Annotated in this window: 43 protein-coding genes and 1 pseudogene; 19 read left to right on the top strand and 25 right to left on the bottom strand. The window is 40.4% G+C overall.

All coding sequences use genetic code 11. The features are described 5' to 3' along the window. Positions 1 to 183: 183 nt before the first annotated feature. Complete coding sequence (locus BM122_RS09180; RefSeq protein WP_074905289.1) at positions 184 to 576, bottom strand: hypothetical protein; 393 nt, start codon at positions 574 to 576, stop codon at positions 184 to 186. Positions 577 to 633: 57 nt separating this feature from the next. Next, positions 634 to 2763 (bottom strand): Agd3-related carbohydrate deacetylase, encoded by a 2130-nt coding sequence (locus BM122_RS09175; RefSeq protein ID WP_074905288.1) that lies wholly within the window; start codon positions 2761 to 2763, stop codon positions 634 to 636. Positions 2764 to 5113: 2350 nt separating this feature from the next. Between BM122_RS09175 and BM122_RS09170 the strand changes: the two genes are divergently transcribed. Next, a complete protein-coding gene (locus BM122_RS09170; RefSeq protein ID WP_143083379.1) occupies positions 5114 to 5581 on the top strand; it encodes a hypothetical protein in 468 nt (155 codons plus the stop codon). A gap of 93 nt (positions 5582 to 5674) precedes the next feature. Here BM122_RS09170 and BM122_RS09165 read toward each other — a convergent pair whose 3' ends face one another. The 7 genes from BM122_RS09165 to BM122_RS09135 form a co-directional block, all read right to left on the bottom strand. Continuing rightward, complete coding sequence (locus tag BM122_RS09165) at positions 5675 to 8455, bottom strand: bifunctional glycoside hydrolase/polysaccharide deacetylase family protein (protein ID WP_074905286.1); 2781 nt, start codon at positions 8453 to 8455, stop codon at positions 5675 to 5677. Between the two features lie 81 nt (positions 8456 to 8536). Beyond that, positions 8537 to 9547: an endo alpha-1,4 polygalactosaminidase gene (locus BM122_RS09160; RefSeq protein ID WP_083398424.1), complete on the bottom strand. Its 1011-nt coding sequence runs from the start codon at positions 9545 to 9547 to the stop codon at positions 8537 to 8539. Beyond that, positions 9510 to 10859 (bottom strand): exopolysaccharide Pel transporter PelG, encoded by a 1350-nt coding sequence (gene pelG / locus BM122_RS09155; RefSeq protein WP_256211974.1) that lies wholly within the window; start codon positions 10857 to 10859, stop codon positions 9510 to 9512. The genes BM122_RS09160 and pelG overlap by 38 nt, the downstream gene beginning before the upstream one ends. Positions 10860 to 10891: 32 nt before the next feature. Then, positions 10892 to 12421, bottom strand: coding sequence for a GT4 family glycosyltransferase PelF (pelF, locus tag BM122_RS09150; RefSeq protein ID WP_074905283.1), 1530 nt, complete (start codon positions 12419 to 12421; stop codon positions 10892 to 10894). Beyond that, on the bottom strand, positions 12403 to 13413 hold the full coding sequence (locus BM122_RS09145) for a HEAT repeat domain-containing protein (RefSeq protein WP_143083378.1): 1011 nt from the start codon (positions 13411 to 13413) through the stop codon (positions 12403 to 12405). Before BM122_RS09145 ends, pelF begins: the two co-directional genes overlap by 19 nt. A 9-nt stretch (positions 13414 to 13422) precedes the next feature. Next, positions 13423 to 14805, bottom strand: coding sequence for a hypothetical protein (locus tag BM122_RS09140; protein WP_143083377.1), 1383 nt, complete (start codon positions 14803 to 14805; stop codon positions 13423 to 13425). A gap of 1060 nt (positions 14806 to 15865) precedes the next feature. After that, positions 15866 to 16426, bottom strand: a complete 561-nt coding sequence (locus BM122_RS09135; protein WP_083398423.1) for a hypothetical protein — start codon at positions 16424 to 16426, stop codon at positions 15866 to 15868. A 1326-nt stretch (positions 16427 to 17752) separates the two neighbouring features. Between BM122_RS09135 and BM122_RS09130 the strand changes: the two genes are divergently transcribed. Continuing rightward, the gene (locus BM122_RS09130; RefSeq protein ID WP_074905280.1) at positions 17753 to 21352 is read left to right on the top strand and encodes a tetratricopeptide repeat protein; all 3600 of its coding nucleotides are present in this window, start codon (positions 17753 to 17755) and stop codon (positions 21350 to 21352) included. 202 nt (positions 21353 to 21554) lie between these two features. On the opposite strand, the gene galE is transcribed toward BM122_RS09130, so the two are convergent. Then, on the bottom strand, positions 21555 to 22574 hold the full coding sequence (galE, locus tag BM122_RS09125) for a UDP-glucose 4-epimerase GalE (protein ID WP_074905279.1): 1020 nt from the start codon (positions 22572 to 22574) through the stop codon (positions 21555 to 21557). 293 nt (positions 22575 to 22867) lie between these two features. Then, complete coding sequence (locus tag BM122_RS09120; RefSeq protein ID WP_218152048.1) at positions 22868 to 23068, bottom strand: hypothetical protein; 201 nt, start codon at positions 23066 to 23068, stop codon at positions 22868 to 22870. 106 nt (positions 23069 to 23174) lie between these two features. Between BM122_RS09120 and BM122_RS25025 the strand changes: the two genes are divergently transcribed. Both BM122_RS25025 and BM122_RS09115 read left to right on the top strand, forming a co-directional pair. Further along, positions 23175 to 23297 (top strand): hypothetical protein, encoded by a 123-nt coding sequence (locus tag BM122_RS25025; RefSeq protein ID WP_256211973.1) that lies wholly within the window; start codon positions 23175 to 23177, stop codon positions 23295 to 23297. A 72-nt stretch (positions 23298 to 23369) separates the two neighbouring features. Further along, positions 23370 to 23519: a winged helix-turn-helix domain-containing protein gene (locus BM122_RS09115; protein ID WP_083398422.1), complete on the top strand. Its 150-nt coding sequence runs from the start codon at positions 23370 to 23372 to the stop codon at positions 23517 to 23519. 840 nt (positions 23520 to 24359) lie between these two features. Here the strand turns inward: BM122_RS09115 and BM122_RS09110 are convergent. The 12 genes from BM122_RS09110 to dnaA form a co-directional block, all read right to left on the bottom strand. After that, positions 24360 to 24782: a F0F1 ATP synthase subunit epsilon gene (locus tag BM122_RS09110; RefSeq protein ID WP_046848900.1), complete on the bottom strand. Its 423-nt coding sequence runs from the start codon at positions 24780 to 24782 to the stop codon at positions 24360 to 24362. 27 nt (positions 24783 to 24809) lie between these two features. Beyond that, on the bottom strand, positions 24810 to 26189 hold the full coding sequence (gene atpD / locus BM122_RS09105) for a F0F1 ATP synthase subunit beta (protein ID WP_046848901.1): 1380 nt from the start codon (positions 26187 to 26189) through the stop codon (positions 24810 to 24812). 28 nt (positions 26190 to 26217) lie between these two features. Beyond that, the gene (atpG, locus tag BM122_RS09100; protein ID WP_074905278.1) at positions 26218 to 27099 is read right to left on the bottom strand and encodes a F0F1 ATP synthase subunit gamma; all 882 of its coding nucleotides are present in this window, start codon (positions 27097 to 27099) and stop codon (positions 26218 to 26220) included. 3 nt (positions 27100 to 27102) lie between these two features. Further along, positions 27103 to 28644, bottom strand: coding sequence for a F0F1 ATP synthase subunit alpha (atpA, locus tag BM122_RS09095; protein ID WP_074905277.1), 1542 nt, complete (start codon positions 28642 to 28644; stop codon positions 27103 to 27105). A gap of 11 nt (positions 28645 to 28655) precedes the next feature. Then, positions 28656 to 29192: a F0F1 ATP synthase subunit delta gene (locus tag BM122_RS09090; RefSeq protein ID WP_074905276.1), complete on the bottom strand. Its 537-nt coding sequence runs from the start codon at positions 29190 to 29192 to the stop codon at positions 28656 to 28658. Then, a complete protein-coding gene (locus tag BM122_RS09085; protein ID WP_074905275.1) occupies positions 29192 to 29665 on the bottom strand; it encodes a F0F1 ATP synthase subunit B in 474 nt (157 codons plus the stop codon). Before BM122_RS09085 ends, BM122_RS09090 begins: the two co-directional genes overlap by 1 nt. Before the next feature lie 38 nt (positions 29666 to 29703). Then, positions 29704 to 29976, bottom strand: coding sequence for a F0F1 ATP synthase subunit C (gene atpE, locus BM122_RS09080; protein ID WP_046848906.1), 273 nt, complete (start codon positions 29974 to 29976; stop codon positions 29704 to 29706). Positions 29977 to 30023: 47 nt separating this feature from the next. Then, a complete protein-coding gene (atpB, locus tag BM122_RS09075) occupies positions 30024 to 30833 on the bottom strand; it encodes a F0F1 ATP synthase subunit A (RefSeq protein ID WP_074905274.1) in 810 nt (269 codons plus the stop codon). 27 nt (positions 30834 to 30860) lie between these two features. After that, positions 30861 to 31214: an ATP synthase subunit I gene (locus BM122_RS09070; RefSeq protein WP_256211972.1), complete on the bottom strand. Its 354-nt coding sequence runs from the start codon at positions 31212 to 31214 to the stop codon at positions 30861 to 30863. A 243-nt stretch (positions 31215 to 31457) separates the two neighbouring features. After that, positions 31458 to 33866: a DNA topoisomerase (ATP-hydrolyzing) subunit B gene (gyrB, locus tag BM122_RS09065; protein WP_074905272.1), complete on the bottom strand. Its 2409-nt coding sequence runs from the start codon at positions 33864 to 33866 to the stop codon at positions 31458 to 31460. Positions 33867 to 33940: 74 nt separating this feature from the next. Then, on the bottom strand, positions 33941 to 35062 hold the full coding sequence (gene dnaN / locus BM122_RS09060; protein WP_074905271.1) for a DNA polymerase III subunit beta: 1122 nt from the start codon (positions 35060 to 35062) through the stop codon (positions 33941 to 33943). Positions 35063 to 35268: 206 nt separating this feature from the next. Then, complete coding sequence (gene dnaA / locus BM122_RS09055; protein ID WP_074905270.1) at positions 35269 to 36642, bottom strand: chromosomal replication initiator protein DnaA; 1374 nt, start codon at positions 36640 to 36642, stop codon at positions 35269 to 35271. A 370-nt stretch (positions 36643 to 37012) separates the two neighbouring features. Between dnaA and BM122_RS09050 the strand changes: the two genes are divergently transcribed. From BM122_RS09050 to BM122_RS09005, 10 genes are all read left to right on the top strand, one after another. After that, positions 37013 to 38290 (top strand): ABC transporter ATP-binding protein, encoded by a 1278-nt coding sequence (locus BM122_RS09050; protein WP_074905269.1) that lies wholly within the window; start codon positions 37013 to 37015, stop codon positions 38288 to 38290. Then, entirely contained in the window at positions 38280 to 40148 is a 1869-nt protein-coding gene (locus BM122_RS09045) for a GNAT family N-acetyltransferase (RefSeq protein ID WP_074905268.1), read from the top strand. Before BM122_RS09050 ends, BM122_RS09045 begins: the two co-directional genes overlap by 11 nt. 65 nt (positions 40149 to 40213) lie before the next feature. Next, a complete protein-coding gene (locus BM122_RS09040; protein WP_074905267.1) occupies positions 40214 to 42013 on the top strand; it encodes a PIG-L family deacetylase in 1800 nt (599 codons plus the stop codon). Between the two features lie 27 nt (positions 42014 to 42040). Beyond that, on the top strand, positions 42041 to 44638 hold the full coding sequence (locus BM122_RS21595) for a glycosyltransferase family 4 protein (protein ID WP_083398421.1): 2598 nt from the start codon (positions 42041 to 42043) through the stop codon (positions 44636 to 44638). A 3-nt stretch (positions 44639 to 44641) separates the two neighbouring features. Continuing rightward, positions 44642 to 45568, top strand: coding sequence for a glycosyltransferase (locus tag BM122_RS09030; RefSeq protein ID WP_074905266.1), 927 nt, complete (start codon positions 44642 to 44644; stop codon positions 45566 to 45568). Positions 45569 to 45685: 117 nt separating this feature from the next. Continuing rightward, complete coding sequence (locus tag BM122_RS09025; RefSeq protein WP_256211971.1) at positions 45686 to 46564, top strand: glycosyltransferase family 2 protein; 879 nt, start codon at positions 45686 to 45688, stop codon at positions 46562 to 46564. Next, positions 46557 to 47456, top strand: a complete 900-nt coding sequence (locus BM122_RS09020) for an NAD-dependent epimerase/dehydratase family protein (RefSeq protein WP_083398420.1) — start codon at positions 46557 to 46559, stop codon at positions 47454 to 47456. The genes BM122_RS09025 and BM122_RS09020 overlap by 8 nt, the downstream gene beginning before the upstream one ends. A 203-nt stretch (positions 47457 to 47659) precedes the next feature. Continuing rightward, positions 47660 to 49414 (top strand): type I secretion system permease/ATPase, encoded by a 1755-nt coding sequence (locus BM122_RS09015; protein WP_074905264.1) that lies wholly within the window; start codon positions 47660 to 47662, stop codon positions 49412 to 49414. A 139-nt stretch (positions 49415 to 49553) separates the two neighbouring features. Next, positions 49554 to 50906, top strand: coding sequence for an HlyD family type I secretion periplasmic adaptor subunit (locus tag BM122_RS09010; RefSeq protein WP_074905263.1), 1353 nt, complete (start codon positions 49554 to 49556; stop codon positions 50904 to 50906). Positions 50907 to 50908: 2 nt separating this feature from the next. Continuing rightward, a complete protein-coding gene (locus BM122_RS09005) occupies positions 50909 to 52249 on the top strand; it encodes a TolC family outer membrane protein (protein ID WP_256211970.1) in 1341 nt (446 codons plus the stop codon). 55 nt (positions 52250 to 52304) lie between these two features. On the opposite strand, the gene BM122_RS09000 is transcribed toward BM122_RS09005, so the two are convergent. Beyond that, positions 52305 to 52760 carry a DUF5658 family protein gene (locus tag BM122_RS09000; RefSeq protein ID WP_074905262.1) on the bottom strand — a complete coding sequence of 152 codons (456 nt, stop codon included), beginning with the start codon at positions 52758 to 52760 and terminating at the stop codon, positions 52305 to 52307. Between the two features lie 280 nt (positions 52761 to 53040). Between BM122_RS09000 and rpmH the strand changes: the two genes are divergently transcribed. From rpmH to mnmE, 5 genes are all read left to right on the top strand, one after another. Further along, positions 53041 to 53175 (top strand): 50S ribosomal protein L34, encoded by a 135-nt coding sequence (gene rpmH / locus BM122_RS08995; protein ID WP_074905261.1) that lies wholly within the window; start codon positions 53041 to 53043, stop codon positions 53173 to 53175. A 50-nt stretch (positions 53176 to 53225) separates the two neighbouring features. Next, on the top strand, positions 53226 to 53585 hold the full coding sequence (gene rnpA / locus BM122_RS08990) for a ribonuclease P protein component (RefSeq protein WP_074905260.1): 360 nt from the start codon (positions 53226 to 53228) through the stop codon (positions 53583 to 53585). Further along, positions 53573 to 53782, top strand: coding sequence for a membrane protein insertion efficiency factor YidD (gene yidD, locus BM122_RS08985; RefSeq protein WP_074905259.1), 210 nt, complete (start codon positions 53573 to 53575; stop codon positions 53780 to 53782). Before rnpA ends, yidD begins: the two co-directional genes overlap by 13 nt. Before the next feature lie 46 nt (positions 53783 to 53828). Next, positions 53829 to 55559 carry a membrane protein insertase YidC gene (yidC, locus tag BM122_RS08980; protein WP_074905258.1) on the top strand — a complete coding sequence of 577 codons (1731 nt, stop codon included), beginning with the start codon at positions 53829 to 53831 and terminating at the stop codon, positions 55557 to 55559. 143 nt (positions 55560 to 55702) lie between these two features. Further along, positions 55703 to 57058 carry a tRNA uridine-5-carboxymethylaminomethyl(34) synthesis GTPase MnmE gene (mnmE, locus tag BM122_RS08975; protein WP_074905257.1) on the top strand — a complete coding sequence of 452 codons (1356 nt, stop codon included), beginning with the start codon at positions 55703 to 55705 and terminating at the stop codon, positions 57056 to 57058. 391 nt (positions 57059 to 57449) lie between these two features. Here the strand turns inward: mnmE and BM122_RS08970 are convergent. After that, positions 57450 to 57605 (bottom strand): annotated as a pseudogene (locus BM122_RS08970) (transposase); the annotation flags it as partial. Between the last annotated feature and the right edge of the window lie 66 nt (positions 57606 to 57671).

Below are 57671 nucleotides of genomic sequence, written 5' to 3'. Positions count from 1 at the left end.
CTAGCTTGATAAAATTCAAAGATCTTAGTGAACACATTTTGAATCAATTCGACCAGAAAATCTCGTGCTATTTGATCCTTCCTGATCGAATTAATTATTCACTCTCATTTCATATTCTATTATCAATATATCAAATGATCATTCAGGAATGAATATTTAAGCTGATCATCGAACAAAAAGCGATTACTCAGCTTCCTTGTCGAAATAAGCAGCCGCATCAAGAAGCGGTTGGGCATTGCCGCCTTGTTGAGCAACAATAGCTGCCGACTCTCTAAGCCGCTCTGCCAGCGTTTTCGCTTGCTGAGGATAAAACGAACTCTCCTCTCCCTGTCCCCGCCCCTCTCTTATCCCCTTTCCTTTTTTTAACTTATGCTCTTCCTCTTTCCGTATTTTATTTCTTTGCTCCTCAGCCTCATCCTTATTATGTCCCGGTGCGGCATCAGATTTCCCGGGATGATCTGGTTTTTGTTCTTCAGCTGCCTGAGCCGATATTGGCATCCCTGTGCCGATCGTCATAACCATGGCGATAATCAGCAAGGCAAGGACAGTTCTCAATGAGCGAGTATAATGTTCCATTTGATTATCCTCTTAATTGTTAACCCTGTTCTATAAAATTACCGAAGTAGCGGTTGCTTACTGCGCCAGCGCGCGATCTACTGTGAACACTGCTGGTGTCGCAGTTACGTCAACTGCATGGATAAACTGACCACCATATAAATCTCCACCGGAAATCCCCGTGACCTCTAGATTCACCGCTTTGTCTGCCGATAAAGTGACTTGATTAGTCGTCCGATCCCACTTTGCTTGAATAACCGCAGTCTTAGCATCAAGCTTGTTTTTTGTTTTATCGCCAATTTGCCAATATGGCAAATTCAAGACCGGTAAATTAAACAATTGCTCGTAGGCCGTAAAGACAGCATTTAGCCAGTCAAATATCAGCGTATTGCCATATGCATAATTGGCTGCATTCGTTTGATGGAAAAAATGAGGCCATTTATTAAAGCTCAGCATATGACGTACGGCAATGTCAGCTTCAGCTGCAAGAATTTCGATATAATTACGCGTGGTGCAGATCGCCCCGGGTATGGTGCAGGGATCCTGACCGAGATTGATAAATCGATCGTGAAATATATAGTTGTATTCATCAACCAACTGATCCGGATTAATGACATTAACGAATACATTGGTTGGCCAGCGTGGCAGCATAATGCGATCAGTCAGTTTGCCATCATCATACTGAGAGATATATTGCTCAACGTTTTGTCCTCGCTGCGATGAGTCAGAAGCCACATATTGCACTTCTACATTGGCAGCAGCTTGTAGGAACAGCGGATTGGCGCCGCCTTCATCAAATGCCACATCGTCCTCTTGGATATTAGCCATTTCCATTTCATGCAGCAAAGGTTCACCAGTGCATTTGCGATCTTTCAAGCCGGAGTGATTACCAGTTAGCAGGACTCGATTGTTTTCAGCTTGCTCAGGGAGTTCCAATAGTTCCCACACCATCCGGTTCTTGGTAATTTCTGCCTGGATAGGTGCTACACTAGTGAAGGTTTCATAATCACACGGAGCATCTGCCGGAACGGGCGGATTATCCATGTCTGCATGCGTAAAAGTGTGATTAATGTAACGGAACTCATTTTTGTTGGCAATCACTGCCGCTACCAAATCTTCCGTCAAGTTTGGAACCAGTGTCGCTGCTTCCGGATTAACCACCGCCCCGGCTCCATTGAATGGAAATTCCAGCTTGAGCGTGCTAGCCGTTGGATGTGCCGTCCGAAAAGCAGCCTGCTGGCTTATGACATTGCTGATATCGCTGCTGTTCAAGCGATAGGTTTGTAACGGGTTAGTCTCCTTGAGGCTGGGATCCCATAGCTCATTCGGTATGAACAAATCGTCCAAATGGGTTGCCATATAAACGCGACGCGCCCCCACGAACACTCCTTGTGTCGCCCAGTTGATAAACTCGTAAGCCAGTACTTTGGAATGAATGAGGAAGGAAGCATTAGCAATGGTCGATATCATCACCTCGCGCACCGGTACTGTCTGGTTGGGCATCAGGTATTGCACGATCGATACCAGCGCTTCTCCATTGGTGGTTTGCAGCACCGGGGTAACGCTTGGGATAGTGCCGTCGCGTGGACCCACGGCATCATTTCGCGCGGTGGCTGCGAAGGCAAAAGCGGTAATCGGCAATAAATTTGCCTGATTTACAGATTCAAATACTTCTTTTTGGTAGGTTGCAGGCACTGACCACTGCGTAATATAGCTCGCTCCACTGGATGAAAAAACCAGCCCATAATCCAGATAGATGCCGAATGGCGCATTGGGGTCAGAGTAGGTGGCCGGCCAGCCTGATAAGACGGCTTCACGGACCTTAAAGTCCTTTTCGTAATTGTGCAGAATATCCCACTCTGCCGGCGTGAAGTTGGGAGTCAAGTCGGAGATGGTAAGAATAATACCGTTATAGCTACCCACACAGCCCGCATCGAGGGAGCTGCAGGCTACGCCATTCAATGAAGCAAGCATATCTGCGGTTAAATCTTGAGTAGTAGCATTTAATACGCCATAGGGCACGCCTATTTCATCAAGAACAGGCTTGATGTAGCTGAGCCCCAGATCCTGGGTTTCATCTCCTGTTGAAATGACCAATACCTTCAAATTGACAGCATTATCGGCAAAGGCAGGCGGTGACATAACTAATGCTAGCCACATTGTTACCGAGACAAGCAGATTAATTCCTTTTTCATAGTTCTTTTTCATCAGCATTCTCCTCGCACTCTCAACTTTGCTTACATAAAAAATATATCTTATGAAGTTTAACAAGTTATATAGTTTCTCTAATTTTTTATCATCTTCCAAGATCATAAAAATAAACTATATTAAGTAGCGAGCATGATTTATGCCATATTATAAAACAAATGAATAATCATTACGTTACAAACAAATGAAAGCATTGAAAAACATAGCGCCGGCTTAAAGTGTAAAATTCTTCGACAGAATTTTGTAAGTATGCTTCTCTCACTCACAATTCAGACTGCATAAACTCTCATGAAGTTTTTAAAATCTATCTAGGCTTTATTATTTTTTCATCATCTCCAAAAATCACAAAGGCATAAATATCACTAAATATAATGCAGAATTCATGCCACTTTAAAAAATTAATTAATAGTCATGATGTTACTCATAAAGACAAGCCTAGTGCCGGGTTGAAGTGTAAAGTTATTCGACAATATTTATCATGCTCAAGAAAGAAAATTACATTATTGATTTGGTACAAAAAGACGCATGTTGGATATCAAATTAATGTAGATTGATAAGGTAAAAAAGCACAAAAATTAAAAATTGGTGTATTAGTCTAAGCAGCGAAAGCGTCTTGCGCTCTTGTGGAAATGAGATTGGAATAGGATGACCATAATACGAGCAATCAAATTGAGCAGGCTAGGCTAATCGATCGAACAATGAATAAGAATGCCCACATTCATTAAAGCGAAACTGGAAATAAAATGCAGAAAAGATGCTAGAAAATTGAAAATTTTGATTTGTTAATATACTGCTTCATCAAAATGTAAAATTCTTCGATAGAATTTTATTCAAAACTCCAATAATATTCTATTTTTGCATAATATCAACTTACATGTACGATAATAATATTGATAAAACAAAAGATTATTTGTATTTACTATTTTTCTGTAGCCACAAATCAACTTGATTTCTTGCTTTCTAAATAAATAGAATTTACTCAAGAGATGGATCAGCAATTAAATGGTATTAGCTCGAAAGAAAACCATCTTTCGATACCACAAGAATGGTTATAAAGAACTTGGCTATGATAGATGTAAGAGCCGTATTTAGCAGCAACTGGCTGAGCACATGAATGTAACTTGCTGTATCAGTGGCTTACCAATATTTGTTGGACTGGACATAGACAAATCGGTTTAGGATCATAACGTCTTTACGCCAAATTGTGATCATTTGTTGAGAAAAAAAATGGTTGGATATTTTTTACGGGAGCGTGGAACTGCTATCATGTTCGAAACTTAATAATACCAATCATTTTGACATTGATGGCACACCACTGGATGTAAGAGCATCGCACAAAAGCTTTGTGTAAAAAGATGGAAACAGCATCTACCGAATGTTAATGTTCATAAAGAGTATATACTAAAAAATTCTCCAAAAGTATGTGAGTAAAGTTTAAAAAGTAAGGACTTCCAATAACTTGAATAAAAACCACCCCAAAATGAGCAACTTTAACTTTTGAAAAAATTAGCTTAAGAAAAAAATATACGCAATTCATTAAAAAGATTCCAGACTGTAAGTACCAAATTTTTCAAAGTCCTGTTAGTGCAATATACATCCCTGATGTTCTCGCTGAGTATTGATTTCTTGCATCCGATCAATATTGCTCCATCGACTTGCATTATTTAGAATAAAAAATTTTGTATTCGTCATTGACCCAATTTGCAGAAATATTTGTATGGTCTCGTACTTAAATAAATGCGAATTAAGAGCTGAAATAGAAGCCAGTTCATCAATAATATTAAACTATTGAGGAAGACATCACCCAACCTCAATCAATCAAAGTAACGAATGAACTAGCAAGAGCGATTAATAACGATTTATCTCTATGCTTGCAAGCATTATTAAGAAAAGCTTTGGGTTTGTAGTCAAAGAATGAGCAATGACGCGGATTTAAGCTTTAGCGACGAAGAAGTCATTGCTCTCTACCTGTCGCTGTAGTGGACAAACATAGAGAGATCAAAAGTATTTATGAGTATGCGGATCGTCATTGACGCGCTTGGTTTCCATGACTTCCGAGTGATGTGGCTTATGTTCAGCGTCTGAATCGGGTAGCCGATGTGTTTGCGCCCTTATTATTCCATTTTTAAATCAATAATGACGCGAAGGCGGACCGCAGGCAGTATAAATAATACGGCAAGGTGAAGCCGACAAAGCCGGGTTTGATTTAGAAATGGGATTAGCACTGATTCAGCAAGAACAGGAAACTAGGAAACCAGGAATCCAGGGCAAGTTTGGCTGATCGATTCATCCCCGGTACTCAAGGCCCCCCACGCAAGGTCACCGGTTTAAGGCGTTTGTAGCGAAACAGTTGGCGGATTCAGGCTACTACTCTCAACAAAGAAGTTATACTATCATGCATGGTGTGCCGGTCCCTATCATAGGGCGCCGCCAACCAAGTTCATTGCCGATCCCTGAGTACATTGGTGTAGCCGGCACGAGCGACTATAATGGCAAGATATTTGATCAGATTTGGCCACAATTGCACAGCAATAAACTGTATGGAGATAAATCTTATCAACGGCCCGACGCCGAAGAGGTCAGACAAGCTCAGAATCTGACCGTCTTGACACCGGTTAAAAAACAAAAAGGGCAACCCTATCTGGAACCGCAGGATCTATGGTTGTCTACAGTGGTTTCTCGCGTTCGGCAACCGATTGAAGTATTATTTGCCTGGATTGAAGAAAAGACAGGCATTGAATGTGTGAGTCAAGTTCGTTCTTATAAAGACCTTATGGTACACGTATTTGGAAAGCTGGCTGCGGCTTTGTTTTCTTGAATTTTTTACGAGTTAGCTCTTAATTTACATTTAAGTTTTTTAAAAAAATTTAAAGATACTCTTTCTCGTTGCCTAACACATCGAAAAAATCTTCTAATGACAAACAAGCGAGGCATTCTCAAGCTTGGTTATAGGAAAAATAAATTTCCAGCTTCGGTTCTGTTGCTGTCCATCAAGCTTTCCATCTCTCCAATTAATATAGCATTTACGTTTTGAAGATGCGATGACTAACTCTAACGGCATATGAGCATGTACTTGTAAATTCGTTCCTTCCGCAGTCTTTTGCCACTTTCCGACCTCTCCGTTGCTATGTAATAGATAGGTGGAAGAAGGAAGCTCAGAAGTTGTATTCAATAGAGCTTGCCCATGATTAGGTAAAAGATGCACATACCGTCCCTGCTTAATGTCCCGAACGCCTATTATTCCTTCAGAATTTTCCAAATCTGGCCATCCTAGCGATACTGGCAGACGTAAAGTACGTAATGTATTGAGTCCTCTGATATCCCAAGTACCATCGATTCTGCGGGACAGAGTAATACTCCGAAATTCATTTACCTTCTGAGCATACTCACTCACCCAAATAGCTCTTGGTTCCTGTTTAATGCTCCAGTCATAAACAGATTGAAGCGCATTGATAGATGCTATCTTACTTCCCGAATAAAAGTGATAATGAATATGCAATGGTTTCAGGCGCAGCGGGCTATCTGTAAGCTGCATAGTTTCAATGACCCGATTAAATCCGTAAAAAGAGCCTTGCCAGCTGTTCGTAAAAACATGCTCACTTGCAATCGGAGCATATACCTGAAATTGATCGCCAATTGCATAGCCCAGAGGGGGTACACGTGTCATGGTTTTTTCATCTTTGCTTATAGTCGCACCACCGCCATTCATATTCTCCAATCCAAGCGAATGCGTCAGAGTTAAAGCTTCTTTATCTGCCAGCGCATCGCCAGTCCAGAAAAAAACACGAACTTGCTTTTTCTCAGGCGCCAGCTTTTTATTAATATAATTTACCGATCCAGCGATTTCCCGTTCCAAGCTAAACTTATAATCAGGAATGGAAAAGTTAAAATCATCACCTCTTGCATCAATATTATTCTTTAGGAACCATGTTGAAGGATGACTATAAGAATGGCTAGCGATCTCAACATTATTTAGATCAAAAATGTTTCGCGCCACTTTCTCGATTTCAGTAAGCCTATCTGTAGAGTTACCGTTTGCTGCTTCTCCTTCAATTATGGAAACCGTCGATGGCAATTTATATTTTTTTAAGAAATAATCCTGAATCACTTTTATTGTTAAGGGTGTTCCCGGTATCTCTGCTTTATTGCTGGATCCATCACCATCAATTTGCACCAGTAATAATCGTCTGCCATTCTCAGTGGTGACATCAGGAACAGGTATTTCTGGTAGGTCGAGAGCCTTGGTTAAAAATTTAAATGGGTCGATAATCCACCGCTGACGTCCCTCATAGCCAATCTCAATTACATAAGGGTGGAAGGCAACTCCACCCCACTGTCCAGTAAATACAGCGACCCAAGATTGTTTATTTTGATCTATCAAACTTAGATGTGTATCAATATTTCCTGAAGCTTGCCAGGCGGTGAACCCGCGTGTTTTTGGCTGAGGTTTCACTTCATAACCAATAATTTGATCGCTCCGTTCAATTTTGATTGGCTCTTTTATTGCTGACTGACTTAATTTGACCTGCAAATGCTGCAAAAAAGTATTATTAGCTTTAAAACCTAGATTACCCAGAATAGCAACCTTTATGCCAGAATCTATTTGGTTTAATAGCCAATCTCTATAATTTATTGGTCCTCGTAAAGTATCGTTGTTGAACCAGGTGACAATCCCGGCATATTGTCCTATCAGTGATTGAGTTGGTAGTCCACTGTTTACATCTAAATAATCAACTGTATAACCCATATATTCTAGTGGCATGGCAAGTAATTTATGCACATCAGTTCGCTGCAATCCTTCTGGATGCTCTTGCCCATCATAAAGCGCTAAAATTCGTCTTGGAAATATTTCCGACAATCCGACACCAAGAATATCTAATTTAGGAGTTGCCACCCAGGGTGTAAAACCTAAGTCAGATATACGTTTAGCAGTCTTTCGCGCCAATTCTCTCTGCTTTGGGTCAACATAATCGATAACAATTATTTGTAATCCATATTGATCTCGTGTCTGCCTTAGCTTCTCCAACAACCAGTGACGATCTGCTTCTTTAACTTCGGTATATTCTTGTTTAGCTGGGTCCCAACCTTCGAATAGCGATTCCGCAGCCAGCGCGACAGCATATTGACCAACTTCCGGTAAAACCTCAAACCCACGGTTAAAAATAAGCTTAACCCCTGGAAAATGTTGATGAATACGACGAATGAGGCTTGCTAATGCTTTTTCCTGAAGTAATCGACCATCAGAATCATGAACAGCACTTTGGTAACTATCCATTGTATCCAGAAAAAAGCCACGATATCCTTCTTTCCACAGCTTACTTAAATATTTATTAATAAGATAGTCATGCCATCCTTGTTGGGTTAAGTCAATAATACGACTCCCCCATTTTTCATTACTGCCCAGAAACCAGGATTTAGGAATTTCTGAATACCAAGAGCGCGTCAGATGGATTTCTCCAATACTTATATAGGCAAATACATTTGTTCCTTTAGCTTGGAGATCATCCAGATTATCCATATTCTCTGGCTCCACTACCACTTGCTTATAATGTGAAAGTAAATTCACCGGAACAGGCCGACCATAGAAAAATGCGATACTCTGGTTTGCATGTAGGGGCAAGCAGATACTCAATAAAATCATGCTATAAATAAGGAGTATAACTGCTCGATAGTTCAAGAAGATTAATTTCATATTTGCCTCTTTTCCATAAGATAAGCACGAAGCCAACTATCTTCAGCAAAACCGAGAAACTTGCCTCTTAGAGGGGTTAAATTAATTTTTAATTTCCGATTTTATGATGGTACTGGGAAAAATTTCTGACAATCCGACACCAAGAATGTCGAGTCTAGGAGTGGCCACCCAAGGCGTAAAACCCAAGTAAGAGATACGTTTAGCAGTCTTTCGCGCCAATTCTCTCTGCTTTGGGTCAACATAATCGATAACAATTATTTGTAATCCATATTGATCTCGTGTCTGCCTTAGCTTCTCCAACAACCAGTGACGATCTGCTTCTTTAACTTCGGTATATTCTTGTTTAGCTGGGTCCCAACCTTCGAATAGCGATTCCGCAGCCAGCGCGACAGCATATTGACCAACTTCCGGTAAAACCTCAAACCCACGGTTAAAAATAAGCTTAACCCCTGGAAAATGTTGATGAAGACGACGAATGAGGCTTGCTAATGCTTTTTCCTGAAGCAATCGACCATCAGAATCATGAACAGCACTTTGGTAACTATCCATTGTATCCAGAAAAAAGCCACGATATCCTTCTTTCCACAGCTTACTTAAATATTTATTAATAAGATAGTCATGCCATCTTTGTTGGGTTAAGTCAATAATACGACTCCCCCATTTTTCATTACTGCCCAGAAACCAGGATTTAGGAATTTCTGAATACCAAGAGCGTGTCGGATGGATTTCTCCAATACTTATATAGGCAAATACGTTTGTTCCTTTAGCATGGAGATCATCCAGATTATCCATATTCTCTGGCTCCACTACCACTTGCTTATAATGTGAAAGTAAATTCACCGGAACAGGCCGACCATAGAAAAATGCGATACTCTGATTCGTATGTAGGGGCAAGCAGATACTCAATAAAACCATGCTTGAATAAGTAATACAACCGCTCGATAGTTCAAGAAGATTAATTTCATATTTTTCTTTTTCCCATGAAATAAGCATTAAGCTGACTACTTTCAGCAAAACCGAAAAACTTACTTTTAAAGGTATATATAATTGATTTTTAATCTCCAGTTTTATAATGTAGCATAAATGTCTCATAAACCAATAAGTTAAGTCTTTTTGAGACGATGACCATTCCAACTACCGTAGTTAACGCAACTGACAAAGCAAAACCATAACCATAAAATACAGGTCCCAGATATTGACTCAGAAACGTCAATATAATATTTGAGGCGAGAAATAAAAAGCAGAGGTAGAGTGCATCTTTACGATAATCAAAATAAAACAATAAATTGAGAACGGCCAGCAGTAATACTTGTATTCCGACCGCAATCAAATCAATATTTAACAGTACTTTATAAAAAGGTGATATCCCCACCCATGTTAGTAATTTATCTCCTAAAGCCAACAGGATTACGATAGTCATTCCCTGCACTTTAATGATTTCGAAAAATCCTCTTCGAATTGTTGCAAGCATTTCCTCATAGATTTCTAAAATACGCTTTAAGGAAGCACCGCCATTAATAGCGCCATAAAACTTTGTATACTTTTCTACAAAATCTGTTTCTATTCGCAATAAAAATACTGCCATCCCAGGTATGATTGATAAATAGGCAAGAAATATCGGAAGATCATAAAGCTCCGATCCTCTTAAAGGAAAAATAATCGAAGCACTTGTTTGAGGATTAAACCAGAAAATAAACTTATCAGCCCAAATAGCTACGTTATAAAGGAAGCCAGTAATTGCCAAGCTTGGAAATATCTGGCTTCGTCGCAAAAAATCAAAAGCAATTAGTCTATTACTTGAATAGGAGTTAAAAACTACAACCATAAGCATAAATAATAAGATGCCTTGTCCTACAACAAACCCAGAAAGCAAGCCTTCCAGTCCAAACTTACCCAATTCTTTAGAAGCCCATACCGTTATCCCATAACCTAACAGAAATGCTAACAAAATTTCACGGTATGCCTTGAGCCCCGATAAAATGATCACTACTATCCAGATAGTAGAAAGAATAATCAAACCACTTAACATTAATAAGCGATACAATACAGAACCAGCAAAAAAATAAATTAAACATAAACTTGCCAGTGTCCCGATTACAGTGATTACAAGACATATTGCACCAATCAGGTTTGGCAGAACTAACTCATCATGCTTTTCATATAATCTGTCAGCAATAAAACGCGTGATTATTAACTGTAATGGACCAGTCAGAATTAAAGATACGGCCATCAGATAAGTTACAGATATCTGGAACTGTCCTACAAAATAAGGTACAGAGGAGTTTTCTGTGCTGATGAAACCAATTAATAGTATCCCAACGATCGATAACACCCATGGGCCAGAACCAATAATTCCGGCGAAACTATATGCTAACAGTACTCCAGAAAGAGTATCTGCCTTCATCAGTTCACGTAGTCTGAACCCAATGCCCGCCATTATTGTATCAATGCCTGATCATAAATTGTTTTATAGCCGTCTAGCATTCTAGACTGCGTATAATAACTCTCAACTCGTTGAATGCCGGCTCTTTGTGCTGAATGCCACCGATTCTCATCGGTCAGCAGTGTAATAACTGCTTCTGCAATGGCTTCTGGATTAGCAATGGGAACTACTATTCCAGCACATCCCAAAGCACGGTCTTCGTCGCTACTGCCTTCGATGATTTCCCGACAGCAACCCACATCAGTTGTCACCACTGGTAAACCGCTTGCATAGGCCTCAAGTAATACTAGCGGAAAAGCTTCACTGATTGATGACAATACCAACAACCCTAGACGAGGAAGTATATCGCTTATTTTTTGGAATCCTAAAAAATGTACATTTTTTTCCAATTCTAGCTCCAGCACTAAATCTCTACATTCCTGCGCGTACTCTTTATCTTCATCATCTGGCCCAATCAGCCAACCTTCAGCTTCAGGTAATTGAGTAACAACTGTACGCATGCCCCTAATAAAAGTTTTAATATCCTTTATAGGTACTATTCTTCCAAGCAATCCAATCACGAGGGGAATTTTTTCTGGCCGTTGTGCACGTAGAGTAAGAAACCGCTCAATTTCCATTCCGTTTGGTATAACCTTTGTACGGTCGCGATCTGCACCATCAGTAATCTGCCGTTCTCTATTTTTCTCATAAAGACTAATAATAGGGTTCGATGCTTTATAAATAAGCCGCCCCAATGATTCAAAATATCTTAGCCATAATAACTCCTGATATTGCATCCCCATATGATAAGCATCACTTAATAAATCACGGTGCTCCTTGATAAAAAGAGACTGTAAATCTATTTTTCTTTCTTTTGTGTAAATACCATGTTCCGTTAGTATTAACGGTCGGTTGGTTAAATAATGCAACAACACTCCTAGCAAACCTGCAAAGCCTGTAGACACAGTATGAAACGTTCCTGTACTAAGAGCAAATTGGTGAGCAATATTGGCAATCCTAAATAATGGAGCATGCATGGATTTAATTGCCCATATGTAATCTATGAATGAATTGTCTGCATTATTTTTATAATATTGCTTACAGATCTGCTCCCATGACGCTACACTATAAAAAAACTCCTCCACAGTAAAGCCAGACGGTTGTCCCAAAGAAACCAAAATTTTACTTACTAGTGCTTCATCGAAGCTTGTACAAGGATTGCGAAACCAATCGTGGAGCTTGCTTGAGTTCTGAATATATTCACTATTACCGTCACAGGCTTTTGGCTTAGAGAATGAAAAAGGATCCCACAAATAATGGCATTCCAGATGAACTACATTATTAGGTACGGCATATTTTGGATCGGTATAATCCTTTTCCTTCGATCCCAGAAAAACCAGTGCAAAGGTATACTGAGGTAGTCCTTCTATTAGCTGGTGTACCCAGCCTGAAACTCCTCCCCTAATAAAAGGATAAGTGCCCTCTAACAAGAGAGTAATATCTGCATGCTTTTGTTTTTGTTGTTTTAATTTCTTTTCTGCCAAAATTGTACTACCGATGTTAATTGAGGATAAGCTGCTGGATAATCTATCTCTGCCATTAATTGCTTTACCTTGTAGTATTGATGTCTATGAAAAGCAATTTCTGCATAGTAAATCAGTAACTTTTTATGCTCCATTCCCAGGCTCTCAGCTTTTTTAAATTGTTCATACGCACACTCAAAATTTCCCAGCTTCAGCAAAATTTGTGCGTACTGGAAGCATAATCCCACATCTTGGGGATAATATTTAAGACCCAGTTCAATATATTTGCAGGCCATATTGAGCACATAATTTCGTGCTTCCCCTTGAGTTAAACCAAGATTTGCTAATTCCCAATAATCATTTGAAATCTGACGATACAAGTGTTTATTTCTTGAGTTTTCTATTTTTTCAAGTTTTTGCTTAGAATGCTTAATTCGTTCGCTGAGACTATGCTCTTTTCTGTCCAATAAAGCGTAAGCAAGCAATCTGATATCATCAACTGGGTCACTAAGTGCCATACGCAAAAGTGGAATGGCATCTCGATCTTTTATTTTTAATGAAGCATATATTGCCTGCAGTCTTTTATCAGGATTTCTAGACCGATACAAACTATGTAAGTTTGCAAAATTATCATCTATAGTCTGCGCCGGTATATCAGGAAGATTCCTAATTTTACTTAAGCTCACAGCAAAATTGGTTTTTTTTGATTTAGGAGAATGACGAATTATGAATGGTATTGCTAAAGTTAAGCCTATTAATCCTAGCACCGGTAAATAAAAAATAACCACAAAAAAGAAAATATAAATCTTCAACTGAGGTTGTTTTCGATTAAATGCCATTATCGATGGAAAAATACAGGCAGCTATGATACTCGCAATAAAATGAAGAAAAAGAGCTGTTATTAAAATTTGTTCGGATATAGATTCATTTAGAATTAACTTAAAGCCGTATATTTCTAATCCTAATGCTAGAACAAGTAGAATTAAATTACACAGAATTAGAAATAATCGCATTCTTATTTCTTATCTTTGGATATTAAAATAAGCCGTTCTATTCTTATAAAATTGATAAATTTCTGATACTAATTTTTTTAGTGAAGTTTTATTATTTAAGCTCCACATATTGAGACTAACTTCACTATCATGGTAGCTAAGGACTTTAGTATTGGACTCATAGCAAACTTTTTTAGCTAATAATTCTGATAGTCCAATACGGTTTAAGAACTCATTAGCACCATTTTCATCCGTATAAGGCAGCAGGATCAGATAAGTTTTATAATTTTGCTCGTCATTGAAAATCCAAATTTTATCGACTCCTCGCAAATTAGCTTGAAATCTAGTGAGATATTTATTTTTCAATTCTTCAGAATCAATAATTGCGCCAATCAACATAGCAGATGTCTTTAAAAGTTTAATTTCATTTAAAACACGCCGCAATTTAAGTTCAACATCTTTTCCTCTATCATCTATATAACTATAGGCCTCTGCACGCCGCTTCACTAGATCACCAATACTTCCCCCTAGTACAGCAAATAAATCCATAGTACTTTCTTGCAATGCAAATAATGGCATCTCATTCACAACAACCAATCCCCAAATTTTCTGATAAACGTCAATTAAAGGAATAACGACAAGTGTTCCTGGAGTATCCATCGCATTTTCATTTTCTAATTTAATACTCGCAACAAGCCCTGTTTTTAGGGCTTCTCTTACTAAAGGATCTGAAATTAATAAAGGTGGGGTATGTCCTAAATAAGCCACAGGCTCAGGATTAATTTCTTTTCGCTCATCATCTGTTATCGCGTAAATTGCAGCTATCTGCACACTTGCAAAGTCACTAAAAAGCTTAAGAATACTTGCACTGATACCCTTTAGAGGTTCGCCTTCATTTTTCTCTAAAGATAAAATATGTCGCTCTAAATCATGCAAAAAAGAACGTAAACTTTTTGCCTGACTTGCTACATGTAACTCTAACTGACGATGTGAGCCTTTGAGAAGGTGATATTCGCGAGTAAACTTATCCATTCTCGCGTTAATATGATGATATTTACTCTCAAAGAATTTGATTTTACGAATCCAAGTTTCATGAAATTCGGCTGAAATTATTGTGACCAGCAATAAACCAACGATCATTTCTTTTGGAAAAAAAGGAACCTCTTGCCAATCAAATAAAAAGCCCGTCGTCACTATTCCTACAAGCACTGTAGCAGCCACTATCCCATAAGCAAGCCCATGTCGAAGGGCGATTAATAAAGGAGCTAGAATCAACCAGGGAAAATGATAATTTACAAAAAAAGGATCCAATGAATCAATCATATAGCCGATTACAGGAAGTAATATAGTAACAATAATGGATTCTACCCATTTAGTTATGTCGTTCTTTCCTGGTGCTATCGACTTATTCAATTTTTGAATATAAAAATTAATAAATAAATTTAAAAATTAGATTTAATATAAAACGCTTTTGCTTAATGCTATTAGATCTCCAAGAAATTTGTCATGCTTTAAAAGCATGACACCAGCAGATGATACATTTGACACACTTAGCATATCTCTTCAAGAATTTAGCTCATCGTATCGTCAATCGAGCTGACTCGACTTTTCAATTTCTATAACATTAGAAAATTTCCCAAATCTTCATATAAAGTTTTGGAATTCAAAGAACCAAGTCACAATATTAATAGATAAACCGCCATGAGCTCTATCTAGGCATAGAATTAGTTAACTTGACGATCTTAACTAGTAAAGCGCCGATGTATCTTGCCACAAAGACCACAGAACTGCCAACCCTAACCCAAATTCTGTGATTTAATTTCAATTATCCATTTATAAAGTATGTAACGAATGCCTACAGCCAGACGATCGAATATGCGCAGATGTGATCAGACCTTACTTTTGTTAATGATAAGAAGAGTGCACGACTTCATACTGCCTGTAGAGCATGTATCTCATATCAAAATCAATTTTAATTTTCTTACCAGAATTTTCTGAATAATAGTTACACTAACTCCTCAATGACCTTGAGAATAAGCACATTAACTCGACCAGCTATGACAAAATTTTATCAATGTTAATAATCAGTCAAAAAAAGAATTCATAAATAGTTAAAGGTGGACTCATGGATCAGCCTGCGGAAGGTTAACCATGGCCTCACATTGACAAACTATCGAAAATCGGCTCTATGCAAAAGTTCGAACGATACCTCTAACTCATCAACAGATAATGCTATACACAACTGTAAAGATAATGTCATTTCCATACTCTAACATATGCAGAGCGAAGGAGATGACTTCACGAACATAAGAATCGAATCTCTTAGCACAAACTACGTGCATCAAACAAGCATAGAACCTTCAATTACACCACATCAATAGTATGATGATGAAATATCTAATTTAAAACAGTAATTATCAAATTCCTTAAGAAATATTCTCAAAAAATGTAATCACACACGAAAATTCTTTAATCAAGTAATTCTAAGGTCAGAAATCAAATCCTTGATCAATTTTTGTGCAGTACCACTTAGTGATTCCGTACTCCAACCAGATCGCGCTCCGCTTGCAGACCAAATAACTTTGCCAGAAGAGAGCTCTATAATTCTGATGGTCAGGCCAACAACTGGTTCACTGCCAACACCAAGCTTATATTGCCATTCATCAACGCTTCCTGTAACTGCATAAAAAACATTCTCTTTGATCGCAAGTGACATGGCATTTTCCTGACGTTTACGGTCATTAAATTCGACCCAGTCATTTTTGTTATCATCTAGCTGATACATTTCTATATTTGGGATCCCTCGAATTCTAAGCAAAGTAGACAGTATTTCTTCAACTTGTTCACCTGCACGTGGTGTCTGTGAATAATTTTGAAAAGGTAAAATTAACCAACGTTCAGAAGAAGAAAGTGGAGCCCCTTTTTGTATATCGATTACCGAACATGCTATTAACAAATTGAGTAAAATAATAAAAAAGAAAAATCTAAATTTTAGATGAGCAAATCGTAGGATTTTTTCGCTGCCAATCAACATAAACTTCTCCTTTTTCGGTTGATTAATTTAATAGTTTCTTCACTACTGTCCGGCTGATCGTAAATCCTTAAGAAATAGGATTTGGAAGGCTTAAAAATCGTGTAAAAACATTTGATCGAAATAAATTTTCAAACTTAAGATTTCAAATTTGCAATATATTAGCATTGTATAGCACCAGTTGCTCAAACACATCGCTTGCTAATATATTTATTGCATATTAATAAACACTACCATTACTAAACAATCTAGAAATTAAGAAAGTACTAGACAAAAAATAACAAAATAATTGTAAATGAGCAATTTAAACAAAATATGCCTAATGGTACTTCAATAAGTGTTTTATTGGAGTATTATTTATGCTGTATCCCTTGTTTCGCAAGCAACATTAATTATTTTTAAGCACAAATTTTTAGGAAAAATTATTCTAAAAACCTGATAAAAACTATGAATGAAATTTGGTTAATTGAATAATAAATTGGCTAAGATAATACTCGGTACTAGGTCGTTGTTTTAAAAAACATACCTAGTTCTTATCATTAACAAGATGAGTTCCACTTTTTAAGAAGGGAAGGCTCGAGTGGAGTTTCATAGCTGTAAACTATTAGCTGAGGAGCTAAGAATGTATTTACACTTGCACACTTTTTACCGCGATCGCAATGGCCAAAAACAATCCGATAGCGTTTCTTTTATTATCCATATTTGCCATTTGCGCGGTCAGGTCGCAATAAAGTTAGCATACGGATTCCTTAAATGTCCTGAAAGGAACAAATACAGCTTGGAATCATGAGTACCGCATGCGTCTATCCTGTAGCTACATTCAATGTTATTGGAAGATTCTTAAAAAACTCTTTCAGTATAGCCGATGCTATAAAACTTTCCGCTTTTCAATAGATGCATGCGAAACTTTTTTCACGATAATGGATCAATAAAATGCAAAATGCATATTTTGTTGTTTAATATTAATTTCTAAAATTTTCGGTAGCTAGCTATGGCTGGCTAATTATATTAATGACAACAAATTGCGTAATATTTGTTGATATTACTTATTTAGGTATTGAGGCGCATAATTTTAAAAGAAATCTAAAATTCTAAAAATTGCAATAGAATCCTTGCTTGAAAAGTCAAACTTATGACATATACAGACATTTTCGAAATCTTTTCGTTAATCCCAATTATGATTGCGTTATATGACATATCGTTTGTCATCCCCAGCACGGATGCATTATTGCTCATAGCTGTTGGAGTTATCTCACCAGCATCAATGTACCCGGTTTTATCTCCGATTTTCTATTCGCTATATCTTGTCCAATTGCGGTTCTTAAGATTATGAATCAAAAATTGCCGGATAAGTCTAAAAGAGCGATAGTTATATTTACAATCACATTAGCTATTATTTTCTCGCTTTTCTTTTATATTTATAAAGAGGAACGGTTAAAAGAATTTCTGCAATTAGTCAAACCCGATAGTATTTCAGTACAATATTTAAAGCTTCTTTTGAACATCAATCCTGATAATGCTGGTCTACGTCTTGAACTTGCCCGCCATTATATTAATTTAGGAGAAGATGATAAGGCTCACTTAGAGTTAGAGCCATTAACATTAATAGTAGAAGATAGTTTCATAGCGTTAGAAGCCAAACTCCTAATGCTAGAAATTGATTTAAGGAAATATTTCACATTGGCGGCAGAAGACCCAAATCGGGAAACAAAGCTAACTAAACTACAAAACATTATCACAGATATTAGTAAAAATCCGATTCCAGTCACTTTAATTTCTAAAGTTATTAAGCTTAGCCTGGAGCTTAATCAACCTGTTATTGCTGCAAATTTGTATGACCAATGGTCTACCATGATTCTCAATCCTACCGAAAGAATTGAGAAATTAAAAGAGTCAGCGCGATGGTATATCGCATCTGGATTACATTATAAGGTAGCAGAAGCATATCATAAATGCTATGAATTATCGGAGGATATAGTCGAGGCCAGAAAATTTGCATTTCTAGCGCTTCAAGCATTACGAGCAGTTGGTGATAGTAACTTAGCTGCGGAATATTTTCGCAACTATCAGCAGAAATTCCCGAAAGATCCAGCACTTCTTGATGAAATGATCACTCTTTATATGGCTAACAAGAGCCCAAGAAATGCCTATGAATTGGGCATCTTGCGTTTGACATTAGACCCTGACGATCCAGAGCAAATTAAAAAGCAAATTGATCGTGCGCTTGCCGTTGGAGAAATTCAGTCAGCGTTGGTCTTAGCTCAGCGGTTAGTAGAAATTGTTCCAGATGACGATGAAGCTCATGAGAGTTTAGCTCGTATTGCAGAATGGGCTGATAAACCGGGGTTAGCATTAAAAGCATGGTTATGGTTAGCTAGAAACAGACAAGATGATGTAGCGATTATCAATTCAATTACTCTTTCAAAAGCACTCTATTTTTTCAATATCACCATAGAAATGCTAGAGCAACTAGCAAGCATGCGTGAACTAACCGATGAAGAAATGGAAAATTTATTGTTTGCTTTTAATGAGGCAGGCAATATATCTGATCAAATTAATTTCTTGAAGTCCTATTTAAAGCGTTATCCGGAAGATATGCAGGTATGGGAAGCATTGGCTAAAGCACAAGAAAATGCGGGACAAATAGGCGAGGCCATAGCAACGTGGCAATCTATCGGATCACAATTCAATCGGCTATCAGATGCTGTGGCCCATCAAGCTAAATTATTGTGGAAAAATGGCCAATCTGAGAAGGCATTTTCAATATTATTATCAAATCAAGATAATGCATCAGATAAAGATGCTTATTACTGGCAGATTTTTGGCGAGCTTTCCTGGGAGTTAGAACGGCCTGAGGATTCATTTTCAGCTTATAACATTCTATGGAAAACGAAAAAAGCTAATACACTTGTTGCAGAGCGATTAATTCAAAGATTACGAGATACAGATAAAGCAGAAGAAGCTATTACAGTTGGTGAAGAAGCGTATGATCGCTTTAATGAACCTCGTTGGCTATTGCTTTCTATGGATATTGCTAATGAGGCAGGTTTATCAGCTCAACTGAAGCAGCTCTTACAAATAGCAATAAATAATGAATCGAAATTCAATGATTTAGAAATGTATTGGCTCTTGCGTGCTCAGTTAGATATTCATGAGAACAATCCAAAAATAGCTATAAAGCACTATCAACAAGCATTGACAGTTAATCCCGCGTCTATTGTTGCCAAAGAAGGCATTTTATGGAGTCTTATTGAGCAAAATGACAGAAAATTACTTCAATCTTACCTTAAAAGTTGGCAATCAGAAGCGTTAGAAAATCCATTGTTATGGGGCAGTTATGGTGTAGCTTTAGCTAAGATTGGTCAGCACAAAGAAGCTTTGTCTTGGCTTGAGCGCAAGTCACAAATCAGCCCTGATGATTATCTGTGGCAGCTTACCTATGCAGATGTCTTGAGCCAGGCTGGGTATGCAGACAAAGCCTGGCACTTGCGGAAACATGTTTTGTTTAACTTAAGATCTCGTTTTAACAAAATTGATAATGAGCTAAGCAAAAGAATTAAGGATATCTTGCGTACTGAATATTTAGCTTTAGTGCGGAATATGGAAGGCGCAAATGCTGAGGTGTCTGTTTTGAAAAAGTTTCTTGAAAAAGGATACGATGATCCCTTTGTTCAAGAGCTGCTTGTTGCTGCATATTTGTCTCAGAAGAATTATTCCGCTGCTCGGCATTGGTTACTGCAAGAACATATTGCCAGGCAAGAAACACCAAGTTGGCAGCGTCTTACCTTAGCTTTGGCAGAAAATAATCTCGCTACTGCTGAGCATATTCTTGAAAAAGAAAGCGATAAGCTTACAAAGATCAACAAAATGGAAGTGCTTAAACGTTTAGACAGAAATAAAGAGGCCTTAGCATTAACTTATGATCTTCTTGAGGAAAATAAAGACCAATCACTTGTATTGCAATCATATCTTTTTCATACCAGAGATGAATTGGCGGTGAAATCAAGCAGGCAAATAATAGGCAATGTTGATTTTAGAAGTCTTGGTGCTATAGATTTTATCGAAGGCCGGGCGCGTTTTAATACTCCCCTATTAGGAGGGGTACTTGGCATGGAACTGAAGAATACGTATTTGAATTCTACAGATCCCAACATTAGGTTACCTGCTGATACTGAAGTTGATCTTAGTACAGAATATAAACATCCTTTTAAAGAAGGAATGCTCCAGTTCAATCTGGGTGGCAATCTCAGAGAAGATGCCTCTCTGGTTTATGGCGCAGCTAGAGTCAACAAAGATATAACCAATAAAGTGAAAACAAGCTTGCGTGTTGGAGTGAATGAAATACCGTTTGAAACAGGGCCATTACGAGCGCTTGGAGCAAAAGATATCCTTTTATTCAATGTTACAACGCAATTACCATCAAACTCATTTATGAGTTTGGATATTGATGGTCATCGTTATCTGACGAGAGAAAGGAGTACTCTCGGTACAGGTTATAAATTGCAAGGAATTCTGGGAAAATCTCTACTTACGGGCATTCAAGATTGGCAAGTTAGATTACAAGGTACATGGGAAAGCAATGACTTAGTAGGAATACTCCCTTCTGAATTGAATGGGTTATTGGGAGCATCTGTAGCGAATGTGGAAACATTCATCACACAAAAATTCGGTACGATGGGTGCAGGAACGGCTTTTCGTTATGGAGGATCCGATCAAGGTGTATTGAGACAACCTTTTATTCTTGCAGATGCTTGGGCAGGATGGGTATGGCCTAATGATGTTTTTGGGTATAACGGCCGGCTAGCTATGGGGGTTTCATTATTTGGCCGAGACACACTTAGTGTCGGAGCATTTTATAGTAATATCCAAGGGGGTAAGACTGATCAAGCTTTTAAGGGAGTTGGCCTTCAATACTCTATTCGTTTCTAAGCTTTGGAGAATTTAATCCAGAAATTGGATCGATTCTTCATTCAAATCCCGGCAGCTTCCTACGAAATTTCTGATCTGCTTAACCCAATTTGCAAGTTTGACAATGCTCTAATAAAGGAATTATTCAAAATAAAATAGAGTATTTTTAAAAGTTCAAACACGATGGGGCTATCTATCAATTCGATAGTATTATTTTATAATATTATCCTTTATATCCATTAGGGTTGTCACTTTGCCAGCGCCATGAATCTGCACAGGCATCTTTAAGAGATTTTTGGGCTTGCCAGCCTAAGAGAGAATGCGCTAGGCTTGGATCAGCATAACATGCTGCGATATCACCGGGCCGCCGGTCAGTAATTTTGTAAGGTATCTTTACGCCACTTGCATGTTCGAATGCATTAACAAGCTCAAGCACGCTTGTGCCTTTGCCTGTACCAACATTTATTGCACGATACTCGTTCGGTGTAGCAGGTATGTTTAGAGCTGCTACGTGTGCTTTCGCAAGGTCGGTTACATGAATATAGTCACGTACGCCTGTACCATCAGGGGTAGGATAGTCATTACCAAATACAGAAAGCTCCTTGAGTTTGCCGACTGCAACCTGACTGACATAGGGCATAAGGTTATTAGGTATATCGCTTGGATCTTCACCGATAGTTCCGGACTCGTGCGCACCTATTGGATTAAAATAGCGCAGTGCAGTAATTTGCCAGTTATTATTGGTTATTGCAAGATCCATGAGCATAGTCTCAATAATAAGCTTTGTTTGACCATACGGGTTAGTAACTTTAGCGGGGAGTGTGGCAGATTCTTTGATCGGAACGATTACTGGGTCACCATAAACGGTGGCTGATGAGCTGAAAACCAATTGCCTGACCTCATGAGATTCCATAGCCTCTAATAATGAGATTGTGGAAATAAGGTTATTATTGTAATACTTGAGTGGCACTCTCACCGACTCGCCCACCGCTTTAAGACCAGCAAAATGAATAACACCGTCAATTTGATGCTTTGAAAATATTTCTTCAAGTGCTTGCTTATTACGGACGTCTTTTTCGTAAAATGCAAGTTTTTTTCCAACAATTTTCTCGATTCGATTTATCGCTACTTTACTACTATTTAATAGATTATCAATGATAATGACATCGTGTTTATTGTTAAGCAGCTCTATGATAGTATGGCTACCAATATAGCCAGCACCACCTGTTACAAGAATATTCATTTTGTATGCCTCAAAGTTAATTTCGGTTGAATCTCACATTTGCCAAGAACAAATTATAGTGTCGGATAATCATGAATAACAAGATATCCGTGCAACACAGATTTATTCTTTCAAAATGAAAATATTAAGCATGATGCTCATGCCATCGTGTTTAGTTCAATAACTCAAATTTTTGCTCACAATCGACTTCAAGCGTTTTGCAAAAAAGACGAAGATAAAAGATGAAGATGCGTGAAAATTCACTTCGAATCACAAAAAATTATGATACATCAATCCCAGTCATATAATGTGAATTAAGAGCTAACTCGTAAAAAATTCCAGAAAAACAGAGCCGCAGCCAGCTTTCCGAATACATGCACCATCAGCCCCTTATAAGAACGAACTTTGCTGGCACATTTAATGCCTGTTTTTTCTTCAATCCAGGCAAATAATGCTTCAATCGGTTGCCGAATACGAGCAACTGCTGTAGATAACCATTGATCCTGTGGTTCCATATAGAGTTGCCCTTTTTGTTTTTAACGGGTGTTAAGACGGTCAGATTCTGAGCTTCTCTGACCTCTTCGGCGCCAGGGCGTTGAGCGCTTACAATATAAGTAACTTATGAAAGAGAGTATGGTGATGGCACGAGTAGCGAGCGGTAAAGAAGTTTCGGAACAAGCAAAGAATTTGTTGGTTAATGGAAGAACAATAGAAGAATTAATTCCATTTCTAAATCAAAACTGACTTTGTTGGCTTCAACTTGCCATATTATTTATACTGTCTGCGGATCGCCTTAGTGTCAGTTTTGATTTGGAAATGGATAAACGGCTGGGTAAGCGCGTAGCACTCTCAACGATTTATCGAATACTAGCACGCCATGGCTGGTGTAAACTTGTGCCAGATATCACTCATCCTCAGGGAAATCCTGCATTGCTCGAGGATTGGAAAAAATTAAAGAGCGGCTAGATGAATGGTAGCCAGCGGAGGTAACCATCGACCGCTACGCTTGATGTTCCAGGATGAAATGCGCTTTGGACGCACTGTAGACTAGCATTATTGTTATGCCGCCATCCAGATGGACCACGGATGAGTGCCGTGGTGGCGAAGGAGTATACTTATGCTTATGGGGCCCGCCAGTCCCACTGACTGATCCTTTGACAGTCTGGTATTACCTCATGTCAGCAGCGATTACATGCAGATTTTCATCAATGGGGTTGCCAACCATTAATCTGATGATAATGTCGTTATGATCCTTGATGGTCCGGCTGGCAGATAAAAGCAAGGATTACCATTTGTCTGATAACCTCCGTTAGTTATGCCTGCTACCGTATTCACCCGAACTGAATCTGCAGAAACATATTTGAGATGAGCTGCAAGAAAAATAATTTCATAACCGCGTGCTTGACAGCATTGATGCGCTCGAGAATCATTTGGTTGGTGTACATTATATGATCTCGAAAATGCTCCTGCGTTAATCAAAGTATAATCGGCTGGGATTAAATTATTAATTTAGTTTTTATTACAAATTAAAATTGGACCTAATTGGCAAATACACGCATCATTTTTGCAGCATATATGTCGCCGTATAGCTTATTTTAGACAGGAAAATAAACAAAGAAATCCATTACAGATTTACGTACCGAATACGACATTAAGTGCGCTTTGATATATCAATTGTAATTTCTTTACTCCCTTTCTTCTTTCAAAGAAAGGGAGTAACAGTAGTATCATATGCAGAAGTTGAAAGAAAGCCTAGCCTCTTTTATTTATTCTACCTATGGGCTGGTTCCAAGATGCCTCTATTTTCTAATGTCCGCGATTTCTGAGTTTTTGAATGGCAGTAAGTTGCGCCGCAGCTTCAATTAATTCAGCTTGTGCACGCGCATATTCAATCTCAGATATTTTATTCTTCATAGCCTCTTCAGCTCTTCGCTTTGCTTCTAAAGCTTTAGCCTCGTCAAGATCGTTACCGCGTATGGCAGTATCAGCTAGTATTGTTACCACGTCTGGTTGAACTTCTAACATACCACCTGATACATAAACTGCTTCTTCGTCTTTTAACGGAGCCTTAATTCTCACCATACCTGATCGAATACGAGTTAGCATTGGCGTGTGATTAGGAAAAATGCCCACTTCGCCCATAAGTGCAGGTGCCGCAATAAACTCTGCGGGTCCAGAATATATTGATTCTTCAGCACTTACAATATCCAGATGAAATATTGTTCCCATTTGGTTTATATATTATATTTGCTATATTTATTGAATCGTCTTGGCTTTCTCAATCGCTTCTTCGATTCCACCAACCATATAAAAAGCCTGCTCTGGCACATCATCATATTCACCATTAACAATTCCTTTAAATCCTTTGATTGTTTCTTTCAATGGCACATATTTGCCGGGTGAGCCAGTAAATACTTCTGCAACAAAGAATGGTTGGGATAAGAATCTCTGAATCTTTCTTGCCCTGCTTACAGTTAATTTATCTTCAGGTGAAAGTTCATCCATGCCAAGAATTGCAATAATATCGCGCAATTCCTTATAACGTTGCAATGTTTGTTGTACTGCACGGGCAGTATTGTAATGATCCTCTCCAACAATCATTGGATCTAATTGTCGAGAAGTAGAATCAAGTGGATCAACTGCAGGATAAATTCCCAGCGACGCGATATCACGCGATAATACGACTGTAGCATCAAGATGCCCGAATGTTGTTGCTGGTGAAGGATCAGTTAAATCATCCGCGGGCACATAAACAGCTTGAATGGATGTAATAGAACCTGTTTTAGAAGACGTAATACGTTCTTGTAAACGTCCCATTTCTTCAGCAAGAGTAGGTTGATAGCCTACAGCAGAAGGCATCCGTCCAAGCAACGCAGATACTTCTGTTCCAGCAAGTGTGTAACGGTAAATATTATCTACGAAAAACAAGACATCACGACCCTCATCACGGAATGATTCTGCCATGGTCAACCCAGTTAATGCTACTCGCAAACGATTACCTGGTGGCTCATTCATCTGACCATAAACCAGAGCGACCTTATCCAATACCTTGGATTCCTTCATCTCATGGTAAAAATCATTACCTTCCCGAGTTCTTTCTCCAACACCCGCGAATACAGAGTAGCCACTATGCTCAATCGCAATATTACGGATCAACTCCATCATATTCACAGTCTTACCTACACCTGCCCCTCCAAACAAACCAATTTTCCCGCCTTTAGCAAATGGACAGACTAAATCAATAACTTTAATACCCGTTTCTAATAATTCAGTTGAAGCTGTAAGTTCATCAAAAGCAGGCGCAGCACGATGAATGGGCATGCTTTTATCAGCACCGATGTCTCCCATTTCATCAATAGGTCTACCCAGCACATCCATAATACGTCCAAGCGTTTTTGTACCAACCGGCACTGTGATCTGCTTTTCCGTATTTTCAACTGTCATTCCACGACGCAATCCTTCTGACGATCCGAGAGCAATTGTCCTTACAATCCCATCTCCTAGCTGTTGCTGTACTTCAAGTGTTAAATCCGTGCCTTTCATTATCAGTGCGTCATAAACATTAGGAACACTTTCCCTCTGAAACTCAACATCAATCACTGCACCGATACATTGAACAATTTTACCCTGGCTCATTATTGTTCCCTAAAAACTAAAATATTGATTAAACAGCGGCTGCACCGCCAACAATTTCAGATAATTCTTTTGTAATAGCCGCTTGACGAGACTTATTGTAAATCAAGGTCAATTCATTAATTAAATTACCTGCATTATCTGAAGCAGCTTTCATAGCAACCATTCTAGCAGATTGCTCCGATGCCATATTTTCCGTAACGGCCTGATAGATTAATGCTTCAACATATCTAATCATAATATCGTCTATTATTGGTTTCGCTTCAGGCTCGTATAAATAATCCCATAATTTCTTCTGCTCGGTATCCTGCTTTCCTACACGCATACGCTCGTCGGATAATGGCAACAACTGCTCCATCGCGGGCTCTTGCTTCATCGTATTCACAAAGCGATTGTAGAAAAGATAAACCCTGTCAAAACGATCCGCTGTATACCCATCAAGTACAATTTTTATAGCACCTATCAGTTTCTCGATATTTGCTGTATCACCAAGACCTGTTATCTGCGAAATGATATTTGCTCCAATACGACTCATAAAACCCAGGCCTTTGTTACCAATACAACAGACTTCGATTTGCTCGCCTTCAGTTTCCCACGTACGCATCTGATTAACAGCTTTACGCAGCACATTAGTATTTAGTCCGCCGCACAAGCCTTTGTCTGAGGTCACTACAATAATACCAACACGTTTTACCGTGTCACGTTGGATCAAAAAAGGATGCCGATATTCCGTACTTGCACGACTCATATGAGCAGCGACATTGCGGATCTTTTCGCCATATGGTCGTGCTTTTCTCATGCGCTCCTGAGCTTTACGCATTTTTGACGCAGCAACCATTTCCATAGCACGAGTAATCTTCTGCGTATTCTTAACGCTTCGGATTTTATTGCGTATCTCCCTGCTTCCAGCCATCAGTTAATATGTCCCAGTTTTTTTAAATTCTTCGATTGCTGCAGATAACGCTTGCTCAGTCGCATCATCCAGATTTTTGGTTGTTTCAATCTTATCCATAATTTCAGCATGTTGATTACGCATATAGCTCCTCAAAGCTGCTTCAAATGCTAAACCTCGCTTGACTTCAACATCATCAAGATATCCCTTATTCAACGCAAAAAGCGTCAACGCCATCTCTGAAACACTCAAGGTAGCAAACTGCGACTGTTTCATCAGCTCGGTTGCCATTTTTCCGCGCTCAAGTTGCTTACGGGTTGCTTCATCTAAATCTGATGCAAACTGTGCAAAAGCAGCAAGTTCACGATATTGCGCTAATGCTAATCGTATACCGCCACCTAGTTTTTTAATTACTTTTGTTTGTGCTGCCCCGCCGACGCGCGATACAGAAATACCTGCATTAATAGCAGGACGAATTCCAGCATTAAATAAATCTGTTTCTAGAAATATTTGTCCATCAGTAATGGAGATAACATTGGTGGGCACAAATGCAGTCACGTCACCTGCTTGCGTTTCAATTATTGGTAACGCTGTTAACGATCCTGTTTTTCCCTTAACCGCTCCCTTTGTATATTTTTCGACATAATCTGCACTTACCCTTGCTGCACGTTCCAACAAGCGAGAATGTAGATAAAACACGTCTCCTGGATAAGCTTCCCGGCCCGGAGGTCGACGGAGCAATAACGATATTTGACGATATGCCCAAGCCTGTTTAGTCAAATCATCATATACGATGAGCGCATCTTGTCCTCTATCTCTAAAATATTCACCCATCGTGCAACCTGAATAGGGCGCTATAAATTGCATCGCGGCGGATTCAGAAGCTGATGCTACAACGACAATGGTATATTCCATTGCGCCATGCTCCTCAAGTTTACGCACAACGTTCGCAATTGATGAAGCTTTTTGCCCAATTGCCACATAGATACAGATCATATTCTCACCTTTCTGATTAATGATTGCATCTATTGCTACAGCCGTTTTCCCGGTCTGGCGATCCCCAATGATCAATTCGCGCTGGCCTCGACCAACTGGTACCATGGAGTCAATGGCCTTAAGCCCGGTTTGAACTGGTTGATCAACAGATTGTCGCCAAATAACGCCTGGTGCAATTTTCTCTATAGGCTCTGTTTCCTTAGCTGCGATAGGCCCTTTTCCATCTATGGGTTGTCCTAATGCGTTAACTACCCGTCCTAACAAACCTTCACCAACTGGTACTTCTAATATCCGTCCTGTACATTTGACAGTATCGCCTTCAGTGAGGTGTTCATAAGCACCCAGAATAACCGCACCGACTGAATCTCTTTCTAAATTCAATGCCAAACCAAAGGTATTGCCTGGAAACTCAAGCATTTCACCTTGCATCACATCTGAAAGTCCGTGAATTCGAACAATGCCATCAGTTAACGATACGATGGTGCCTTGAGTACGAACTTCAGTCGATATAGAAAGTCCTTCAATCCTACTTTTAATCAGCTCACTGATTTCTGATGGGTTTAACTGCATTTTAATAACTCCTAGCTTTTGAGGGCAACAGACATGGTCTCGAGTTTACCGCGTACGGAGCTATCAATAACTTCATCGCCAATTACTATCTTTACTCCGCCTATTAACTCTGGATCTATGTTTACTTTTGCTTTAATTTTACATTTGAATTTATTTTCAAGCACCGACACTAATTTCTCTAATTGGCTATCTGAAATAGCGTATGCAGAAATAATATTTGCCTCCAGTATTTCTTCAAACTGAGCTTTTAATTGTTCATACAGAGCACTCAATTGAGGAAGCACATCTAATCGATTATTTTCAATCAATAAATTAACTAAATTTCTTCCTTCACTATCGAGCTTATTTTCACAAACCTCCAAAATTATTTCAGCTAACTTGTTGGCTGGTACGCCTGGATCTGAAATAAGAGTTCGTATTTGCTCTATTGATGTTGCCTCTGTAAGAGCATTGAGCATATCCGACCAAGAGGATAATGCATTCTTTTCCTTTGCTAATTTAAATACTGCCTCAGCATAAGGTCTAGCAATTGTTATTTCCTCAGCCATTACTTTAACTCTTCTTGAATTGATGCAAGCAGATCAGCATGGACTTTGGCATTTACCTCACGCCGCAATATTTTCGTTGCACCTGCTAATGCTAAATTGGCAATTTGCTGGCGTAAAGCTTCTTTTGCTCCAAATATTTCATGCTCAATTTCAGCTTTAGCGGCTGTCAATATCCGCTCTCCTTCGATCCTTGCACTATCCTTAGCTTCTTCAACAATCTCCGCTGCTCGCTTCTCAGCTTGTGTAATAATTTCTGTGGCGTGCTGTTTAGCTTCTTTTAATGCCTCTGAAGATCTTTGGCTTGCAAGCTCTAACTCTTTTTTGCCACGCTCGCCAGCAGCTAAGCCATCGGCAATTTGCTTTTGACGCTCTTCAATTGCACGCAACAAAGGTGGCCATACAAATTTGACCGTAAACCATACAAATATCGAAAAGGCTACTGCTTGAGATATGAGAGTGAAATTAATATTCATAGCCAGCTTCGTGTAAGTTTTATTAATACAAATAAATATTATTGAATTACTGCTAATAAGGGATTACCGAAAGCAAATAGCATGGCTAAGCCAACAGCAATGATGAATGATGCATCAGTCAATCCTAATAATAAGAAGACTTTACCTTGTAAAGTAGGAATCATCTCTGGCTGGCGTGCAGCGCCCTCAAGAAAGCGACTACACATAACACCCACCCCAATACATGCTCCTGCTGCACCCAACCCAATCATCAAACCAATTCCTATTCCTGTGTAAGCTTGTATCATTGCGAGAAATTGCAAATTTTCCATTGTTTTTTCCTTCCTTTAAAAATTATGTTAAAAAAACTTATATCTATTTAATGTGACTCATGCGCCATTGATAAATAAACCACTGCGAGCATCATAAAAATAAATGCTTGGAGTGTTACTATCAGTATATGAAAAATTAACCATCCCACGCCCAGAATCACGCTAAAAAAGGAGCCTGTAACGCCAGTTGCAGCCCACATCCCTAAAAGGAGGAAAATGATTTCTCCTGCGTAGATATTCCCAAAAAGTCGCAGAGAATGAGACAGTGGCTTTGATACATACTCAATAATGTTAAACAATAAATTCAGCGGCCAAAGTATCGGATTTTTACCGAATGGCGTACAAAACAGCTCATACGTCCACCCTCCTAATCCCTTGACTTTAACGTTAAAGAATATCATTAAGAGCCATATGGAGAGTGCTAATGCAAACGTGGTATTCACATCGGTAGTTGGAACAGTGCGCCAATTATGCACTCCAAATACATGATCATAAATCCATGCCATAATATCAATCGGCAACAAATCCATTGTATTAAGCAGCAATACCCATACGAAAATAGTCAAGGCTGCTGGTGCGACAAATCTATGCCTATCACCATGAAATGTATTTTTTACTTGTGTATCGACAAATTCCACAAGTAATTCTACAAAAGCCTGTCGTTTAGTAGGTACACCAGGGGTAGCTCTACGGACGATTAGCCACAAAACCCCCATTCCCAGGATGCCGAGAATGATAGACATCAGCAATGTGTCCACATGCAATGTCCAAAACGGCTCTTCTCCCAGAGATACAGTTAAGTTAGTAAGATGATGGTTTATATATGAGGTTGGAGTAAGCTCAAGATCTGATGCCATTATTAAATTATCTGCTATTTAATTTTGTTATTTAATATCTTTAGTATTATCAGGCACAAATAAAGCCATACTAAAGATGATTACTGTTATGATAAATACCCCGATAAACGCACTAGCATTAACTTCTTTATACACTACAAACACCGTCCAAAGCAGAGCTATTATAACGACTATTTTTATTGCTTCTGCTCTGAGAGCAGTACGTATTGCCCCGCCAGCTGTAAATCCCTTATGATGAGAAATTATGAATGCATAAACTGTAGAAGAAACTACATTGACCATTCCACCAAGAAATCCTGAAATAGCCCCATGTAACCCCAATACTCCCCAAAATACTAGCGCAATAAATACTGTAAATAATACTTGCCAGCGTATCACCACGTGCAGTGGCTTATTCCGTATCCAAGGCATAAGTATTCTCGCTTAGAACCGAAAAATTTTCAGCTACACGCACATATAAAAGTACAGGATTCTAACCCGCTTAGGCTTATCAGTCAACGCGGACTGATTCAAAAAATATAAAAAATGCAAATATCATAGGATGATTACAAATTGATTTGTGAAATAGATCATGTATTTTATTCTATAGAGACTGAAGAAGTATGCTTTGAAAACAAAATTCTTCTATATATCTAGATTGGTTACTCGTAATGCATTTTTTTCAATGAATTCTCTACGAGGCTCTACGACATCTCCCATGAGGGTGGTAAAAATTTCATCTGTAAGAATACTGTCTTCAATTTGTGCGCGTAACAAACAACGGTTAACAGGATCCATAGTAGTTTCCCATAATTGTCCCGGGTTCATTTCTCCCAATCCTTTATAACGCTGAATATTGACTCCTTTTTTTGCTTCTTCCAATAACCAATCGAGCACTTCCTTAAATTCTTTGATAGACTGCTTTTCTTCACCACGCTTGATTATTGCATTTTCTCCTATTAAACCATCAAGGACTTGTGCAGTTTTTTGAATTTGCAAAAAATCAGAACTTTGTAGAAAATCATGATCCAGATAACTAATCTGAACATTACCGTGATATACATGAATGATCTTTAGACGGAAATGTTCAAATACATCATTGAATTCTGCTGTGATTTCAATATTATGTAGTAATGAAGTTAGGCTAGCTGCACTATTCAATGCCGCTATCTCATTACTTAGATCGATATTAGGTTGCTTAAGCAAAGCGTATAAAACATCCCTGTCAATAAATCTACTCATACGGTCGATAACGGCTTCTGCTAATAAATATTCACGGGCAATATTTGCCAGAGTTTCACCGGCAAGAGGTGGTTTATTTTCATGAGCATAAAGTTGAGCTCTGGTCAGAGCTAAACCAAGCATATATTGTTTTAGTTCATAATCATCCTTGACATAACGCTCTTCTTTACCATTTTTAATTTTGTAAAGTGGTGGCTGAGCGATGTAAATGTGTCCGCGTTCGATCAATTCAGGCATTTGTCGATAAAAGAATGTCAACAAAAGCGTGCGAATATGTGAGCCATCGACATCTGCGTCAGTCATAATGATAATGCGATGGTAGCGTAATTTGTCAGGATTAAACTCATCTTTACCAATGCCTGTTCCAAGCGCAGTTATAAGTGAAATAATTTCCTGCGAAGAAATCAATTTATCAAAGCGAGATTTTTCCACATTTAGTATTTTTCCCTTAAGCGGCATGATGGCCTGAAATTTTCGATCTCGTCCCTGTTTAGCAGATCCTCCAGCTGAATCACCTTCTACCAGATAAAGTTCACATAATGCTGGATCTTTTTCTTGGCAATCAGCAAGCTTTCCCGGCAGCCCCATACTGTCTAATACGCCTTTGCGACGAGTTAATTCACGTGCTTTTCTAGCTGCTTCACGTGCCCTAGCTGCATCGATGATTTTGTTGCAGATCATTTTTGCATCACTCGGATGCTCTAGCAAAAATTCTGAAAGTTTTTGTGTCACGATTTCTTCCACTACAGGACGCACTTCGGATGACACAAGCTTTTCTTTTGTTTGTGATGAAAATTTAGGTTCAAATAACTTAACCGATAGAACACAGGTCAATCCTTCACGCATATCATCACCTGTTGTATCCACCTTAGCCTTTTTAGCTAATTCATTTTTTTCGATATAGCTATTAAGTGTGCGTGTCATCGCAGCTCGCAACCCAGTCAAGTGAGTGCCCCCATCTTTTTGTGGAATATTATTTGTAAAACACAAAACTTGTTCTGTGTAACTATCATTCCACTGCATCGAGACTTCTACCGCTATATTATCTTTCATGCCATTAGCGTAAAAAATGGCAGGATGCAATACTGTCTTTGTTCGATTAATATATTCAACAAAATTACGAATACCTCCTGCGAAAGCAAATACTTCTTCCTTGTCATTACGCTGATCAATCAGCTTAATTTTGATGCCATTATTCAGAAAAGAAAGCTCACGTAACCGCTTTGCAAAGATGTCATAGTGAAAGGTTATATCTCCAAAAATTTCCTTACTCGCTAAAAAGTGTACTTCGGTTCCATGCTTTTCAGTTTCACCAATCACACTCAATGGTGAAAGCGACACACCTTTTTGAAATTCAATATAATTAATTTTCCCTTCACGTCGAATGGTTAAGTGCAACCACTCTGACAGAGCGTTTACTACGGACACGCCGACTCCATGCAATCCTCCAGATACTTTGTAAGAATTATCATCAAACTTTCCACCGGCATGTAATTCGGTCATAACGATTTCAGCAGCTGATCGTTTCAACTCATCGTCTTGCTTTATGCCAGTTGGAATGCCCCGACCATTGTCGTGTACACTAATAGAGTTGTCAGGGTGGATAATCACGGAAATTTCGTCACAGTAACCAGCCAAGGCCTCGTCAATAGCATTATCGACTACTTCAAATACCATATGGTGTAGCCCGGTACCGTCACTGGTATCGCCGATGTACATACCAGGACGTTTACGAACAGCATCAAGCCCTTTTAGAATTTTAATGCTATCTGAATTGTATTCAGGAGATTTACTGAGTTTTTTTTCGTTCATCATGCTTGCACTTTTATCAATACATGTTTAAAAATATTTTGCCTACCAAAGTAATTTTGGAGTTTTTTTCTTTTTTACAATCGCATCGGCATCACGACATATTTAAAATGATCATTCTTTGGAATGGTTATTAAAGTACTACTATTAGCATTTTCAAAAGCACATTGAACGCTATCGCTATTGAGATTATTTAATACATCCAGCAAGTAATTAATATTAAAGCTGATATCGATAGTATCTTGGTTATAGTCAATTTCAAGATCTTCTTGGGCTTCCTCTTGCTCACTATTTTTACAAACGATACTTAACATGCCATTTGAAATCACTAGTCTTACGCCGCGAAACTTCTCATTTGCATTGGATAGAATGGCAACTCGCTGCAATCCTTGCAAAAAACTTTGACGATCTATACTGAATTGCTTGGTATTATTCACGGGAATCGCACGATTGAAGTCTGGAAATTTCCCTTCGATGACTTTGGAAGTTAATACAATATCTGAAAAAGCAAAGCGTATCTTTTTTGGAAAGACTTCTATAATAACGGGTTCTTCAGTTTCATTAAGTAATTTTGAAAGCTCCTGCACAGTTTTTCGGGGGATGATAGTTTCTTTTCTTTCCCATTCATCTTCCAATTCAATTGAAGCATAGCTAAGACGATGACTATCCGTAGCTATAAACTTTAGATATTTGCCTTCGATTAAAAGCAATAATCCATTCAGATAATAGCGAATGTCCTGCTGCGCCACAGCATATTGTACTAAGTGAAGAAGATTCTTTAAATTTTGTTGCGAGAGCGTAAGCGTGCTCTCTGGCATTTCTTCCTTTGGCATTCTCGGAAAATCATCTGCAGGAAGTATTTGCAAGCTGAAACGGCTTTTAATCGCGTTAATTTGTAGACGATTATCAATTTTTGCTAGGGTAACTTCTGTATCGGAAGAAAAAGTACGCAATATCTCCAGCATCTTTTTTGATGAAACGGTAAGAGCAGAAAATTCCTGTGAGATTACTGTTTCAGAAGTTTGTAAATACGTTTCAATTTCTATTTCAAGATCAGTGGTTACAAAAATGATTTTCCCGTTCTCTTGCTTAATAAACACGTTGGAAAGTATTGGTAGAGTATGACGCCGCTCAACAATGCCATTAACAATTTGCAAAGGCTTAAGTAAAAAGTCCCGGCTAGCTTTTATTAAATTCATATTATTTAAACTTTAATAAGAGTATATAAATATAATTCAATTCCGGTATATCTATAAAAATAGAATAAATATCAAAAACTTAAATAGAATTCCAGGCTTGTATAAAATAAAAGTTTTAATTGAATAATTTGGGGATAAATTTGAGAAATTAATTTTCTTTGGAATTATCCTCAAACTATTCAGATTTTATATACAAATTATCCACATCAACCCCGTAGAATATGTAATAAAGCATTATAATCCCGGCTTACGATGGGATCAGATGAGCGTAATTCTGTGATTTTCCGGTGAGCATGCAAGACAGTTGTGTGATCTCGTCCCCCAAATGCTTCCCCAATATCAGGTAAGCTTAATGGCGTGAGTTCTTTGGCAATTGTCATAGCAACCTGCCTAGGTCTTGCCACGATGCGCGTACGTTTTTTAGAGTACATCTCAGCTACTTTAATTTTGTAGTAATCAGCGACAGTTTTTTGAATATTTTCGATAGAGATTTGTCGGTTCTGGACAGCTAACAAATCTTTCAACGCTTCTTTTGCTAACTCCAAGGAAAGGGGATGGCCTGTAAAACGAGAATAAGCCAGTATCCGCTTTAGAGCGCCTTCCAATTCACGAACATTGGAGCGGATATGTTTCGCAACAAAAAAAGCAACATTCTCATCTAGAGCAATTTTCTCTATCAATGCCTTTTTCAAAAGAATAGCAACCCGCATTTCTAGCTCTGGTGGCTCAACCGCAACTGTTAAACCCCAACCAAATCTTGATACCAGACGCTCTTCTAAGCCCGATATTTCTTTGGGATAACTATCGCAAGTAATAATGACTTGTTTATGAGCTTCAACGAGTGTATTGAAAGCATAGAAAAATTCTTCTTGAGTACGATTCTTGCCCCCAAAAAACTGAACATCATCAACAAGTAAAACATCTAGTGAGTGATAATACAATTTAAATTTATCAAATGACTTGTGTTGGTAGGCACTGACTACATCTGAAACATATTTTTCAGCATGTACATAGCGTATTTTCGCTTCATGATCGTTTTCAAAAACATAATTACCAATAGCTTGAATTAAATGTGTTTTGCCTAAACCAACTCCACCATAAATGAATAAAGGGTTGTAAGCGATACCGGGACGTTCGGCAACTTGAATTGCACCAGCCCGAGCGAGCTGATTGGCTTTTCCAGTAACAAAGCTATCAAAAGTAAAATTGGGATTTAGATGACTAGCGTTTCTTTTTTTGGGTACAGGTTTAGTAATTAATGATTGAACAGAAGAATTGTTATTTATATTGTGTAAGCTTTCATCTTTAGAGCTCTTTGCATCAAATGTATTTCCAAGTATTAATTGAAAGTGAATTTTCTTAGAAAAATGTTGTTGAGCCATTACCTCAATATGAGGTATAAAATTGTCTTTAACCCATTGTAAGACGAATCGATTCGGTGCAATCAAAACTGGTTGATCATTACAATTTTCAGAAATATCTAATTGTAATGGTTTAATCCAGGTATTAAATTGTTGGGCATTTAGCTCTTTCTTGAAATGCTTAAGACAAGAGTACCAGAAAGTTTCTATTGCCTGCATAAGTGGAGATTCTAGTTAATCTGAAATTTATCTTAAACTGCTATTATTTTTACAAAGTGTATTCTACACTGATGTTTGAACATGCGTGGAAATCTCATTTCCAAAAATCCTAAAAGTGCTTGATCATTAGAACAAAGTTTGCACTTTTAAAGAGGAGAATTGATACCAAATTTTTGAGAGGCCATCGTTTTGTAGCCAACAATAGTATAATAAATAGTTTTCGATTTAATATTTTTCTTGAGGAAATAAGTTTACATTTTCTATGTTGGCGCCATGTTTATCAAACTGAAACTACTTCTCAATCGTTGCTGCCAGTATTTATAGCGGATGCACAAAATTCTGAATAAAAAAAACATATAAGGAATTGTGGATGAATTTGGATAACAGCCAAATATCAGCGTCCCTACAGCCCGCCGTCTATACACGTGATCTTGGTAAATGTTATCAGCTTTACGCACAACCTAAAGATCGTCTAAAGCAGTTTTTATGGCGTGGCAGACGCCGATATTACCGGGAATTATGGGCATTACAGAAAATCAATTTAGAAATAATGCCTGGTGAAGTAATAGGAATAATTGGGCGCAACGGCTCAGGTAAGTCAACCTTATTACAACTCATTTGTGGCACGTTGACACCCACCTGTGGCAAAGTCGAGGTTAATGGCCACTTGGCAGCCTTACTGGAGTTAGGAGCGGGATTTAATCCAGATTTTACTGGGCGTGAAAATATTTGGTTAAATGCTGCCATTTTGGGCTTAACTCAAGAAGAAATTGCAGAGCGAATTGAGTATATTATTGATTTTTCAGAAATTCGGGATTTTATTGATCAACCAGTCAAAACTTATTCGAGTGGAATGTATGTACGGCTGGCGTTCTCAGTAGCAATAAGCATTGATCCTGATATTCTGATCATTGATGAAGCATTATCAGTTGGCGATGGTTCATTTGCACGAAAATCTTTTAATCGCATTATGCAATTAAAGGAAAGTGGCAAGACCATCTTATTTTGTTCCCATTCTCTTTTCCAAATCGAGTCAATGTGTTCCCGAGCGCTTTGGATCAATCAAGGTAAGTTGATGGCAGAAGGGGATGTAAAGCACGTGGTATCCGCTTATCAGACGTTTTTAGATAGAAGTGTCCTAGACACAACTGAGCAATATACTGCGCCTTGTGAGGAAGTCATGCCGGCTGATACGCCCACTGTTGGCGGGTATGTAAGTGGACATGCGCGTTTAGATAAAGTAGATGTGGATATCGAGGGAAAAAATTTTCGTGACGCTATTGTTAAAAGTTGTCACTCCACGGTTAGAGTAGAAGTATCGTTCGTTTCTGATCCTGCAATTCCCTGCCCGACTGTTGCGGTTACATTGCATGCCATGGATGGACGTATGCTCACGAGTGCCGCTACTTGGGAAGATCATGTTACATTGAAGCGTTCTCTTAATGGAACTGGGCAGGTTAGTGCTGTTTTTGAGCGTATACCCTTACTCAAAGGGGAGTATTTGATCAGTGTCTATCTACTTTGTGAGCAAGGAATACACATTTATGATTCAGCTAGCGGGATAGCTACGTTACGCGTCCAGCAGAAAGGAAGATTGCAAGGTTATTTTACTGTACCGCATATCTGGAAAGTCGATAATGGAAAATAAGGCCCTCCAGCTTGATCAATCATCCCGGTTAGATGCAAATAAAGTATCTTCCAAAAACAAGGCCCTTCCCTACTCTTATCATGGTAAGGATGTCTGTATAAATTCTGAAACTGCTTCTCCCTCTCCCTATAAGGATTTATCTTTTCCGCTTAACGTTTTTGCGCATGTCTTGTTGATTCAAGAAGGTCGAGCGGATTATTTGCATTATGGATTGTTCCAAGAAAATCAAACGGATCTTCGCGCAGCGCAGCAATATTCAACAGATTTACTTTTGAACCGTTTACCTGTTGCGCCCTGTCGCATCTTGGAAGTAGGAATAGGTCTGGGAACCACATTTTCTCTACTTATCCAGAAAGGATATCAAGTCTACGGCATTACACCGGATGCTCAACAAATCGCATTGATACATAAACGCTTGGGCACACAAATACAGGTAGCATGCCAGCGTTTGGAGGATTTTGAAGCAGCGCAAGCTAGTTTTGATGTTCTTTTATTTCAGGAATCTGCTCAATATATCGAGCCATTAGTGATTTTTAATAAAGGGTTGGATTTACTGCCTGAAGGCGGTAGTTTGCTCATTATTGATGAGTTTGCCTTGGGTCGAGTCGAAGCTGGCGTGGAAGGATTACATTTGCTAAGTGATATGTTGGCATTAGCTTATCGCTTGGGATTTGAATTGGTTGAACAGCTGGATTTATCCAGAATGGCTGCACCAACACTGGATTATTTACTTTATGTGACGGCGCGCCAGCGGCAACGATTGATGGCTGATCTTTCATTAAATGCTGAGTGTCTTAAGCAATTGGAAAAATCCAATCGTTTATATCAGGAAAAATATGCGTGCGGACGATTTGGTTATGCATTACTGCATTTCAGGAAAAAACAGCAACCACGGTGGCGTTTGCGCTTGCTCGAAAAAAATCAGATTCCTGATATGCTAGCTTTATTTGAGCGAACTTTTGGCCACAGCATGACCCCTGCCATGTGGCAATGGAAATATGGTGCAGGGCGAGGCCGTGCAATCGGGGTATGGCATGAGAATCAATTAATTGCTCATTATGGCGGGATAGTCCGGAAAATTTTTTATTTTGGTCAACCGCAAATCGCGGTCCAGATTGGTGATGTTATGGTTGATTCAGCTGAGCGTGGTATTTTGACAAAAAAAGGCCCTTTTTTCCTGATGTCAGCTACTTTTCTAGAAAATTATATAGGTTATGGTAAGCCTTATTTGCTGGGATTTGGATTTCCCAACGAACGGGCCATGAAAGTAGCAGAGCGACAGGGATTGTATGCTGAAACGGGGCATATGAGCGAGATAGAGTGGCAGCCCTTAGCCAAAACACCGCGATGGCTAACACGATTATATGTTGTGGATAGCTTCAATGTTAATGAGGCTTGGATTGCTACGGCGATTGCTCAATGCTGGCAAGGTATGGCTGCGGATTTGCAGGAGGCATTAGTTGGCGTGCGCGACTGGACATACGTGCGCGATCGTTATCTCACTCATCCTCACCAGCATTACCAGGTGGTATTGGTCATTAATCGGTTTGGTAGGAAAGTACGCGGAGTGTTAGTACTACGACATAATCCAGAGGGTTGTGAAATCACCGATCTCATTTCGCCATTGAAGGAGATTCCGTTACTAGTCCTACATGCAAGAAGGATAGCTGGTATGAATAGCCATCCTCGGCTAAGTTGTCAGATTACCGAAAATTTTGCTTCGTATTTTGTCGCGACAGGCGGCATTCAGCAAGCATTATCTATTCGTATTCCAGCCAATGCCTGGAGTGCCGGCCCAGCAGTAGAGACATTACGTAATCGCTGGTGGCTGATGAGCGGAGATATGGATTTCAGGTGAAAACAGCTTAACTGTTTTATCATCGTTTTGAGTAGTTATTCTTATTCATTGAGCGAGAGAAGTTATTGGAAAATTTGCTTATACCCTATCAAGCGACGTCATTCATTCCCAGTAATAAGGTATTAGTGATAGCACCTCATCCAGATGATGAGGTATTTGGATGTGGAGGGGCCATCATGCGCCATGTTGAACAGGGCACTCCAGTTCATGTCATTGTGGTTTCGGATGGTAGTTACGGTGTTCTGGCAGAAGAACGTGCAAATTATACGCTTCAACGTCAGCGTGAATGTGAAGCAGCTGCCAAAGTATTGGGGTATGAAAGCTTGGTTTTCTGGTCATATCTAGATCGAGAGGTTTGCTATAGCGAGAAACTGGTTCAAGAAATTTTAACTGCTATTAATGAAGCAAAAGTTGATCTGATTTATGCCCCTTCTGTGTGGGAGATGCATCCAGACCATCGTGCAGTAGGGATGGCAGCAGTTGAAGCTGTACGAAGAAAAGGCAAAGCAATTCAGTTAGCGTTATACGAAGTAGGCATACCGTTGCGTCCGAACCGTTTGCTAGATATCAGCGATCTTGCTGAACGCAAGATGATGGCGATGCAATGCTTTGTTTCGCAGAATGAAAAGCAGCGCTACGATCTAGATATCGCTGCGCTTAATCGTTATCGAACTTATACTCTACCTGCTGAAGTGACTGCTGCCGAGGCTTATTTTCTGGTTGTTGCCGAAGAATTGGCCAATGATCCGCTCAAACTTTATCAATCTGAACACATGCGTCAGAAAGAATTGGGATTGGTACTGGATAGCCGAGATAGGCCCTTGGTCAGTGTCATCATTCGTAGCATGGATCGTCCTACCTTGCTGAAAGCTTTAGATTCAATAGCATTGCAAACTTATTCGAATATCGAAATCGTTGTGGTTAATGCCAAAGGTATTGGCCATCATAAAATGGATGAATGGTGTGGACGTTTTCCTCTACGCTTGATAAGCGATGTTGAGTCGCTGGCCCGCAGCCGAGCAGCTAATGTGGGTCTTGAAGCCTCCAAAGGAAACTATCTGATTTTTTTGGATGATGATGATTGGCTGCATCCGCAGCACATTGCACGTTTGGTTGGTATGCTCCAGGAGCACCCTGAGGCAATTTTAGCTTATGCAGGAGTTGAATGCTTACGCGGTGAACCTGCACAGCGTACCCATGTATTTGATGCGGCATTTTCACGAGCGCGGTTATTCACGGAAAATTACATTCCTATACACGCTGCTTTATTTGCTTACCGAGCTTGGGAGCAGGGTTGTCGCTTTGATGAAAGCTTTGATTTACATGAAGATTGGGATTTCTGGCTGCAGCTTCTGCAGTTAGGCGAGTTTGTGCACTGCCCTGGGGTTAGTGCTAGTTACCGCATAGATGATTTGGGTTCAGGCATATGGACAAATCAGCAACGTATTGAAGCAAGCGTGCAGCGAATCCTGGAAAAATGGTGGCATTGCTTGGACGCACAAATAGTATTAGCTAATTTGCAAAGTCTTCGGGAAGATTTGCACCACAGTCGGGTAGAGCTCGATAACTTTCATCAGCGGGCAACTACTCAGGAGGAAGCGCTGAGTCATGCACTTAGCGAATCAAAGGTCTATGCAGATGCATTGCGCGAGCATCTTAATAGTAAAGAGTTGGAACTTAAGATTGCTCATGAGCACCTTCATAGTATTCATGAGCAGCTTAATAGTAGAGAGTTGGAGCTTAAGTCTGCTCATGAGTATCTTCATAACAAAGAATTAGAACTCAAGGCTGCTCATACTGAATTGGCTCTTCTTCAGCGTTTTACGCTACGTCATGTCATGCGTCGTGTGCTTGGACGCCATTGAATCTTATCTTAGCCATCGCGAGTAATCATGAATCCTTCCACTTGTTTATTTACCATAGTTTCGCGCAATTACCTGCACTTTGCTTGTACTTTAATGGAAAGTGTAGCTGAATATGCCCCATGGATGGAACGAGCGGTCTGTCTATGTGACAGTGCTGAAGAAATCGATCCGCAGGACTATAACTTCCGCTTGATGACCTTGCGTGATTTGCCCATACCAGAGATCGATGCTTTTATTTTTCAATACACCATATTAGAACTGAATACCGCAATTAAACCATTTGTATTCGAGTATCTGGCTCAGCGTGAGCACTATCAGCAGATTTTCTATTTTGACCCTGATATTCGTGTGTATAGTTCACTCCAGCCAATGAGCGAGATTTTACAAAATTGCCAGATTTTGCTGACGCCTCATCTCAGTGACTGGTTAGACGATGGCAAACATCCTAACGAGCTATCAATTTTGCAAAGTGGCAGCTATAACCTCGGCTACATCGGTCTGCGCAATACACCCGAAGCACTAAAACTGATGAAGTGGTGGCAGTCGAAGATGTTGCGCGAATGCGTGGTGGATATTCCGCGTGGTCTGTTCGTCGATCAGAAGTGGATGGATATGGTGCCGGGTATGTATGACGGGGTACATATTGAACGCCATCCGGGCTGGAACACTGCTTATTGGAATATCAATCACCGTACCGTATTACACGAGCAGAATGGTTACACCGTCAATGCCCAGCCACTGGTGTTTTTCCATTTTTCTGGCGTAAGTCTAGATGGTAAAACCTTCAGCAAGCACCAAGATCGTTACACCTTGCAAAATCTCACACCAGCGGTACGCGAATTGATGGAGGACTATGTGGAAGCACTACGGAGGCATGGCGGAGTACGCTACAGTAAAATTTCCTATGCATTTGCCAAATTCAGAGATGGTACGCCAATTCCTGATTTTGCCCGGATGATTTTTCGCGAGCAGCGTGATCATCTGAGTTTTAATCTAGCCCAGACCGAAGGCGAGCGAGCATTTATTGAATACCTCAATCAGCCCATGGTGGAAATTGGCCGCAGTCACCCACTGATTACTCGACTAGCGTATAAGTTTTATCAGCAACGTTCCGATCTGAAGCTCGCTTTTCCCGATGTGTTAGGTGTCGATGCATTGCGCTATGCCAATTGGTTTGTGAGCAACGCTACCGAGCAGGCTAAAATTGCTGAGCGTTTTGTCGAACCCATCCGCCATCGAATGCAAGAACAAACAGTTAATTCAACATCCGCCGGCGGCATTGCAATGGCACTTCCGGCTCTTGGAACAGCACCTAACCCAGCTTTACTACCACGACTAAAGGCAGCACTGTGGCGCCACCTGTACAGTGTGGCATGGCGTGGACGTGGTCTAGTCCGTCATTTTGTCGGATATAACATCCGGCATAGATTGCATGCTTGGTTATTACGGTCTGCTTTTGAAATCGAGGCTCATCCAGCATCAGTCGCAACGTCTACTCATCCTGTGCGTCCAGAAGATCATCACGATGGCTTGAATGTTGTAGGTTATTTGTTTGCTGAAAGCGGCGTTGGTCAATCAGCGCGTTGTACACTTACTGCTACCCAAGCTGCCAATGTAAAAATTGCAGCATTGGATTTTCGTGTTGGTAATGTCTCTCGTATGAATGCTGAGATTAAGGTACCTCTAGCAGAACTACCGCACTTTGCAGTTAACCTCCTGCATATTAATGCTGACCAAATTCCGTTAGCATATGATCACTTGGGATCAGAGTTTTTCCGTGGACGCTACAATATTGGATATTGGGCATGGGAGCTGCCGGAGTTTCCCGAAGCATGGGGCCAAGCTGCGCAACTACTTAGTGAAGTGTGGGTGCCATCGTTTTTCTGCCAAGAGGCAATCTCAGCTAAAATCGATCGGCCGGTGCTGCGTATGCCACATTGTATAGATGTACAGCCATTGAGTAGGTTTAGGCGGGCTGATATAGGCTTGCCAGAGCAAGGCTTTTTATTCGGATTTATGTTCGATGTGCTTAGCGTAGCCGAACGTAAAAACCCGCTGGCCATATTAGATAGTTTCCGCCGTGCTTTTGGACGCAATCGACAAGACGTACGCTTAGTGCTTAAGTTAATGAATACCGACCATAATCCCGAGTTTACACGAATACTGCAAGAGCGTATTAATGGTGATAGCTCGGTAGTCGTGCTAGAAACCTATTTCAACCGCGAGCAAATCAATGGCTTGCTGCAAAATCTCGATTGTTATGTTTCGCTGCACCGTTCAGAAGGTTTTGGTTTGACTTTGGCCGAATCAATGCTACTGGGTAAGCCGGTAATTGCTACCGGCTGGTCGGGTAATATGGATTTCATGACTCCATGGAATTCACTGCCCGTCCGTTACGAATTGGTTGAATTGCAACAAGACTATGGCCCCTATAAACATGGCTGCCATTGGGCAGAGCCGTCGTCAGAACATGCGGCGGAATGCATGCAAGCGCTGTTTAATGATCCACAGCTCTGTGCCCGAATCGGCGCAGAGGCACGTCGTACCATAGAGCTGGATTTTTCGCCGTCAGCTGTGGGGGAACGAATCCGCGCCCGATTAGCTAGACTGGAATCAGGTTATTAACGCATGACACAATTATTAATCCTTCTGGCGAGCTATCAGGGGACAGCATTTCTTGATCAGCAGATCCACAGCATTCGCTGCCAAACCTATCGCGACTGGCGATTATTAGTGCATAACGACGGTCCTGACACTGCTGCTGCTGCCTTGGTCGCTCGACATGCGATGCAAGATTCGCGAATTGAATGGCTCACCCCAACATTTAAGCAGCGCCTTGGCGTGTGTAATAATTTTGGATTCTTGTTAACTTACGCTCAGCAGTACGGTTGTCGCTATTTTGCGTTGGCAGATCAAGATGACGTGTGGTTTGAAAATAAATTAGAGTGCCAAATGAGGCTGCTACAACAAGCCGAACAGCGTTTGGGATCATCTGTTCCCATGTTGGTGCATAGTGACTTACGATTGGTAGATGCACAACTTCAACCACTGGCTGTATCATTTATGCAACAACGTGGCTTAAATCCACAACCCAATTTAGCTACATTGTTAGCACAAAATAGTGTCACGGGTTGCACTTGTGTTGGCAATCAAGCATTACTCCGGTTAGCTTTGCCGCTGCCAGAGTGCATAGTGATGCATGACTGGTGGTTGGCATTGTGTGCTCAGGCAGGTGGCGAGCTATTGTATCTAGCTAAACCAACTGTTTATTATCGTCAACATCAAAAAAATACTGTAGGAGCAGGGTTAATACCAACCCACCTTGGTAGTATTATTTGCCGTACCCAGCAGGCATTCCGCGCTAGTTTTTCTCAAGCAGCGGCACTACAAGTACGGCTAACAACAGATAAACCTGCAATGAGCATACTTCAGCAGTACGCAGCATTGCCGCAAAGCTCATACTTGCAACGAGGTAGTCAGTTTCGGCGTTTGGCAATAAAACGGGCAGGCTTGATGGCTGATTGGTTTTATCGTTTGCAATTACTATTACTTTAACGAAAGTTCAAAGCAATATAAATTAACTGCAAATATAATCAATTACACAATCCTATGCTAGAACAGAAATTTAGCCAAAACTTATGGATAAATAATTTAAACCCATGCGTTTCTGTAGTGATTATAAATTATAACGCAGGATTGTTGCTTATAGATTGTGTTGATGCAGCTTTAGATCAGGCCCAGCAGGTGATCGTTGTCGATAATGCTTCCTCTGATTCAAGTTTGTCTGAATTAATAAGAAAATTTCCATCAGAGCATCGTTTGCAAATTATTCCTCTTGACAAAAATGTGGGTTTTGCTGCAGGGTGTAATATTGGTCTTAAAGCGGCGGCGGCACCTTTTATTTTATTTTTGAATCCAGATTGTATGTTAGCGCCGAATACCATTGAACGAATGTTGCAAGTAATGAAACAAGATAGCCATATAGGTATGGTCGGTGGTCGATTACTTAATTTAGATGGAAGTGAACAAGGCGGCAGTCGACGCGCGATCCCGACTCCTTGGCGTTCACTGGTGCGGGCATTGGGGTTATATCGCTTAGCTAAATATTGGCCGCGCCTTTTTTTTGATTTTCATTTACATCAGCACCCTTTACCAGAGAAACCGATTGAGGTCGAGGCGATCTCAGGCGCGATGATGCTGGTTCGTCGAGAAGCGATGGAAAAGGTTGGTGTCTGGGATGAAGGCTATTTTCTTCATTGTGAAGATCTGGATTGGTGCATGCGATTTCGACAAAGAGGTTGGAAAATTATTTTTGTTCCTGATGTACAGATTTTGCACTACAAAGGAGTCTGTAGTCAGACCCGCCCTATTTTTGTAGCGTGGCATAAACATCGAGGGATGATACGCTTTTACAAGAAATTTTTTCATGATCAATATCCGAATATTCTGATGTGGCTAGTTTTTGCAGGTATATGGATGCGTTTTGCAGCAGTCGTGACATTTCATATGATTAGCTATCTTGGTAGTTTAGCGGGATTACGCCGTGGCTGATCAATGCATGGGCGTATTTGGTGCGACCAGCTCTGTCGGGAAGTGTGTATTATCGTTGTTGGAGCAGTATGGCTGGCAGACGGTGGCATTTTCCCGTAAGCGGGTTGAAAATGAAATTCTGCAAAAGAATTTGTCAGTGACCTGGCGCCAGCTAGAGCATGAGTTCTTGTTAGCAAGAATGGAAGAATTTGGGCCAAGTGACCAAAAAATAACTTCATGGGTATATTTGGCACCGATCTGGACCTTGCCGACTTACTTCGATTTTCTGATAGCATATGGAGTGCAAAGAATTGTGGTATTGTCTTCAACAAGTATCTTTACCAAAGATGGTTCTTCTGATAAAAGAGAAAAGGAAATAGCACAACATCTCGCTGAAGGAGAAGCAAATTTACGTACATGGGCTGAAAAGCATGGGATAGAATGGATTATTCTGCGTCCGACACTTATTTATGGACAAGGTCGCGATAAAAATATCTCCGAATTAGCCCGATTTATTCGCCGCTTTAAATTCTTCCCGTTACTTGGCGATGCACATGGTTTGCGCCAGCCGGTTCATGTAAAAGATGTTGCCGCTGCCTGCTTTGCTGCTTTTTTAGCAAGTAAAGTGGTCAATCAGGCCTATAATATCAGCGGGGGAGAGAAACTTACTTATCGTGAAATGATCAAACGAGTTTTCACAGCATTGGACCAGCCTCCTTATTTACTAACGATACCTCACTGGATTTATCGATTAGCAGTAAATATTTTGCAAAAATTACCGCGTTATCGTCATTGGACAGTAGCAATGGCTGAACGAATGAATCGTGATTTGGTTTTTGAGTGCGATGAAGCAGCGCGTGATTTTGGCTATTCTCCTCGGCCGTTCGTGCTGGCGAAAGAGGATTTACTTTAATGGCTGATATAAAAAACATTATTTCACGTGAGAGAAATATCGCAGATTACCCTATCATTGCTCTGCTAAAAAATAATAGTAAATTTGCTTTTTAGTCAAGCTAAGAAATATTCCAAAATGAATTCCTTTTTTCATAACAGAGCAGCTGATTTTTCTGGCATATTGTTTGTCCTGGAAATTTTGGCACTCATTGACCTATTTAGATGAAAGCAAAAAATACGCCTTATAGCGAACTTGCCGAGGTATTAATCAGTTTTAAGCACGCATTTCGTACCGTTGGTGTTTTCAGTGCAGTGATTAATTTGCTGATGCTGATGCAGCCCTTATATATGCTGCAACTTTATGACAGTGTGTTGACAAGCCACAACGAAATGACATTGTTGATGCTAACATTGATCATGCTGGGCGCTTTTTTATTCATGGGTGCTTTGGAGTATATTCGCAGCTTGGTTCTGATACGAGTAGGGGCACAGTTTGATATGAAATTGAACAAACGTGTCTATACCGCAGCTTTTGAGCAAAGTTTACGCCAAGGAAATAGTAATGCAGGTCAGGCCTTACAAGATTTAACCAATTTACGCCAATTTCTGACAGGCCAAGCCTTATTTGCTTTTTTTGATGCGCCCTGGTTTCCAATCTATCTGCTGGTTATTTTTTTGTTTAACCCCTGGTTAGGTGTGCTTGCTCTGTTCGGCACGGCTGTGTTAGTGTTGCTCGCCTATATTAACGAGCAAGTATCACGTAAACCCCTTGCGGAAGCCAGCACCATGGCAGTAGCATCGACATCATTGGCCACCAATAATTTGCGTAATGCAGAGGTAATTGAAGCTATGGGCATGCTGCCCAACTTGCAGGCGCGCTGGTACAAACTACATGGTAAGTTTTTGAACTTACAGGCAGAAGCAAGTGAAAAATCAGGTTTAGTCAGCGCCTTAAGTAAAACGGCTTCGGTTACATTACAATCACTAATGCTAGGAGCGGGTGCGCTGTTGGTCCTGGATAACAGCATTTCTCCCGGCATGATGATTGCTGGTTCGATTTTAATGGGCAAGGCAATTGCTCCGGTACAGGTGCTCATCAATGTCTGGCGGCAATTCGGGAGTACGCGTAATGCCTATGAACGGCTAACAAAATTACTCGAAGAGAATCCTCTCCGTCAGCCTGGTATGTCATTACCCCAACCAACTGGTGTAGTTTCAGTTGAAAATGTCATGGCGGCTCCGCCAGGATCGAAAGTGCCAGTTATCAAGGGATTAGCATTTGCTATTGCGGCAGGAGAGGTATTGGGTGTTATTGGGCCAAGCGGCTCAGGTAAGTCAACTCTTGCGCGATTACTGGTGGGGGTATGGCCTGCTACTGCAGGTAAAGTACGGCTCGATGGCGCAGATGTGTATCAGTGGAATAAGGATGAACTCGGGCCCCATATTGGTTATTTGCCGCAGGATATAGAGTTGTTTGCTGGCACCATTAGTGAAAATATAGCGCGTTTCGGTGAGATCGACTCTGAAAAAGTGATCCTGGCAGCTAAGCGAGCAGGGGTCCATGAAATGATCCTGAGCATGCCTAAGGGATATGATACCTTGCTGGGCGATGGCGGAAGTGGCCTTTCAGGTGGACAGAAGCAGCGTATTGGCTTGGCTCGGTCGATGTATGGTGATCCATCACTGATTGTGCTGGATGAACCCAATTCAAATCTGGATGATGTCGGTGAGCAAGCATTATTGGCAGCGATTGTCGACTTGCGTAAACGTGGTAAAACAATCATTCTAATTACTCATCGGACGAGTATTATTGCTGCCACTACCAAGCTACTGTTATTACGCGATGGTGTGCGTCAGATGTTTGGGCCAACTGACCAAATTCTAGCCGAATTGAGCAAACAGCAGCAGGCACAAAAAGCGCTGTTAGCGCAACGACAGTCTAAGGAGCAGAGTACTCAAAGTGCTCAGACTGCTTGATAAAGAGTAAATCCATGAGTGATGAGGCTGGTTTTGGTTTGATCTAATGACACATGACCGGCAAGCAGCGAGATAATAACCCCTCACGAAAGTTTGAAGACGTTCTCAAATTGCGTGACTGTGCAGGAAATAGAAAGATATGAAGCTCATTAGTCAAAAAGATAAAACAGTGGCTGACTCTGCGGTAATAGATATGGCAAGCTCAGTCAAGACGGATGAAACAAGCCATGCTCGTCTTGGTTGGTGGATCGTGCTAGTGGGGGTGGGGGGCTTTTTTCTTTGGGCAACATTTGCACCTTTAGATAAAGGGGTGCCGCTATCTGGCTCGGTTATGGTAGCGACGAATCGTAAAGCAGTTCAACATCAGACTGGTGGTATCGTGGATGATATTCTGGTAAAAGAAGGGGATGTGGTCAAGGCTGGGCAGGTACTCGTGAAAATGAATGAGGTGCAGGTTAAAGCACAGGCAGAAATAACACGTGCCCAGCTCATTACCGCCCGAGCAGTCGAAGCGCGACTGATTGCCGAGCGGGATAATAAAGCTGAGATCGATTTTCCTCCCTTTCTGCTTTCTACAGCTGATAACGCTCGTGTAAGCAATAATATCGCCTTGCAGAAACAGTTATTTATTTCGCGGCAATCTGCACTGAAGCATGAATTGGCCGCACTGGATGAAAATATCGCGGGCTTGAGTGTCCAGTTGCGCAATTTGGAATCTTCGCGCGCAAGTAAACAGCAGCAGCTGCAGTTTCTGAAAGAGCAGCTCGAGAATATGCGGGAATTAGCGCAGGAGGGCTATGTTCCACGCAATCGTGTGCTTGAGCTAGAGCGTACACATGCGCAATTAACGGGTGATATTTTTGCTGATAGCGGTAATATCGGTCGCACTCAGCGTCAAATTTCAGAACTCAATCTCCGCCGAATCCAGCGTCTGGAGGAGTACCAAAAAGAAGTTAGGCAGCAGTTGACGGATATTCAACGAGAGGCCGAATCGCTTGATAGCCGACTCTTGGCGCAGGATTTTGAATTGGCTAACGTGCTAGTGAAGGCACCAGTGGATGGTGTTGTTGTGGGTATCAATATATTCACACGTGGAGGAGTTATCGCTCCAGGGTTTAATATGATGGATATTGTTCCGACAGAAGATTTGCTAGTCATCGAAGGACAAGTACCAGTTCATCTCATTGACAAGGTGCATGCAGGTCTTGACGTGGATTTCATATTTACGGCCTTTAATCAAAATAAAATTCCGCGCATACCTGGGTTTGTGACGCATGTATCGGCAGACCGTTTAACCGAAGAAAAAACGGGTAATCCTTATTATCAATTAAAAGCCAAGGTCAAACCGGAAGGAATGAAACTGCTTGCTGAGTTTCAAATACGGGCAGGGATGCCTGTGGAAATTTTTGTAAAAACCGGGGAACGTTCGCTGATGAATTATCTATTGAAACCTTTTCTCGATCGAATTCATAAAACGCTTGTGGAAGATTAGCCGTGCCACTGCGTGTGTTTAAGCCATCTTTATTATCAATTCTTGTGCTTACTTTATCGTGGCAGGTGGGGAGCGTTCAGGCAATGGGTTTATTAGAGGCTTATGAAGCAGCATTAATGAATGATCCGACATTTCGTTCAGCAATCCATGAAAATGAAGCTGGTCAGCAAGCAATCGCGCTTGGACGGTCTGGGCTGTTGCCGACCTTGTCTCTTTCTCATTTACAGTCATGGAGCCGGGGAACGCAAAGCACAGGTAATGCTCCTTCATCCTCTCTGAATTTTGATAGTCAGGTGACTACGCTAACATTGCGGCAACCGCTTTTTAATATGGAAGCAGTGGCGGGTTACGATCAAGGTTATGCGCGTGCAAATTCAAGCGAGGCTAAATTAATCAGTCAGAGTCATCAGCTTATCGTACGATTGGTGGGAGCCTACGCCGATACACTGCTTGCTCAAGATCGACTGAATCTAGCCAAAGCAGAGCATAATGCATTAGAAGAATTAAAACATGTCAATGAAAATATGTTGAGGCGAGGCGAAGGTACTCAGACAGATTTGATTGAGACGAAATCCAGACATGCTTTATCACAGGCCAGAATGATTGAAGCACAAGATGAACTGGAAGTTGCGCGATTGGCTTTGGAGGCAATTATAGGCAAACAAGCGGCGCAGCTTGATTCATTAGCAGGTGATTTTAAAGTACAGCCGATTTACCCGGCTGATTTTGAGAGTTGGCGTGAGATAGCTATGGAGCGGAATGCTGAGTTAGTTAGTCAGCGGCATCTCGTGACATCCAATCAACTTGAGGTAAAGAAAAGTCGTGCTGGCCATGCACCTCGCGTTGACTTGGTAGCAAGCCTGAACAGACAAAATGCTGCATCATTTCTTTTCCCTAATCGGGATGCAGAATTTGGGACTGTAGGTGTGGAAGTTAATTTACCGTTGTACGCAGGTGGACGAGTGGTTGCAACTACTAATCAGGCGCAAGCAAACAAAGCGCGTGCAGAGGCTGATCTGGATGCATTGAGTGATAGAGTTCTTGTCGAATTGCGTAGGCAATATCAATTACTGCAAAGTAGTATTCGGCGAATAGAATCATTGGATTTAGCAGTTGATTCAGCACTTTTACTGGTACAAGCCACCGAGAAAAGCATCAAGGGAGGGATACGCATCAATCTTGATTTATTGAACGCGCAAAGCCAGCTTTTTTCCGCACAAATAGATTTGGCAGAAGCACGGTATAATTATCTGCTTGCCTATCTAAGATTGCGTTTAGCGGCAGGTACGCTGGTTCTGGAAGATCTAGAAAAGATTGCGGCCTATTTTGTTGCAAAAAATTGATCCTCATAATTTTTTGCTTGCTTCGGGAATTTAAATGAACTGTTTAAGCTGTTTATTAAGTGTTACTAATTGTTAGTAGCGCCAATTCGTAACCGATTAGCGTGATATAACCAAACAATATCAAGTAGAGCAAATGCTTGACTTGTAGTTTCGCAATCAGCTGGTAGTTATGATGAATAATAAGAAAAATCAGCGCCAATGAAGTAAGTGCGAGCTTGAAGTGAACAAATTTTTCTGTGCTGTCTTCAATCAATATTGCGATAAAGGTATTAAGCTCTATCCCTCCCCTAGCTAGAATATTGAGTGTGAATAAGGCATCCATCGCACTTAACAAAATAATTGCAATTGTGCATAACACAAGATGGGGCGCATATGAATCAACATAAGCGGTCCCTGCACCTGAGCGTCGTTTATTAATACGCCTTCCTTTCTTGATTCCCAAATGATAAAGGCAAAAAAAAGGTATGCTAGTTCGACGATCCCGAGACCGTTGATAAATTATTATCTTCATGTTAATCCAAAAGTATGCGCTCTCAACAACAAGCACAAAACAACGCTCCATCGCTAATGGTTAAAATTGTAGCAAAATGATCATGAATGGAGATTATTTGTATAATGCTTAACTAGTTCAAGTGTACTGATGTACAGGTATTGCAATAAATTAGCGTTATCAGCCAAGTTTATATGGTCTATCATAAAAATAAAGTTGACATCGATGCCCATAACAGGTTGTAATATGCGGTTCTATTGAGTAAGTAATTATCCAATTAATTAATAACCTATAAAACACAATGAAACGTACATACCAACCATCTGTTATTCGCAGGAAACGTACACACGGTTTCCTTGTACGCATGAGAACTCGCGGTGGCGTAGCGGTCATTCGTGCGCGCAGAGCCAAAGGCCGAGCTCGTTTGAGTGTCTAGAAGACAATTCATAAAAAAATGCAAATGCGCACCCATTATCGAATGGATAGGTGAGGAATTATTCATTCTCTAAGAAACGTCGGTTGCATAATGCAACGGAGTTTCAGGCTGTTATTCGTTTTAGGTGCACGGCTAGTGGTGAATTCCTCCAGTTCTGTGTAAAGCCGAACAATTTGGATCATCCACGGTTAGGATTGATCGTTGCAAAGAAGCTGGAGCGACATGCAATTAAGCGTAATCGTTTAAAACGATTACTGCGAGAGGTATTTCGTAGGAACCAGCAAAAATTGGACAAAATGGACTGTGTTTTTCGGCTACAGCGCTCATTAACTCAGATTGACTCTGTTCGCATCTGGCAGGAAGCCGAAATACTGATACATAAACTTAGGACGAAACAATGTTACGATTGATGATAGGTCTTATCAAGCTATATCAATATTGCATTAGTCCTTTTTTTCCACCTTCCTGTCGTTTTAGCCCAACTTGTTCAAATTATGCAAGCGAGGCACTAACAAAATATGGGCTTATCAAAGGAATGATATTGAGCATAGGCCGTATTTTACGTTGTCATCCGTGGAATCATGGTGGTTATGATCCTGTTCCCTAAAAACTTTAAAAAAGATTATCGCTATAACTAGTTTGACTAGATTAAGATGGAAACAAAAAAAATTGTATTGATCATCATTTTTAGCACATCGTTGCTATTTCTTTGGGATGCATGGATAAAGGAGCGGGAGAGACTAGATAAATTAGCAGCTGGCCCAGCAGTCAGTACTGAGAATGTACAGTCTCAGCAGAGCCATGATGCGCTACCTGTGCCGGGCGAGACACTCGCTTCTTCTCAATCAGACACTGCACAGGTACCAGGAGCTGAAGGGACACCATCAGCTGTGACACCACGTTTATTGGCAACAGGCGAGCAAGTTAAAGTCGTTACTGATATGGTGGTAGCAGAGATTGATACCGTTGGAGGAGATTTTCGCCGCCTGGAATTACTCAAGCATCCATCCCGTGAAAATAAAGAAATCCCATATGCATTGCTGCAAAGTCAAGGCTCCCGTATTAGCGTGGCACAATCAGGCCTGATTGGAGATAGTCTGCCCAATCATAAGACGGAATACAAGCTAGATTCCGATACGCATAATTACAGCTTGGCGGCTGATCAAGACAAGGTTGTCGTTCGCCTTATTGCCCAAGAAGTAAATGGTATACAAGTTGCTAAAATCTATACTTTCCATCGTGGTAGCTATGTCATCGATGTTCAATTTGAAGTGAAAAATCTGGGAGAAGCAACCGTCCGACCATTTGCTTATTTCCAGATATTACGGGATAACATCCCACCCGCTGGCGAGACAATGATGATTCCTACTTATCTGGGTGCTGCTATTTATACCGAGGATGAGAAGTTTCAAAAAATTCAGTTTTCTGATTTAGATAAAAATAAAGCCGATTACCCACAAAATGCAGATAATGGCTGGATCGCCATGCTGGAGCATTATTTCGTTTCAGCCTGGCTGCCAGAACAAAAAACACCTCGAGAGTATTTTGCAAAACGGATAAGTGATAATTTATACACGGCTGGTGTGATCGCGCCGGTTGGTGCCATTGCCCCTGGTCAAGCAACGAGCATAACGATGCCGCTCTATGAAGGGCCGCAGGAGCAGGATAAACTAGCAGGATTAGCACCTGGTTTGGAGCTGACAGTCGATTATGGTTGGCTTACGGTGATTGCTGTTCCATTATTTTGGCTACTTTCGTTTTATCATGAATGGGTGGGTAACTGGGGGGTAGCTATCATCCTTCTGACAATGACGGTCAAGATCTTATTTTTCCCGTTGTCAGCGGCAGGTTATCGATCCATGGCTAAATTGCGTTTAGTGACACCGAAGCTACAACGTATCCAGGAACAATATAAAAGCGATCGCCAACAAATGCACCAGGCAATGATGCAGCTTTACAAAGAAGAAAAAATTAATCCGATGGGCGGGTGCCTTCCTATTCTGGTGCAAATTCCAGTGTTTATTGCCCTGTTCTGGACGCTGCTTGCTGCTGTTGAGCTACGTTATGCACCTTTCGCATTATGGATTACGGATTTGTCTTCACCTGATCCTTACTACCTGTTGCCGGTGTTGATGGGGATTTCAATGTTCGTTCAATTTAAATTGAACCCCAAGCCGACTGACCCAATACAGGCTAAAGTCATGCAGATCATGCCGCTCATGTTTAGTATATTTTTCTTCTTCTTCCCGGCTGGTCTGGTATTGTATTCATTAGTGAACAATGTGCTATCAATTGCGCAGCAGTGGCAGATAACACGATTATATGGACAACCTGCTGCAGAAACAGCAGATAAAAAGAAAGTAAAAGCAAAAAGAAAATCTTAAAATGTTGTTCTATAGAAGTGAGCGTATTATGCTTCATAAGCGCTCACTCTCTTTAGAGAACCTTCGTTACTATCAACATTAAGTATCAAGTCAGATTTACTTTCTTAAACAATAAGGTTTAAAGCTTTACATACAAAAATCATATGCATAGCAATGATATCATTGCTGCCATTGCCACTCCACCTGGAAGAGGAGGTATTGGTGTTATTCGTATTTCCGGCAGAAATTTGCAATCTCTCGCTAAAGCCATTCTTGATTCAATTCCGCCCCCCCGTAATGCGCATTTAAGTCATTTTTTTGATGAGAATGGCCATTCGATCGACCAAGGTATCGCCATTTATTATCCATCTCCGCATTCTTACACCGGCGAAGATGTGCTTGAATTGCAAGGTCATGGTGGTCCGGCTGTTATCAGCTTACTCTTGTCGCGTTGCCTTCAATTGGGTGCTAGATTGGCTGAACCAGGCGAATTTACTCTGCGCGCATTTCTTAACAATAAGCTTGATCTAGTCCAAGCTGAAAGCGTGGGGGATCTAATCGACGCGACTACAGCAGATGCCGCACGCTGCGCCATGCGTTCCTTGCAAGGAGAATTTTCTGCAACGATTCAAACATTGGTAAGAGCATTAATCGATTTACGCATGCTGGTCGAATCTACACTCGATTTTCCAGAAGAAGAGATCGATTTCCTGGAATCGGCACATGCGGCAACGCGATTGCAGGATATTCGTGGAAAGCTGGAACGCGTTTTACTTTCATCTCGCCAGGGTATTCTGTTACAAGAAGGAGTAAAAGTCGTGCTGGTTGGGCAGCCTAATGTCGGTAAATCTAGTCTGATGAACCGATTGTCTGGGGATGAAGTGGCCATTGTGACAGAAATCCCTGGCACAACGCGCGATACCATTCAGCAATTGATTCAGATCGAAGGCATACCGGTGCACATTATCGATACTGCTGGATTAAGAGAAACCACAAATATTGTTGAGAAAAGTGGCATCGCTCGCACTCACGCTGCGATTAAGAAAGCAGACCTGACACTGTTGCTGATCGATAGCCGCTATGGCCTGACAGATGCAGATCAGCAAATATTGCAAAGCTTGCCGGCTGACCTGCCGCTACTCACGATTTTTAACAAAATCGATTTATTGAATGAAAGTGCTCGAATCGAGAAGGAATCAGGCAAACCTGTTGTTTATCTTTCAGCTAAAACAGGCGCTGGCCTAGAATTATTACGCATGAAAATGCTTGAGATAATCGGTTGGCAATCCAATATCGCAGGTGAAGGCATATTCATGGCACGACAACGGCATTTGCAAGCGCTGAACAAGGCTAAAACACATCTCGATAATGCAATCCCATGGGTGGAAAACGGAAGACAATTAGAGTTATTGGCGGAAGAATTACGGCTGGCACAGATCGCATTGTCATCAATTACAGGAGAATTTACTGCTGATGATTTATTGGGTGAGATTTTTTCACGATTTTGCATTGGAAAATAACACTAAGTTTCATATCATCCAGCAGGGTAAATATAATCAACTAAACAGGCCGTATAATCTAGGTTCTGTTTTAACATCTTAGCAGAGCCTAAGTAATGCTGAGACAAGCCGTAAAATGTTAATAGAATTTATTCCATTTCTATTTCATAAGTAAATTTATAATCCAAGGCTATGCAACGATAGATTAGACATATTCACGATCTTTTTCCATGTCGCGCATTGCTGCTTCCAGGTAATTTTTAAGTGCGTCCAGGCTGTCTAATACACGGTTGTAGAATGATTTCTCTCGTAGCCACATCACAGAATTGTGGTCCGTTTCTGGCTCAGTTTAATTGGCCATTCTTCTCTGGAACTAGGTTAAACGCATCTTAAGAAGCTGTCTGGTAAAACATTAGACGCATTTTGCAAGTGTTATTTTCATCATGGCGATTCGAATCATATTTTCAGCAGTACCGGGCAAGATTTCGAAATCCTTAGATAAACGGCGAAAATTACCCAACCAGGAAAATGTGCGTTCAACCACCCAACGCTTCGGTAAAACAGCCCATTTACCTTCGATTTTTTCTGAAATGTGCAAAACCCGGCCTAGTTCATTCACGACGAAATCAACTGC

The sequence above is a fragment of the Nitrosomonas communis genome (genome assembly GCF_900114745.1).
GTDB lineage: Bacteria > Pseudomonadota > Gammaproteobacteria > Burkholderiales > Nitrosomonadaceae > Nitrosomonas > Nitrosomonas communis_A.
This window is presented reverse-complemented; position numbering and strand designations above follow the sequence as displayed.

Bases quoted from the DNA above. Each gene is read 5' to 3' on its own strand.
- BM122_RS09180 (WP_074905289.1), bottom strand. From the start codon at position 576: ATGGAACATTATACTCGCTCATTGAGAACTGTCCTTGCCTTGCTGATT.
- BM122_RS09175 (WP_074905288.1), bottom strand. From the start codon at position 2,763: ATGAAAAAGAACTATGAAAAAGGAATTAATCTGCTTGTCTCGGTAACA.
- BM122_RS09165 (WP_074905286.1), bottom strand. From the start codon at position 8,455: ATGAAATTAATCTTCTTGAACTATCGAGCAGTTATACTCCTTATTTAT.
- BM122_RS09160 (WP_083398424.1), bottom strand. From the start codon at position 9,547: ATGAGACATTTATGCTACATTATAAAACTGGAGATTAAAAATCAATTA.
- pelG (WP_256211974.1), bottom strand. From the start codon at position 10,859: ATGAAGGCAGATACTCTTTCTGGAGTACTGTTAGCATATAGTTTCGCC.
- BM122_RS09145 (WP_143083378.1), bottom strand. From the start codon at position 13,413: ATGCGATTATTTCTAATTCTGTGTAATTTAATTCTACTTGTTCTAGCA.
- BM122_RS09135 (WP_083398423.1), bottom strand. From the start codon at position 16,426: ATGTTGATTGGCAGCGAAAAAATCCTACGATTTGCTCATCTAAAATTT.
- BM122_RS09130 (WP_074905280.1), top strand. From the start codon at position 17,753: ATGAATCAAAAATTGCCGGATAAGTCTAAAAGAGCGATAGTTATATTT.
- galE (WP_074905279.1), bottom strand. From the start codon at position 22,574: ATGAATATTCTTGTAACAGGTGGTGCTGGCTATATTGGTAGCCATACT.
- BM122_RS09120 (WP_218152048.1), bottom strand. From the start codon at position 23,068: ATGGAACCACAGGATCAATGGTTATCTACAGCAGTTGCTCGTATTCGG.
- BM122_RS25025 (WP_256211973.1), top strand. From the start codon at position 23,175: ATGAAAGAGAGTATGGTGATGGCACGAGTAGCGAGCGGTAAAGAAGTT.
- BM122_RS09115 (WP_083398422.1), top strand. From the start codon at position 23,370: ATGGATAAACGGCTGGGTAAGCGCGTAGCACTCTCAACGATTTATCGA.
- BM122_RS09110 (WP_046848900.1), bottom strand. From the start codon at position 24,782: ATGGGAACAATATTTCATCTGGATATTGTAAGTGCTGAAGAATCAATA.
- atpD (WP_046848901.1), bottom strand. From the start codon at position 26,189: ATGAGCCAGGGTAAAATTGTTCAATGTATCGGTGCAGTGATTGATGTT.
- atpG (WP_074905278.1), bottom strand. From the start codon at position 27,099: ATGGCTGGAAGCAGGGAGATACGCAATAAAATCCGAAGCGTTAAGAAT.
- atpA (WP_074905277.1), bottom strand. From the start codon at position 28,644: ATGCAGTTAAACCCATCAGAAATCAGTGAGCTGATTAAAAGTAGGATT.
- BM122_RS09090 (WP_074905276.1), bottom strand. From the start codon at position 29,192: ATGGCTGAGGAAATAACAATTGCTAGACCTTATGCTGAGGCAGTATTT.
- BM122_RS09085 (WP_074905275.1), bottom strand. From the start codon at position 29,665: ATGAATATTAATTTCACTCTCATATCTCAAGCAGTAGCCTTTTCGATA.
- atpE (WP_046848906.1), bottom strand. From the start codon at position 29,976: ATGGAAAATTTGCAATTTCTCGCAATGATACAAGCTTACACAGGAATA.
- atpB (WP_074905274.1), bottom strand. From the start codon at position 30,833: ATGGCATCAGATCTTGAGCTTACTCCAACCTCATATATAAACCATCAT.
- gyrB (WP_074905272.1), bottom strand. From the start codon at position 33,866: ATGAACGAAAAAAAACTCAGTAAATCTCCTGAATACAATTCAGATAGC.
- dnaN (WP_074905271.1), bottom strand. From the start codon at position 35,062: ATGAATTTAATAAAAGCTAGCCGGGACTTTTTACTTAAGCCTTTGCAA.
- dnaA (WP_074905270.1), bottom strand. From the start codon at position 36,642: ATGCAGGCAATAGAAACTTTCTGGTACTCTTGTCTTAAGCATTTCAAG.
- BM122_RS09050 (WP_074905269.1), top strand. From the start codon at position 37,013: ATGAATTTGGATAACAGCCAAATATCAGCGTCCCTACAGCCCGCCGTC.
- BM122_RS09045 (WP_074905268.1), top strand. From the start codon at position 38,280: ATGGAAAATAAGGCCCTCCAGCTTGATCAATCATCCCGGTTAGATGCA.
- BM122_RS21595 (WP_083398421.1), top strand. From the start codon at position 42,041: ATGAATCCTTCCACTTGTTTATTTACCATAGTTTCGCGCAATTACCTG.
- BM122_RS09030 (WP_074905266.1), top strand. From the start codon at position 44,642: ATGACACAATTATTAATCCTTCTGGCGAGCTATCAGGGGACAGCATTT.
- BM122_RS09015 (WP_074905264.1), top strand. From the start codon at position 47,660: ATGAAAGCAAAAAATACGCCTTATAGCGAACTTGCCGAGGTATTAATC.
- BM122_RS09010 (WP_074905263.1), top strand. From the start codon at position 49,554: ATGAAGCTCATTAGTCAAAAAGATAAAACAGTGGCTGACTCTGCGGTA.
- BM122_RS09000 (WP_074905262.1), bottom strand. From the start codon at position 52,760: ATGAAGATAATAATTTATCAACGGTCTCGGGATCGTCGAACTAGCATA.
- rpmH (WP_074905261.1), top strand. From the start codon at position 53,041: ATGAAACGTACATACCAACCATCTGTTATTCGCAGGAAACGTACACAC.
- yidD (WP_074905259.1), top strand. From the start codon at position 53,573: ATGTTACGATTGATGATAGGTCTTATCAAGCTATATCAATATTGCATT.
- yidC (WP_074905258.1), top strand. From the start codon at position 53,829: ATGGAAACAAAAAAAATTGTATTGATCATCATTTTTAGCACATCGTTG.
- mnmE (WP_074905257.1), top strand. From the start codon at position 55,703: ATGCATAGCAATGATATCATTGCTGCCATTGCCACTCCACCTGGAAGA.